The organism is Cellulomonas sp. GbtcB1 (assembly GCF_019091725.1).
Taxonomy (GTDB): domain Bacteria; phylum Actinomycetota; class Actinomycetes; order Actinomycetales; family Cellulomonadaceae; genus Cellulomonas.
Genome location: NZ_JAGXJG010000005.1, coordinates 57672 through 114357, shown reverse-complemented (window position 1 = coordinate 114357; position 56686 = coordinate 57672). Strand labels below are relative to the sequence as shown.

General features: G+C 75.3%; 51 protein-coding genes and 2 riboswitches (2 of these 53 only partly in view). Of the genes, 18 read left to right on the top strand and 33 right to left on the bottom strand.

What is annotated here, in order from left to right; all coding sequences use genetic code 11:
- A protein-coding gene (locus KVT14_RS03580; RefSeq protein ID WP_217614392.1) for an aminoacyl-tRNA deacylase crosses the window boundary here: on the bottom strand, positions 1-54 show its beginning. The gene continues 459 nt to the left of window position 1, outside the view; 54 of the gene's 513 nt are visible here — the first part of the coding sequence; it begins with the start codon at positions 52-54; its stop codon lies beyond the left edge, outside the window.
- A 438-nt stretch (positions 55-492) separates the two neighbouring features.
- Between KVT14_RS03580 and KVT14_RS03575 the strand changes: the two genes are divergently transcribed.
- Positions 493-3225 carry a glycoside hydrolase family 3 C-terminal domain-containing protein gene (locus tag KVT14_RS03575; RefSeq protein ID WP_217614391.1) on the top strand — a complete coding sequence of 911 codons (2733 nt, stop codon included), beginning with the start codon at positions 493-495 and terminating at the stop codon, positions 3223-3225.
- A gap of 155 nt (positions 3226-3380) precedes the next feature.
- Positions 3381-7922 (top strand): ATP-dependent RNA helicase HrpA, encoded by a 4542-nt coding sequence (hrpA, locus tag KVT14_RS03570; RefSeq protein WP_217614390.1) that lies wholly within the window; start codon positions 3381-3383, stop codon positions 7920-7922.
- Positions 7923-8035: 113 nt separating this feature from the next.
- Here hrpA and KVT14_RS03565 read toward each other — a convergent pair whose 3' ends face one another.
- Entirely contained in the window at positions 8036-9424 is a 1389-nt protein-coding gene (locus KVT14_RS03565; RefSeq protein ID WP_217614389.1) for an MFS transporter, read from the bottom strand.
- 238 nt (positions 9425-9662) lie between these two features.
- On the opposite strand from KVT14_RS03565, the gene KVT14_RS03560 reads away from it, so the two are divergent.
- The 3 genes from KVT14_RS03560 (at position 9663) to KVT14_RS03550 (ending at position 10936) form a co-directional block, all read left to right on the top strand.
- Positions 9663-10271 (top strand): DNA-3-methyladenine glycosylase I, encoded by a 609-nt coding sequence (locus tag KVT14_RS03560; protein WP_217614388.1) that lies wholly within the window; start codon positions 9663-9665, stop codon positions 10269-10271.
- Positions 10272-10352: 81 nt separating this feature from the next.
- Positions 10353-10562, top strand: a complete 210-nt coding sequence (locus KVT14_RS03555; protein ID WP_308160868.1) for a ribonuclease PH — start codon at positions 10353-10355, stop codon at positions 10560-10562.
- Positions 10559-10936, top strand: coding sequence for a hypothetical protein (locus tag KVT14_RS03550; protein ID WP_217614387.1), 378 nt, complete (start codon positions 10559-10561; stop codon positions 10934-10936). The genes KVT14_RS03555 and KVT14_RS03550 overlap by 4 nt, the downstream gene beginning before the upstream one ends.
- Positions 10937-10971: 35 nt before the next feature.
- Here the strand turns inward: KVT14_RS03550 and KVT14_RS03545 are convergent, their stop codons facing one another.
- Positions 10972-11901, bottom strand: coding sequence for an SMP-30/gluconolactonase/LRE family protein (locus KVT14_RS03545; protein WP_217614386.1), 930 nt, complete (start codon positions 11899-11901; stop codon positions 10972-10974).
- A gap of 137 nt (positions 11902-12038) precedes the next feature.
- Positions 12039-12147, top strand: a riboswitch (SAM riboswitch).
- Here KVT14_RS03545 and KVT14_RS03540 point away from each other — a divergent pair.
- Together KVT14_RS03540 and metE are read left to right on the top strand one after the other, a co-directional pair.
- Positions 12141-13202: a methylenetetrahydrofolate reductase gene (locus KVT14_RS03540; protein WP_254630317.1), complete on the top strand. Its 1062-nt coding sequence runs from the start codon at positions 12141-12143 to the stop codon at positions 13200-13202. Its footprint overlaps the riboswitch before it by 7 nt.
- 8 nt (positions 13203-13210) lie before the next feature.
- Entirely contained in the window at positions 13211-15559 is a 2349-nt protein-coding gene (gene metE, locus KVT14_RS03535) for a 5-methyltetrahydropteroyltriglutamate--homocysteine S-methyltransferase (protein WP_217614384.1), read from the top strand.
- A gap of 92 nt (positions 15560-15651) precedes the next feature.
- Here the strand turns inward: metE and KVT14_RS03530 are convergent, their stop codons facing one another.
- From KVT14_RS03530 to KVT14_RS03505, 6 genes are all read right to left on the bottom strand, one after another.
- Entirely contained in the window at positions 15652-16110 is a 459-nt protein-coding gene (locus KVT14_RS03530) for an Hsp20/alpha crystallin family protein (RefSeq protein WP_147795146.1), read from the bottom strand.
- A gap of 161 nt (positions 16111-16271) precedes the next feature.
- A complete protein-coding gene (locus KVT14_RS03525) occupies positions 16272-16715 on the bottom strand; it encodes a (deoxy)nucleoside triphosphate pyrophosphohydrolase (protein ID WP_217614383.1) in 444 nt (147 codons plus the stop codon).
- 119 nt (positions 16716-16834) lie between these two features.
- Positions 16835-18178, bottom strand: a complete 1344-nt coding sequence (locus KVT14_RS03520; protein WP_254630316.1) for an ABC transporter substrate-binding protein — start codon at positions 18176-18178, stop codon at positions 16835-16837.
- A 30-nt stretch (positions 18179-18208) separates the two neighbouring features.
- A complete protein-coding gene (locus KVT14_RS03515) occupies positions 18209-19120 on the bottom strand; it encodes a carbohydrate ABC transporter permease (RefSeq protein WP_217614382.1) in 912 nt (303 codons plus the stop codon).
- A complete protein-coding gene (locus KVT14_RS03510; RefSeq protein WP_254630315.1) occupies positions 19117-20061 on the bottom strand; it encodes a carbohydrate ABC transporter permease in 945 nt (314 codons plus the stop codon). Before KVT14_RS03510 ends, KVT14_RS03515 begins: the two co-directional genes overlap by 4 nt.
- Positions 20062-20346: 285 nt before the next feature.
- Entirely contained in the window at positions 20347-21369 is a 1023-nt protein-coding gene (locus KVT14_RS03505) for a YeiH family protein (RefSeq protein WP_217614381.1), read from the bottom strand.
- Positions 21370-21492: 123 nt separating this feature from the next.
- Between KVT14_RS03505 and KVT14_RS03500 the strand changes: the two genes are divergently transcribed.
- On the top strand, positions 21493-22407 hold the full coding sequence (locus tag KVT14_RS03500) for a LysR family transcriptional regulator (RefSeq protein WP_217614380.1): 915 nt from the start codon (positions 21493-21495) through the stop codon (positions 22405-22407).
- Here the strand turns inward: KVT14_RS03500 and KVT14_RS03495 are convergent.
- From KVT14_RS03495 to KVT14_RS03455, 9 genes are all read right to left on the bottom strand, one after another.
- Positions 22404-22772, bottom strand: a complete 369-nt coding sequence (locus tag KVT14_RS03495; protein ID WP_217614379.1) for a hypothetical protein — start codon at positions 22770-22772, stop codon at positions 22404-22406. The two genes, KVT14_RS03500 and KVT14_RS03495, sit on opposite strands and share 4 nt — an antisense overlap.
- Positions 22773-22833: 61 nt before the next feature.
- Positions 22834-23064 carry a helix-turn-helix transcriptional regulator gene (locus tag KVT14_RS03490; RefSeq protein WP_217614378.1) on the bottom strand — a complete coding sequence of 77 codons (231 nt, stop codon included), beginning with the start codon at positions 23062-23064 and terminating at the stop codon, positions 22834-22836.
- Positions 23064-23672 carry a hypothetical protein gene (locus KVT14_RS03485; RefSeq protein WP_217614377.1) on the bottom strand — a complete coding sequence of 203 codons (609 nt, stop codon included), beginning with the start codon at positions 23670-23672 and terminating at the stop codon, positions 23064-23066. Before KVT14_RS03485 ends, KVT14_RS03490 begins: the two co-directional genes overlap by 1 nt.
- A gap of 164 nt (positions 23673-23836) precedes the next feature.
- The gene (locus KVT14_RS03480; RefSeq protein ID WP_147795137.1) at positions 23837-24076 is read right to left on the bottom strand and encodes a helix-turn-helix transcriptional regulator; all 240 of its coding nucleotides are present in this window, start codon (positions 24074-24076) and stop codon (positions 23837-23839) included.
- Between the two features lie 250 nt (positions 24077-24326).
- Positions 24327-24698, bottom strand: coding sequence for a glycine cleavage system protein GcvH (gene gcvH / locus KVT14_RS03475; RefSeq protein ID WP_217614376.1), 372 nt, complete (start codon positions 24696-24698; stop codon positions 24327-24329).
- Positions 24699-24767: 69 nt separating this feature from the next.
- On the bottom strand, positions 24768-25940 hold the full coding sequence (gcvT, locus tag KVT14_RS03470; RefSeq protein ID WP_308160867.1) for a glycine cleavage system aminomethyltransferase GcvT: 1173 nt from the start codon (positions 25938-25940) through the stop codon (positions 24768-24770).
- The gene (gene gcvP, locus KVT14_RS03465) at positions 25937-28951 is read right to left on the bottom strand and encodes an aminomethyl-transferring glycine dehydrogenase (RefSeq protein ID WP_217614375.1); all 3015 of its coding nucleotides are present in this window, start codon (positions 28949-28951) and stop codon (positions 25937-25939) included. Before gcvP ends, gcvT begins: the two co-directional genes overlap by 4 nt.
- 200 nt (positions 28952-29151) lie before the next feature.
- A riboswitch (glycine riboswitch) is annotated at positions 29152-29265 on the bottom strand.
- Between the two features lie 78 nt (positions 29266-29343).
- On the bottom strand, positions 29344-29865 hold the full coding sequence (locus KVT14_RS03460; protein WP_217614374.1) for a hypothetical protein: 522 nt from the start codon (positions 29863-29865) through the stop codon (positions 29344-29346).
- The gene (locus tag KVT14_RS03455) at positions 29862-30947 is read right to left on the bottom strand and encodes a lactate dehydrogenase (RefSeq protein ID WP_147795134.1); all 1086 of its coding nucleotides are present in this window, start codon (positions 30945-30947) and stop codon (positions 29862-29864) included. Before KVT14_RS03455 ends, KVT14_RS03460 begins: the two co-directional genes overlap by 4 nt.
- 223 nt (positions 30948-31170) lie before the next feature.
- On the opposite strand from KVT14_RS03455, the gene KVT14_RS03450 reads away from it, so the two are divergent.
- Positions 31171-33207: a DUF4214 domain-containing protein gene (locus KVT14_RS03450; protein WP_217614373.1), complete on the top strand. Its 2037-nt coding sequence runs from the start codon at positions 31171-31173 to the stop codon at positions 33205-33207.
- Between the two features lie 45 nt (positions 33208-33252).
- On the opposite strand, the gene KVT14_RS03445 is transcribed toward KVT14_RS03450, so the two are convergent.
- From KVT14_RS03445 to KVT14_RS03430, 4 genes are all read right to left on the bottom strand, one after another.
- Complete coding sequence (locus tag KVT14_RS03445; protein WP_217614372.1) at positions 33253-33666, bottom strand: zf-TFIIB domain-containing protein; 414 nt, start codon at positions 33664-33666, stop codon at positions 33253-33255.
- 97 nt (positions 33667-33763) lie between these two features.
- A complete protein-coding gene (locus tag KVT14_RS03440) occupies positions 33764-34948 on the bottom strand; it encodes a pyridoxal phosphate-dependent aminotransferase (RefSeq protein ID WP_217614371.1) in 1185 nt (394 codons plus the stop codon).
- 41 nt (positions 34949-34989) lie between these two features.
- Positions 34990-35502, bottom strand: coding sequence for a low molecular weight protein-tyrosine-phosphatase (locus tag KVT14_RS03435; RefSeq protein WP_217614403.1), 513 nt, complete (start codon positions 35500-35502; stop codon positions 34990-34992).
- A 116-nt stretch (positions 35503-35618) separates the two neighbouring features.
- The gene (locus KVT14_RS03430; protein WP_308160869.1) at positions 35619-37085 is read right to left on the bottom strand and encodes a SulP family inorganic anion transporter; all 1467 of its coding nucleotides are present in this window, start codon (positions 37083-37085) and stop codon (positions 35619-35621) included.
- Positions 37086-37323: 238 nt separating this feature from the next.
- Between KVT14_RS03430 and KVT14_RS03425 the strand changes: the two genes are divergently transcribed.
- On the top strand, positions 37324-38208 hold the full coding sequence (locus tag KVT14_RS03425; RefSeq protein WP_217614370.1) for an SDR family oxidoreductase: 885 nt from the start codon (positions 37324-37326) through the stop codon (positions 38206-38208).
- A gap of 266 nt (positions 38209-38474) precedes the next feature.
- Here KVT14_RS03425 and map read toward each other — a convergent pair whose 3' ends face one another.
- From map to KVT14_RS03410, 3 genes are read right to left on the bottom strand one after another with little or no spacing between them, the layout of a single operon-like run.
- Positions 38475-39245: a type I methionyl aminopeptidase gene (gene map, locus KVT14_RS03420; protein ID WP_217614369.1), complete on the bottom strand. Its 771-nt coding sequence runs from the start codon at positions 39243-39245 to the stop codon at positions 38475-38477.
- 32 nt (positions 39246-39277) lie between these two features.
- The gene (locus KVT14_RS03415; RefSeq protein ID WP_217614368.1) at positions 39278-39883 is read right to left on the bottom strand and encodes a TetR/AcrR family transcriptional regulator; all 606 of its coding nucleotides are present in this window, start codon (positions 39881-39883) and stop codon (positions 39278-39280) included.
- Positions 39876-40751, bottom strand: a complete 876-nt coding sequence (locus KVT14_RS03410) for an alpha/beta fold hydrolase (protein WP_217614367.1) — start codon at positions 40749-40751, stop codon at positions 39876-39878. Before KVT14_RS03410 ends, KVT14_RS03415 begins: the two co-directional genes overlap by 8 nt.
- A 62-nt stretch (positions 40752-40813) precedes the next feature.
- Here KVT14_RS03410 and KVT14_RS03405 point away from each other — a divergent pair, with 62 nt between their 5' ends.
- Both KVT14_RS03405 and KVT14_RS03400 read left to right on the top strand, forming a co-directional pair.
- Complete coding sequence (locus KVT14_RS03405) at positions 40814-41389, top strand: GNAT family N-acetyltransferase (RefSeq protein ID WP_217614366.1); 576 nt, start codon at positions 40814-40816, stop codon at positions 41387-41389.
- A gap of 371 nt (positions 41390-41760) precedes the next feature.
- On the top strand, positions 41761-42396 hold the full coding sequence (locus KVT14_RS03400) for an NADPH-dependent F420 reductase (protein WP_217614365.1): 636 nt from the start codon (positions 41761-41763) through the stop codon (positions 42394-42396).
- A 43-nt stretch (positions 42397-42439) separates the two neighbouring features.
- On the opposite strand, the gene KVT14_RS03395 is transcribed toward KVT14_RS03400, so the two are convergent.
- Positions 42440-42835, bottom strand: coding sequence for a winged helix-turn-helix domain-containing protein (locus KVT14_RS03395; RefSeq protein WP_147795124.1), 396 nt, complete (start codon positions 42833-42835; stop codon positions 42440-42442).
- Positions 42836-43072: 237 nt separating this feature from the next.
- Here KVT14_RS03395 and KVT14_RS03390 point away from each other — a divergent pair, with 237 nt between their 5' ends.
- Both KVT14_RS03390 and KVT14_RS03385 read left to right on the top strand, forming a co-directional pair.
- Positions 43073-45595, top strand: coding sequence for an Ig-like domain-containing protein (locus tag KVT14_RS03390; RefSeq protein ID WP_217614364.1), 2523 nt, complete (start codon positions 43073-43075; stop codon positions 45593-45595).
- Positions 45596-45769: 174 nt separating this feature from the next.
- Positions 45770-48046, top strand: a complete 2277-nt coding sequence (locus tag KVT14_RS03385; protein ID WP_217614363.1) for an Ig-like domain-containing protein — start codon at positions 45770-45772, stop codon at positions 48044-48046.
- 166 nt (positions 48047-48212) lie between these two features.
- Here KVT14_RS03385 and KVT14_RS03380 read toward each other — a convergent pair whose 3' ends face one another.
- Positions 48213-49136: an endo alpha-1,4 polygalactosaminidase gene (locus tag KVT14_RS03380; protein WP_308160866.1), complete on the bottom strand. Its 924-nt coding sequence runs from the start codon at positions 49134-49136 to the stop codon at positions 48213-48215.
- Positions 49133-50080, bottom strand: a complete 948-nt coding sequence (locus tag KVT14_RS03375) for an LLM class flavin-dependent oxidoreductase (RefSeq protein ID WP_217614362.1) — start codon at positions 50078-50080, stop codon at positions 49133-49135. Before KVT14_RS03375 ends, KVT14_RS03380 begins: the two co-directional genes overlap by 4 nt.
- A gap of 93 nt (positions 50081-50173) precedes the next feature.
- On the opposite strand from KVT14_RS03375, the gene KVT14_RS03370 reads away from it, so the two are divergent.
- Positions 50174-50737 carry a dihydrofolate reductase family protein gene (locus tag KVT14_RS03370; RefSeq protein ID WP_147795119.1) on the top strand — a complete coding sequence of 188 codons (564 nt, stop codon included), beginning with the start codon at positions 50174-50176 and terminating at the stop codon, positions 50735-50737.
- An 81-nt stretch (positions 50738-50818) separates the two neighbouring features.
- Here KVT14_RS03370 and KVT14_RS03365 read toward each other — a convergent pair whose 3' ends face one another.
- Together KVT14_RS03365 and KVT14_RS03360 are read right to left on the bottom strand one after the other, a co-directional pair.
- Positions 50819-51415 carry a dihydrofolate reductase family protein gene (locus tag KVT14_RS03365; RefSeq protein ID WP_217614361.1) on the bottom strand — a complete coding sequence of 199 codons (597 nt, stop codon included), beginning with the start codon at positions 51413-51415 and terminating at the stop codon, positions 50819-50821.
- Positions 51416-51455: 40 nt separating this feature from the next.
- Positions 51456-52226, bottom strand: a complete 771-nt coding sequence (locus KVT14_RS03360) for a DUF1206 domain-containing protein (RefSeq protein WP_217614360.1) — start codon at positions 52224-52226, stop codon at positions 51456-51458.
- Positions 52227-52433: 207 nt separating this feature from the next.
- On the opposite strand from KVT14_RS03360, the gene KVT14_RS03355 reads away from it, so the two are divergent.
- On the top strand, positions 52434-52871 hold the full coding sequence (locus KVT14_RS03355) for a hypothetical protein (RefSeq protein ID WP_217614359.1): 438 nt from the start codon (positions 52434-52436) through the stop codon (positions 52869-52871).
- A gap of 4 nt (positions 52872-52875) precedes the next feature.
- Here KVT14_RS03355 and KVT14_RS03350 read toward each other — a convergent pair whose 3' ends face one another.
- From KVT14_RS03350 to KVT14_RS23375, 3 genes are read right to left on the bottom strand one after another with little or no spacing between them, the layout of a single operon-like run.
- Entirely contained in the window at positions 52876-53448 is a 573-nt protein-coding gene (locus KVT14_RS03350; protein WP_217614358.1) for a YdeI family protein, read from the bottom strand.
- 46 nt (positions 53449-53494) lie between these two features.
- Positions 53495-54097: a DNA-binding response regulator gene (locus KVT14_RS03345; protein ID WP_217614357.1), complete on the bottom strand. Its 603-nt coding sequence runs from the start codon at positions 54095-54097 to the stop codon at positions 53495-53497.
- Positions 54094-55335: a histidine kinase gene (locus tag KVT14_RS23375; RefSeq protein WP_217614356.1), complete on the bottom strand. Its 1242-nt coding sequence runs from the start codon at positions 55333-55335 to the stop codon at positions 54094-54096. Before KVT14_RS23375 ends, KVT14_RS03345 begins: the two co-directional genes overlap by 4 nt.
- A 153-nt stretch (positions 55336-55488) precedes the next feature.
- Here KVT14_RS23375 and KVT14_RS03335 point away from each other — a divergent pair, with 153 nt between their 5' ends.
- Together KVT14_RS03335 and KVT14_RS03330 are read left to right on the top strand one after the other, a co-directional pair.
- Positions 55489-55986, top strand: coding sequence for a small multidrug efflux protein (locus KVT14_RS03335; RefSeq protein WP_217614355.1), 498 nt, complete (start codon positions 55489-55491; stop codon positions 55984-55986).
- A 180-nt stretch (positions 55987-56166) separates the two neighbouring features.
- On the top strand, positions 56167-56686 hold the 5' portion of the coding sequence (locus tag KVT14_RS03330) for an ATP-grasp domain-containing protein (RefSeq protein WP_217614354.1). 518 nt of this gene lie beyond the right edge of the window; the window shows 520 of its 1038 coding nt (coding positions 1-520); it begins with the start codon at positions 56167-56169; the stop codon falls past the right edge of the window.

Genomic DNA, 56686 nt, shown 5'->3' with positions numbered 1-56686 from the left:
CGCGGCGCGCCGCTCGCCCTCGGTGGCCGCGCCGTGGTCCTGCTCGCTCGTCATGCCCGCCACCCTACGAGCCGGGTCCGACAGGGGCGCGCGGCACGGCGCGCCCCGCCGCTGCTCACCAGGTCCGTGAGGTGACCGCGCGGTGCGCCCGTCGCCGCCCCCGATCGCGCCGGCGTGGCGACGCAGGTCAGCGCGCGCACAGACCGCGCACCGACTGACCGGCTCGACACGCGCGTCCACCACGTGACCCGCATCCGTCCGGTGACCGGACCGCCCGGACACGCGCCTGCGCGGCCTCGCCGGGAGGTCCGAGGCTCCGGTCTCGGCGACCCCGGTGGTCAGTCGCCCGCGGCCCCCCAGCGAGCCGCTGCCACCCCCGGTTGCCCCCGGCACCCACCCCTTGACCCTCACCCGAACGGGTGACCTACTGACCCGACCAGGCGACGACGCCCGCGGGACGTGCGGGCGACCCGTGATCCAGGGGGTTCGACGATGCACCCACGTACCCGGCGCGCCAGCGTGCCCGCGCTCCTCGCGGCACTGGCGCTGACAGTCCCGGTCGGAGCCGCCGCGGCGGCCTCGCCCGACGACGACCCCGCGGTGGAGACCTCGGTCACCGAGGCCCTGCAGGAGGCGCAGTCGTTCCCGTCGGACTTCTGGTGGGACGAGTCGCCGGACGACACCGCCCGCGCGCGGGCGATCCTGCGGCGGATGACCCTCGACGAGAAGGTCAACATGATGCACGGGGAGCTGAACAACTTCTTCGGCTTCTACAACGCCCCGATCGAGCGCGTCGGCATCCCGGCCCTGACCATGGCCGACGGGACGGCGGGCGTGCGGATCGCCAACCCCGACGTGAACGGGAAGCTGTCGACGCAGCTGCCCTCGCCACTGGCCCTGGCCGCGACGTGGGACGCCTCGGTCGCGCAGGAGTACGGGCGGCTGGCCGGCGACGAGGCGCACCGCACGGGGCACAACGTGCTGCTGGGCCCGGCGCTCGACATCGGGCGCGTCCCGCAGGGCGGCCGCAACTTCGAGGGCTTCGGCGAGGACCCGCTGCTGTCCGGGGACATGGCCGCCGCGGAGGTGCGCGGCATCCAGTCGAACCCGGTGATCGCCGACCTCAAGCACTACAACGTCTACACGCAGGAGCAGAACCGGCTGATCGGCGGCAACGCCGTCCTCGACGAGCGGACGCTGCAGGAGATCTACACGCGGCCGTTCGCGATCGCCCAGGACGAGGGCCGCGCCGGGTCGGCGATGTGCTCGTTCAACGGCATCAACGGCGTCCGCGGCTGCGAGAACGACGAGACCCTCAACCAGATCCTCAAGCAGCAGCTCGGGTTCCAGGGCTGGGTGATGAGCGACTACGGCGCCACGCCGAGCACGGTGCAGGCGGTCCTGGCGGGGATGGACCAGGAGATGCCGGGGAACTCCACCCCCGAGGTGGGGCCCGGCGACTGCTTCTTCTGCGGGCCGCTGCTCGACGCGGTGCGCGCGGGCCAGGTCCCGACGTCGCGGATCGACGACGCGGTGCTGCGGATCCTGCGCCCGATGGTCGCCCTCGGTCTGTTCGACAACCCGCCGACCATCAGCCCGCTGCCCGAGGACGCCAACTCGGCCTTCGCCCGCCAGGTGTCCGAGCGGGCCTCGGTGCTGCTGAAGAACGACGGCGCGCTGCCGCTGGGTCCGGGCGTCGGGTCGATCGCCGTGATCGGCGCCGACGCCGACGTCGTCGTCCAGGGCGGCGGCTCCTCGCTGGTGAACCCGACGCGGACGATCAGCCCGCTGCAGGGCATCCAGGACCGGGCGGCCGCCGGCGTGACCGTCACGCACACGCCGGGGAACGACCCCGTCACCTCCACCTCGCTGCTGGCGGGGCCGGACCCGATCCCGTCCGACTTCCTCACCTCCGCCCTCGGCGACGGGGCCGGCGTCCGCGTCGAGTACTTCGACAGCGACGACCTGTCGGGCGCCCCGGCGGTGGACCGGACCGAGCCGTACGTCGGCATCAACGGCGGGTTCTACCTGTTCGAGGGGCTGAACTCGCAGTCGCCGCACTTCCCGCTGCAGGACAACGACCACAACGCGTCGATCCGCTGGACCGGCACGCTCACCGCCCCGGTCAGCGGCACGTACGAGCTCGCCGCCACGACCAACGGCACCAGCACCGTCTTCCTCGACGACCAGCCGGTGCTCACCACCGGGCCGTCCGGCGACCCCGCCGCGGTCACCACGGCGCCGGTGGACCTCGTCGCCGGCCAGACCTACGCCCTGCGGGCCGAGTACACCAACGACTCCCCGGGCGGCACGGACGCCGGTGCCGCGTTCAAGCTGGGCTGGACCCCGCCGGAGCCGGTCGTGACGCCGAGCGTCCAGGCGGCCGCGCAGGCCGCGCGGTCCGCGCAGGCGGCGGTCGTCGTCGTGCGGGACTACTCCTCCGAGGGCGGCGACCGGCCGAGCCTCGACCTGCCGAACGGGCAGGCGGAGCTGATCCGCCAGGTCGCGGCGGCCAACCCGCGCACGATCGTCGTGCTCGAGGTCGGCAGCGTCGTGCAGACGTCCGACTGGGACGGCGGCGTGGGCGCCGTGCTGCACAACTGGTTCGGCGGGCAGGAGCAGGGGGCGGCGGTCGCCGGCATCCTGTTCGGCGACGTCAACCCGTCCGGCCGGCTGCCGGTGACCATCCCGGTCGACGAGGCCTCCACACCGGTCAGCGACCCGTCGCAGTACCCGGGCGACGGGCTGGACCAGCAGTTCAGCGAGGGGATCTTCGTCGGGTACCGCGGGTACGCGGAGAACGGGATCACGCCGCAGTACGCGTTCGGGCACGGCCTGTCGTACACGACCTACCAGTACGCGAACCTGCGCACCGCGGTCGTGCCCGGCGCCGACGGCGGCTCGCAGCTGCAGGCCACGGTCGACGTGACCAACACCGGCGCGGTCGCCGGCACCGAGACCGTCCAGGTCTACGTCGGGAACCTGCCGACCCGCCGGGTCAGCAGCGCGCCGATCAGCCTGGCCGGGTTCGGCACCGCGACGCTCGCGCCGGGGCAGACGCAGACCGTCACCGTGACGCTCAGCCCGGAGTCGCTGTCCTACTGGGACGTCGACCTCGACGCGTGGCGCACCCCGACCGGCACCATCCCCGTGCTGGTGGGGGCGGCGTCGGACGACATCCGGCTCCGCGGCACCCTGGCGATCTCGGACGCGATCGTGCGCTGAGCCGCCTGCCGGTCGCCGAGATCGGTGCTTCCGCCCGAGATCGGTGCCTCCTGCCACCGATCTCGGCGCGAGGCACCGATCTCGGCGTCCGCGTGATCGCCCTGCGCGAATCGAGATCGCGTCCGCGGCTCGGGTGCGGTGACAATGGACCGCCGATGACAGCCGCCGACCCCACCAGCCCCGCCCCCGCCCCCCGTCCCGCGAGCGGCGACGGCGGCGACGCCGCACCCGGGCGTCCCCGGCGGCGACGCGGCGGCCGCGGGCGGCGGCCCGCCGGCGACGGCCGCGCGCCGGATCAGCGCCACCACGACCAGGCCCCGGGTGACCGGGCGGCCGACGGCCCCGACGCCCTCCGCGGCGGCCGCCGCACCCCGGACGCCCCCCGCGCCCAGGACCCCCGCCGTGGCCGCGAGTCCCGCGCCCGGCGCCTGGCCGCCCTCGCCGACGCCCGCCGCGCCGTCGTCCTCCCGCCGGTCGTCTACCCCGAGCAGCTGCCGGTGTCGGCGCGCCGGGCCGAGATCGCCGCCGCGATCCGCGACCACCAGGTCGTCATCGTCGCCGGCGAGACCGGGTCCGGGAAGACCACCCAGCTGCCCAAGATCGCCCTGGAGCTCGGCCGCGGCCGGGACGGCCAGATCGGTCACACCCAGCCCCGCCGGATCGCCGCCCGCACCGTCGCCGAGCGGATCGCGGAGGAGCTCGGCACCACGATCGGCGAGCTCGTCGGCTACCAGGTGCGGTTCACCGACGAGTCGTCGGACCGCACGCTGGTGAAGGTCATGACCGACGGCATCCTGCTCGCGCAGATCCAGCGCGACCCGGAGCTCCGCGCCTACGACACGCTCATCATCGACGAGGCGCACGAGCGGTCGCTCAACATCGACTTCATCCTGGGCTACCTGGCCCAGCTGCTGCCGCGCCGCTCCGACCTCAAGGTCGTCATCACGTCGGCGACGATCGACTCCGCCCGGTTCGCCGCGCACTTCGCCGGCCAGGCGGACGACGGGCACCCCGAGGGCGTCCCGGCACCGGTCGTCGAGGTCACCGGGCGGACCTACCCGGTCGAGCTGCGGTACCGCCCGCTGTCGCCCGACCGCCCGACGGACGACCCGGACGACCTCGACGCGGACGACGGCGCCCGCCCGCGCGCGGGCTCCCGCGGCGCCCCGGCGAAGGGGGCGAGGACGCCTGCGCCCGCCGAGGACCGCGACCTCATGACGGCGATCTGCGAGGCGGTCGACGAGCTCGCCGCCGAGGGCCCCGGCGACGTCCTGGTGTTCCTGTCCGGCGAGCGGGAGATCCGCGACGCCGAGGAGGCGCTGCGCGGCCACCTGGGCCCCCGGGTCCAGGACCAGCGCCGCCCCGACGCCGTCGAGCTGCTGCCGCTCTACGGCCGGCTGTCCGCCGCCGAGCAGCACCGGGTGTTCCAGCAGCACAGCACCCGCCGCGTCGTGCTGGCCACCAACGTCGCCGAGACCTCCCTGACCGTGCCGGGCATCCGGTACGTCGTCGACCCCGGCACCGCGCGCATCTCCCGGTACTCCAAGGCCACCAAGGTGCAGCGGCTCCCGATCGAGCCGATCTCGCAGGCGTCGGCCAACCAGCGCTCGGGGCGGTGCGGGCGCGTCGCCGACGGCATCGCGATCCGGCTGTACTCCGAGGACGACTTCGCCTCCCGCCCGCGGTTCACCGAGCCCGAGATTCTGCGCACCTCGCTCGCGTCGGTGATCCTGCAGATGGTCGCCGTCGGCGTCGCGACCGGGCCGGACGACGTGGCGTCGTTCCCGTTCGTCGACCCGCCGGACACCCGGGCCGTGCGCGACGGCGTGCAGCTGCTGACCGAGCTCGGCGCGCTCGAGACCGGCCCGTCCGGCACCCGGCTGACCGACACCGGCCGCGCGCTCGCGCAGCTGCCGATGGACCCGCGGCTGGCCCGGATGATCGTCGAGGGCGGTCGGCGCGGCGTGGCGCGCGAGGTGATGATCGTGGCCGCCGCCCTGTCGATCCAGGACCCGCGCGAGCGCCCGGTGGAGATGCGCGCCCAGGCCGACCAGCTGCACGCCCGGTTCGCCGACCCGACGTCCGACTTCCTGGCGTACCTCAACCTCTGGCAGTACGTCCGCGACGCGCAGCGGGACCTGTCGGGCTCGGCGTTCCGCCGGCTGTGCAAGGCCGAGTACCTGAACTACCTGCGGCTGCGCGAGTGGCAGGACGTCGTGACGCAGCTCAAGGAGCTCGCGAAGCCGCTCGGCATCACGATGAACCCGCCGCGGACGACGGACCGCGACCTGTCCGAGGAGCGCGACCCCGCGACCGAGGGCCGCGGCGCGCACCGGCTGGAGTGGGACGCCGACCGGGTGCACGTCGCGCTGCTGTCCGGCCTGCTGTCGCAGATCGGCATGCAGGAGGCGTCGGACCTGTCCGGCGGCGGCGCGCAGGCCCGCGGCAAGGGGCGTGGTGACGGCGGTCGCACCCCGGACCGGCGCGGCCGCAACGAGTACCTGGGCGCGCGCGGCGCGAAGTTCGCGATCTTCCCCGGCTCCGGGCTCGCCAAGAAGCCGCCGGCCTGGGTGATGGCGGGCGAGCTCGTCGAGACCTCGCGGCTGTGGGCCCGGGACGCCGCGCGCATCCAGCCCGAGTGGGCCGAGGACCTGGCCGGGCACCTGGTGAAGCGGTCGTACTCCGAGCCGTCCTGGTCGTCCAAGCAGGGCGCGGCCATGGCCCTGGAGCGGGTCATGCTCTACGGCGTCCCCATCGTCACCGGGCGGCGGGTGCTGTTCGGGAAGGTCGACGCCGAGCACGCGCGCGAGCTGTTCATCCGGCACGCGCTCGTCGAGGGCGACTGGACCACGCACCACGCGTTCTTCGCCGAGAACCGCCGGCTCCTCAAGGAGGCCGAGGACCTCGAGGCCCGGTCACGGCGCCGCGGCCTGGTCGTCGACGACGACGCGCTGTTCGACTTCTACGACGAGCGGATCCCCGACGACGTCGTGTCCGCGCGGCACTTCGACCAGTGGTGGAAGGGCGCCCGCCGGAACGACCCCGACCTCCTGACCTTCACGCGCGAGCTCCTGGTGACGGACGAGGGCGGCGTGGACGAGTCGTCGTTCCCGTCGACCTGGCCGCAGGGCGACCTCGCGCTGCCGCTCACGTACCAGTTCCAGCCCGGCACGGACGCGGACGGCGTCACCGTGCACGTGCCGCTCGTGGCGCTCGCCCGGGTGCGGCCGGAGGGCTTCGACTGGATGGTGCCGGGCCTCCGCGAGGAGCTGGTCACCGCGACGATCCGCGCGCTGCCGAAGCCGGTCCGGGTGCAGCTCGTCCCCGCGCCGGACGTCGCCCGGGACGTGGTGGGCTGGCTCGACGCGCACACCGCCTCGTGGGAGGACACCGTGCGCGCGGCCGACGCCGCGCCGTCGTACGAGACCGCGTTCCGGCAGGCCGTCCGGGCGCTCCGCGACGTCGTCGTGCCCGACGGCGCGATCGACCTCGACCGGCTCCCGGCGCACCTGCGGATGACGTTCCGGGTCTCCGACGACCGCGGGCGCGTGCTCGACGAGGGCAAGGACCTCGCGGTGCTGCAGCGGAAGCTCGCGGCCCGCACCCAGGACGCGGTCTCGACGGCCGTGCGGAGCGCGGTGCGGGACGCGATGGCGGACGCGCGGGCGCGGTCGGGGGGCACGGACGGCGACGGCGGCCCGGTCCCCGCGGCCGCCCGTGGCGGGGCGGCGGCCGTCCCCGGTCCCGGGGCGCGGACCGCGACGCCCGCGCTGCCCGGCTTCGACGGCGCCGACCTCGACACCTGGCCCGCCGACCTGCCCGGCGGCGCCCTGCCGGAGCGCGTGGAGACGCAGGACGCGAGCGGGCTCACGGTGCGGGGCTACCCGGCGCTGGTCGAGCACGGCTCCGGGGCGTCGGCGACCGTCCGGGTCGAGGTGCTGGCCGACGCGGGCGACCAGGCCGTCCGGCACCGCCGTGGCCTGCGCCGGCTCCTGGTCCGCGACGTCGGGCTCGCCCCCGGCCGGATCACCTCGCGGTGGTCGGGGACCCAGGCGCTCACGCTCGCGGCCAGCCCGTACCCGAGCACCGAGGCGCTGGTCGCCGACGTGCAGCTCGCCGCCGTCGACCGGCTGCTGACCGAGCACCTCGCCGGGCGCCCGGCGACGGCCGTCCGGTCCGCCGACGCCTACGCGGCCGCCCGAGGGTTCGTCCGGGACCGGCTCGAGGACGCCGTGCACCGCGTGGTGCAGGACCTGGTCGCGGTGCTCGCCGCGGCGCGGGACCTCGACGGCGCCGTCCGCGGCACGCGGTCGCTCGCGCTGCTCGGCACCGTGCGCGACGTGCAGGAGCAGGCCGAGCGCCTCGTGCACGACGGGTTCGTCTCCGAGACCGGCGCCGACCGGCTGCCGCACCTGGCGCGCTACCTGCGCGCCGCGTCCTACCGGCTCGACAAGGCGGCGGGCAACCCCGCGCGCGACGAGCAGCTCGCCTGGCAGGTCCGGGACCTGGAGCAGCTGCTCGGGCAGACCCGCGCCCGGGTGACGAGCCGGACCCTCGTGCCGGCCGACCTGGCGGCGCTCGACGACGCGCGGTGGCTGCTGGAGGAGCTGCGCGTGAGCCTGTTCGCCCAGCAGCTCGGCACGCCGGTGCCGGTCAGCGAGAAGCGCATCCGCAAGGCCCTGGCCGCGCTGGCCTGAGCCCGGCGCCGCGGAGACGCCGCGAGTTCGGTGCCCCCGGCCGAGTTCGGAGCCTCTGGGCACCGAACTCGGCGGGAGCCACCGAACTCGTGGGTCGTGCGGGTCGAGCGGGGTCAGTCCGCGTGCGAGGACCTCGCGTAGTCCTGGTCCTTCGTCTCCCGGGACAGGATCAGCGCGAGCAGGGTGAGGACGCCCATCGCCGACAGGTACACGCCGACGAGCCAGGTGCTGCCGGCGGCCGCGGCCCACAGGGCGAGCGCCACGATCGGGGCCAGCGCGGCGCCGAGGATGGACGACACGTTGTAGGCGACCGCGGAACCGGTGTACCGGACGTTCGTCGGGAACAGCTCGGGCAGCAGCGCGCCCATCGGGCCGAACGTGGCGCCCATCAGCAGGAACCCGAGCACCAGGAACGCCTGGGTGAGCGCGCCGGTGAACACGAGGTCGTCGCGCACGGTGAGGAACAGCGGGAACGAGAACCCGAACACGATGATCGCCGACGTGACGCCGATGAGCAGGCGCCGGCGGCCCAGCCGGTCGGCCAGCGGGCCGGACAGCATCGTGAAGATGCCGAAGAACAGCACGCCGATGATCTGCATGAGCACGAAGTGCACGTACGGGATCCCCAGGCCGCCGGGCTCGCCGTCCTCCGGCGCGACGGCACGGGTGCCGTAGGTCAGCGTGAAGTTCGTCATCAGGTAGAACAGCACGTAGGTCGCCAGCATGATGAACGTGCCGAGCAGGGTCTCGCGCCAGTGGAACTTCAGCGTCGTGCCGAGCGGCACCTTGGTGATGGTGCCCTTCTTCTCGGCCTGGGTGAACGCCTCGGACTCGACCAGCTTGAGCCGCACCCACAGGCCGATGATCACCATCACGGCGGAGAACAGGAACGGCACGCGCCAGCCCCAGGACATGAACGCGTCCGAGCCCTGGCCGAGGACGCCGTTGATGATGAGGAAGATCCCGTTGGCGATGATGAAGCCGAGCGGGGCGCCCAGCTGCGGGAACGTGCCGTACCAGGCGCGCTTCCCGGCCGGGGCGTTCTCGGTGGCGACCAGCGCGGCACCCGACCACTCGCCGCCGAGCGCGAATCCCTGCGCGAGCCGCAGCACCAGCAGCGCGACCGTGGCGCCGACGCCGATGTGGCCGAACGTCGGCAGCAGCCCGATGAGGAACGTCGCGACGCCCATGGTGAGCAGCGAGTAGACCAGCGTCGTCTTGCGGCCCCGGCGGTCGCCGAGGTGCCCGAAGAAGATCGCGCCGATCGGGCGCGCCACCATCGCGGCGCCGAACACCGCGAACGACGCGAGCAGCGCCGTGGTGTCGTTCCCGGTGGGGAAGAACAGCTTCGGGAACACGAGGACGGCGGCCGTCGCGTACACGTAGAAGTCGTAGAACTCGATGGTGGTGCCCACGAGGCTCGCCGCGATGACGCGGGACGGCGAGTTGAGCGGCCGGGACTCGGCCGGCGGCGTGGTGGTGGGCACTGCGGTGGCTGACATGCGGGGCTCCTCGACGATCCGGGTGGCGCGGACCACCGGCGGTCGTCGGGGTCGGCTCCAGGTCGGCTCGCGGGACGGTCGGTGCTCCAGCGCTCGGGCGACCTTACGCCGTCTCACTTGTCAGACAAGTCGTGACCGCATGATGGACGCCCTGGCGCCGTCGTCCCCAGGGCACGCGCGCGGTGCGGGCTGTGGAGGGCGGCGACCGGGTGTCGCACCGGTGCGGCAGAGTGGCGGCATGACGAGCAGCGACGCCCCCGACACCCTCCCCGCCCCCGCGGGCCGCCGCTGCTTCGGCGACGGCGACCCGCTCTACGAGCGCTACCACGACGAGGAGTGGGGCGTCCCGGTGCACGGCGAGCGGGAGCTGTTCGAGCGCATGACGCTCGAGGCGTTCCAGTCGGGCCTCGCGTGGATCACGATCCTCCGCCGCCGCGAGGGCTTCCGCGCGGCATTCGCGGAGTTCGACCCGGCCGTCGTGGCGGGGTTCGACGAGCACGACGTCGAGCGGCTGATGGCGGACACCGGGATCATCCGGAACCGCGCCAAGATCACGGCGGCCGTCGCCAACGCCCGCGCCCTGCTGGAGCTGCACGGCCGCGGGTTCAGCCTGGACGAGCTGTTCTGGTCGGCGGCGCCCCTGACTGCCGGCACCCGCCCGCGGCCGCGCACGTTCGCGGACGTCCCGGCGACCACCCCGGAGTCGGCGGCCCTGGCGAAGGAGCTCAAGCGGCACGGGTTCCGGTTCGTCGGGCCGACGACGGCCTACGCGGCCATGCAGGCGTGCGGGATCGTCGACGACCACCTGGCGGACTGCCCCGTCGTCCTGGCGCGCGCCGGGGGGTGACGCATCCGTGCGCCGCCACCCGCCGCAGGTGTCTCTAGTGCGACATTGCCTTGAGTGTCTATCCCACACAGGACTACGCTCGTGAGACGGACTGCGGTGCTGCGCCGGGTCCGGCGAGCCGCCCGCGACGCGGGTGTGCCGTACGAGGTCGTCGAGCTCACGAACCACACGGGCGTCGTGGTCGGGGGCGTGCGCTCGACGCTCGGCCGGCACTCCGAGATCGACGACGTCACGGCTCGGAAGTTCTTCGACCAGTTCGCGTCGGTGCTCGGGAAGGGGTGGTGGCGGTGACCCGGTACACGGTCACGGCCGAGCGCGGGCGTCGCTGGTGGGTCCTCCAGTGCGTCGAGCACCCCGGGGCCATCTCCGAGGTGGCTCGCCTGGACCAGGCAGCGACCGCCATGCGCGAGGCGATCGCCTTCGTCGCGCAGGTCGACCCCTCCGACGTCGAGGTCGACCTGCGGCCGGCCGTCCCCGACGAGGTGGGCGCGCACGTCCGCGCCGCCGAACGCCTGCGCGCGGAGGCGCACCGCGCGAACCGCGAGGCCGCCGTCGAGTCGCGCGCGGCAGCCCGGGTGCTGCGCGACGCCGGGCTCTCCGTCCGCGACGTCGGGACCGTCCTGGGCGTGTCGCACCAGCGCGCCCACCAGCTCCTGGCGGGCTGAGGGGCGGCTCGCCCGCCCGCCGAGGCCCGACGGCGTCAGCCCTCCCCGAACGCCCGCACGGGCAGTCCGTCCACCGCCACGTCCACACCGAACACCGCCCCCGCCACCGGGTCCCCGTCCGCGTGCGCGGTCGTCACGTACGCCCGCCCCGAGCCCGGCGCCCCGAACCCCAGGCAGGTCACCTGCGCCGTGGGCACGCGGACCGCGCCGAGCGGGGTCCCGTCCGGCCCGAACCGCAGCACCGCGCCACCGCCGTACAGCGCGACCCAGAGGCAGCCCTCCCCGTCGACCGTCGTGCCGTCGGGCTGCGGCCCGTCCGGGTCGAACGACAGGAACGGCTCGGGGGCCGCGGCGGTGCCCGTCACGGCGTCGTACGGCAGCCGGTACACGGTCGCGGCACTGGTGTCCGTGACGTAGAGCGTCGCGCCGTCGGGGCTCCACTGGAGCCCGTTGCCGACCCCCACCCCGGTGAGCACCGCGTCGACCTCGAGGCCGCCCTCCCCGGCGACCACGCGGTACACGGTGCCGTCGCCCGGCGAGCCGTCCCGCGGCATCGTCGCGACCCACAGCCGGCCGGCGCCGTCGACGCCGCCGTCGTTGAACCGGTAGTCGCGCGGCATGTCCGCCGGCCGGGTCAGCGGACCGAGGGTCGTGCCGTCGTGCACGCCGAGGCCGTCCGCGGTCGCGAGCAGCAGCCCGCCCGCGGCGGACGGCCAGGCGAGCGAGACCGGGGACGGCACGCTGACCACGGCGTCGCGCGCGTGGTCGCCCTCGGCCCAGCGGTGCACGCTGCACGCGTCGATGTCGACCCAGACGACCGAGTCGTCCCGCGCGTCGTGCACGGGCCGCTCCCCCAGGCGCGCGCGGACCTCGCCGAGGACCAGGGCCTCGGGCGCGTCCCGCGGCACCAGGGCCCGGGCGTCGATCCGGCGGTCGGGCAGCGGGATGGTGCGCAGGTCGGTCACCCCATGCAGCCTGGCACGGCGCCGTCGCGCCCGCCCGGCCGCGGGCGCGACGGCGGATCCACGGTGTGAGCCCGGTCACCGAAAGATGACGCGTCAGGGGCAGTGGACGGCGACGGCCGCCGGGCCTAGTGTGGCGGCACCCATCCAGAGCGACCGAGAGACCTGGCTCGTCGACGTCGCAGCAACCCCCCTCCTCACCGAGGGTGCGGGTGCTTCCGCCAGGTTCGATGGAGCTGACGATGAGCAGTCACGACGCACCTGCGCACCTCGCGGGCACCGCCGTGCCGGACGGCCTCGGGGCCGTGGACCGCCCGACCGTGTCGTTCGAGCTGTTCCCGCCGCGGAACCCGGACGCCGCGCCCCGGCTGTGGTCGACGGTGCAGCAGCTCGCCGCGGCCCGCCCCGACTTCGTCTCCGTCACGTACGGCGCCTCGGGCAGCACCCGGACCACGACCCGACAGCTCGTCCGGCGGCTGCTGCGCGAGACCTCGCTGACCCCGATCGCGCACCTCACCTGCGTCGCCAGCTCGCGCGAGGACCTCGCGGCGACGATCGAGGAGTTCCTCGACGAGGGCGTACGGTCGTTCCTGGCCCTGCGCGGCGACCCGCCCGCCGACCGCTCCTGGGAGCCGCACCCCGAGGGCCTCCCGACCGCGAGCGCCCTCGTGGAGCTGCTGCGGGACGTCGAGCGGCGGCGGTGCGCCAGCAGCCCGGCGCAGGCGGTGCGCGCCGCCACCCGGCCGCTGTCCGTCGCCGTGGCGGCGTTCCCGCGCGGCAACGCGGGGGCCGGCAGCACCCGGGAGCAGGACGTCGCGGCCCTGCTCGCCAAGCAGCGGGCCGGCGCGGACTTCGCGATCACCCAGGTGTTCTACGACGCCGGCTCGTACCTCGAGCTCGTGGCCCTGGCGCGCGACGCCGGCGTCACGATCCCGATCCTCCCGGGCGTCATCCCCACCACCGACCCGGCCCGGCTCCGTCGCGTGGCGCAGCTGACGGGCGTGCCCGTCCCGGACACCCTGCTCGCGCGGCTCGACGCCTTCGACGCCGACGACCCGGCAGAGGTCGCGGCGCGGCACCGCCTGGGCACCCGCCTGGGCGTCGACCTGGTGAACGCCGTCCTCGACGGCGGCGCGCCCGGCGTGCACCTCTACACGTTCAACGCCCACGGCCCGGCGCTCGACCTGCTGGACGGCGCGGGACTGGGCGGCGACGCCCCCCGCGCGCACCTGCGCGTCGGCCTCGAGCCGGCCGCCGCCGCGTCCGCCCCCACGACCAACCCGACCCCCGTTCCCACCAGCTGAGGCGAGAGATGACCGACCTGACCCACCCGTTCCCCGCCGGCACCGTCCTGGGCTACCCCCGGATCGGCCCGCGCCGCGAGCTGAAGAAGGCCCTCGAGGCGTTCTGGGCCGGCCGCGCGAGCGCCGAGGAGGTCGAGGCCACCGCCGCCGACCTGCGCCGCCGGACCCGCACCCGCCTGGCCGAGCTCGGATTGGACACCCGGCTGCCCGCGATCCCGAGCGCCTTCTCGTTCTACGACCACGTCCTCGACGCGGCCGCGGTCCTCGGCGCCGTGCCCGAGCGGTTCGCCGACCTGCTCGCCGCCGACGGCGGCCTCGACCTCGCGGGGTACTCGACCGTGGCCCGCGGCCGCGGCGACGACCTGCCGCTCGAGATGACGAAGTGGTTCGACTCGAACTACCACTACCTCGTCCCGGAGATCGGCCCGGCGACGCCGTTCCGGTACGCCAGCGACCGCCCGGTGCGCGAGCTCGCGGAGGGCCTCGCGGACGGCGTGCTCACTCGCCCGGTGCTGGTCGGCCCGGTGACGTTCCTCGCGCTGGCCAAGGCCGCCGAGGGCTCGCCCGAGGACTTCCTGCCGATCGACCGGCTCGCCGACGTGCTGCCGGTGTACGCCGCGCTGCTCCGCGACCTGGCCCGCGCCGGCGCCACCTGGGTGCAGCTGGACGAGCCCGCCCTGGTCTCCGACTCGACCGGCGTCCCGGCCGACCGGCTGCTCGCGGCGGCCGCCGAGGCGTACCGCGCCCTGGCGACCGACCTGCCCGCCTCCGAGCGCCCCGCGATCCTGGTCGCCGCGCCGTACGGCGACCTCCAGGACGCCCTGCCGGTGCTGGCCGGCACCGACGTCGAGGGCCTCGCGCTCGACCTGGTCCGCGGCGCGCTGCCCGCCGGCCCCGTCGAGGGCCTGGCGTCGAAGGTGCTCGTCGGTGGCGTGGTCGACGGCCACAACATCTGGCGTGCGGACCTCGACGCCGCGCTCGGCTCGCTCGAGTCGCTGGAGGGCCTCGGCGCCCGGCAGGTCGCCGTCGCCACGTCGACGTCGCTGTTCCACGTCCCGCACGACGTCGAGGACGAGCCGCAGCTCGACCCGACGCTGCGCTCCTGGCTGGCGTTCGCGGACCAGAAGGTCGCCGAGGTCGTCACGCTCGCGACCGGCCTGACCGAGGGTCGCGAGGCCGTGCTCGCCGAGCTGCTCGCCGCGGCCGACGCGCGCCGGTCCCGCGCCGCGGCGCCGGGCGTCGTGCGGCCGGAGGTCCGGGACCGGCTCACCGGGCTGCCTGCCGACGCGTTCCACCGCGGCGACTTCGAGGGGCGCCGGGTCGCGCAGGCCGAGCGTCTGCAGCTCCCCGCGCTGCCGACCACGACGATCGGCTCGTTCCCGCAGACGCCCGAGATCCGCGTGGCCCGCGCCGCGTTCGGTCGCGGCGAGCTCACCGCCGCGCAGTACGAGGACGAGATGAAGGCGGAGATCCGCCGGGTCGTCGAGCTGCAGGAGGAGATCGGCCTCGACGTGCTCGTGCACGGCGAGCCCGAGCGCAACGACATGGTGCAGTACTTCGCCGAGAACCTGGACGGGTTCGCGGTCACCGCCAACGGCTGGGTCCAGTCGTACGGCTCGCGCTGCACCCGCCCGTCGATCCTGTGGGGCGACGTGTCCCGGCCGGCGCCGATCACGGTGCCGTGGACGACGTACACGCAGTCGCTCACCGCCAAGCCGGTGAAGGGCATGCTGACCGGCCCGGTGACGATCCTGGCGTGGTCCTTCGTCCGCGACGACCAGCCGCTGGCCGACACCGCCAACCAGGTGGCCCTCGCCCTGCGGGACGAGATCGCCGACCTCGAGGCCGCGGGCACCGCGATCGTCCAGGTCGACGAGCCCGCGCTGCGGGAGCTGCTGCCGCTGCGCGCCGCCGACCACGACGCCTACCTCGACTGGTCGGTGCGCTCGTTCCGGCTCGCGACCTCGGGCGTGCGCCCCGACACCCAGATCCACACGCACCTCTGCTACTCGGAGTTCGGCGAGATCTTCGGGGCGATCGACGGCCTGGACGCCGACGTGACGTCGATCGAGGCGGCCCGGTCGAAGATGGAGATCCTCGGCGACATCGCGTCCGAGGGCTACCCGCGGGGCATCGGCCCGGGTGTCTACGACATCCACTCGCCGCGCGTGCCGAGCGAGGCCGAGGTGACCGAGCTCCTCACCGAGGCGGTGCGCGTCGTCGACCCGGCGCAGCTCTGGGTGAACCCGGACTGCGGCCTCAAGACCCGCCGGTACGCCGAGGTCACCCCGTCGCTCCAGCACGTCCTGGCCGCCACCCGGACGGTGCGCGCGTCGCTGGCGGTGCCGACGGCCTGACGCGCCGCCGGCCCGGGCGCGACCCGGACGCGCGACCGCCCCGGTCCCCCACGCAGGGGGCCGGGGCGGTTGTCGTGCAGCCGCGTCGCCGGTCAGGCGCTCGCACGCTCCTGCGGAGCGGCGTCGGCGCCCGCCTCGATGGTCGCCGGCGTCCCACCGGTGCTGACCTCGATGCGGCGCGGCTTGGCCTCCTCGGCCACGGGGATGGTCAGGCTGAGCACGCCGTCCGCGTACGACGCGGTGATGGCGTCCAGGTCGAGCCCGCGGCCGACGGTGAGCTGCCGCGCGTAGGTCCCGACCGGGCGCTCCTTGGCGAGCCACTGCACCCCGTCCTCCGTCCGCGCGGTGCGCTGCGCGCGGATCGTCAGGGTGCGGTCGTCGACGTTCACGTCGATCGAGCCGGGGTCGGCGCCCGGCAGGTCGACGCTCAGGACGTAGTGGTCGCCCGAGCGGAACAGGTCCATCGGCATGGTCGCCGACGCTCGCTGCTGGCCGAGGACCTGGTTCATCAGCCGGTCCATCTCCTGAAACGGGTCGAATCGCGTAGCCACAGCCCGTCACCTCCTCGAAGCGTCACGGCGGTCCGGACGGTCCGGGACCGCTGCTGCCCCGGCGCTGCCGCGCCAGGAGGGCTACGAGAGATGTTCTAGCACTCGAGAGGTGCGAGTGCCAGATCGAGCGGGACGTGTTCGCTGACGGATGAACCCGCAGGTCAGGCGGTGCGCCGAGCGGTGCCCGCCGGGTCCGTCGCCGCCGACAGCGCCTCCACGATCCGCACGTCCGCGTCCAGCCAGGGCACCGTGAGCCACTGCCCGCGCGGCAGCCAGCGCAGGTCGTCGTGCTCGACCAGCGGCCGCGGCTCGCCGGCGGTCACGCGGGCCAGCCAGAGCCGCATCACGTACCGCTCGCTGAGCCACCAGGCGCCGTCGTCGGGTCCGACGAGCTCCGTGCCGAGCTCGACGGCGACGCCCAGCTCCTCGCGGATCTCCCGGTGCACGGCGTCCTCGGGGGACTCGCCCGGCTCCACCTTGCCGCCGGGGAACTCCCACCGGCCCGCGAGGCTCACGGGCGCGCGGCGGCGGGCCGCCAGCAGGGCGCCCGGGGCGGCGAGGTCGTCGACCAGCGCGGCGGCGACGACGAGGACGGGGCGGGTCATGCCGCCCAGTGTCCCAGGCGCGCGTGTCGCGCGCGTGACACGGCCGTGGCCCGCGCGATGGATCCACTCGCACCGGCACGCCCGCGCGCGTCGGTGCGAGTGGATCCGTCGGGCGGAGCTCAGCCCTGCCGCAGCTCGTTCTTGAGCTCGCGCTGCGCGTGCTCCAGCGCCTCGCGCGCCGGCACGCCGGACTCGTAGATCTCGGTGAGCGTCACGGTGCCGAACCGGCTGTTCACCGCCGGCAGGTCGGGGCTGGCGAACGACTCGAAGTGCCCGATGCCGTCCTTGACCTCGTTCAGCACGTCGAACAGGTTGGTCGTGAAGTACTGGTTGAACTGGTTCTCCGGGTTCCGGGTGACCTCCTCGTCCTCCCACACCGCCATGTTCACGGGGTCGAACCCGAGCACCTCCCACACGGCGACGTTGGCCTCCGGGGAGAGCTTGGCGAACCCGAGCCACTCGGCCGCCAGGTCACGGACGGGCGAGTCCGCCGCGACCGCCGTGCCGGTGCCCCCGCCGCCGATCGTCAGCGTGTCCGACCCGGGCACGACCGGCGCGGGCGCGATGGCGATCTTCCCCGCGAGGTCGGGCATGTAGTCGACGAACCGCGAGGTGTACCAGGCGGGGTAGACGATCGCGGCGTAGTCGCCGCGCGCGATGGCCCCGTACGCCTCCTCGTCGTCGGGGCTCGATCCCGGGATCGGCGAGATCGCGCCTGCGTCGACCATGGCCTGCATCATCTCGAAGGACTCGACCACGACCGGGTCGTCGACCTGGACCGTGCCGTCCTCGGCGAACAGCTCGCCGCCGTTCTGGGCGATCACCAGCGGCTCCACGAAGAACACGTCGGTGTTCGCCGTGCCGAACGCCCGCCCCGTGGCGGCGCTGTACTCCGCCCCCGCTGCGGCGAAGTCGTCCCAGGTGGTGATGGTCGAGTAGTCGACGCCCGCCTCGTCGAGCAGCTCGGTGTTGTAGAACGTGACGAACGCGCCGACGTGGGTCGGCAGCCCGTAGACCGCGTCGCCGCGGCTGTACAGGTCGAGCCGCGCCTCGACCACGTCCTCGCGGTAGGGCTCGGCGACGGCGGACAGGTCCATGAGCGGCGGGGTGTCGCCGCGGACGAAGTTGGCGAACTTCGTCACCTCGATGTCGACCAGGTCCGGCATGCCGGTGCCGGAGTTGGCCGCGAGCTGCAGCTTGTTGTGCATGTCCTGGTAGGGGTACACGGTGAGGCGGAGATCGATCGCACGGTCCGGGTTCAGCTCGTTCCACCGGTCCGCCATCTGCTCGTACAGCACCCCGTGCAGCTCGCCGAAGATCCACATCTCCACCGGCGTCGAGCCGTCCGCGTCGCTCGGGGCGTCCCGCGGGCCGTCCGCCCCGCCCCCGGTCCCGCACGCGAGGCACGCGGCGAGCACCATCGCACCGGTCACCGCGGACGCCGTCGTCCTTGTTCGTGACATTCTGCTTCTCCTTTGTCTGCGTCGCACGGGTCAGCCCTTGACGGCGCCCGCGGTCATTCCCTCCACGAAGAACCGCTGGAAGGCGAGGAAGAGGACCAGGATCGGGACGAGCGAGAAGAACGACCCGACGATGAGGAGGCCGTAGTTGTTCGCGTACGGCGTGATGAGGGTGTTCAACCCGATCGGCAGCGTGAACTTCTCGGAGGAGCGCAGCACGAGGAGCGGCCACAGCAGGTTGTTCCAGCACATCATCCCGTTGAGGATCGCCATGGCGGCGATCGCGGGGCGCGCGATCGGGAGGACGAGCCGGAAGAAGATGCCGAACTCCGTGACGCCGTCGACGCGGCCGGCCTCGAGGATCTCCCGGGGCACCCCGAGGAAGTACTGCCGGAAGAAGAAGATCGTCACCGCCGCGGCCAGGAACGGGATCACGATGACCGCGTAGGTGTCGGCGAGCCCCATCTCGTTCACCTGGACGTAGAGCGGCAGCATCACCATCTCGAACGGGACGGCCATGATGGCGAGCACCGCGATGAAGAGCGGGGTGCGGCCGCGGAAGTCGTACATCGCGAAGCCGTAGGCCACGAACGAGCTCACGAGCAGCGTCCCGACGACCTGGACCACCGTCACGACGAGCGAGTTGGCGAACCACCGGAAGTACGGCCCGGAGTCGGTGAACAGCATCGTCCAGTTGTCCAGGCTGAGCGTCGCCGGGTCGACGGCGAGCGTGATCCCGCCGCGCATGATGTCGGCGCCCGACTGGAACGTGGCGACGAGGATCGCGGCGAGCGGGACGAGCGCGACGAGGGCGATCGCGATGAGCGCGGCCGACTGCAGGGCCGACAGCGCCCGGGCGCCGCGCGGGGCGGGCCGGCGGCGACCCGCGCCGGGCGCGGGCGGGGCGGGGGACGCGGGGCGGGGGCGCGCGGGGGCCGCGGTCATCGCACGTGCTCCTTCTTGAAGGTGCCGGAGAGCGTCAGCTGCGTGATGTTGATCGCCATGACCACGACGAGCAGCACGATCCCGACGGCGGACGCGAACCCGAGGTCGTTCTGCTCGATGCCCCGGCGGTAGAGGTAGCCGACGACGGTCAGGCCCTGGTTGTTGGGGGACGCGTTCCCGCCGTAGAGCATGAAGCTCTCGAGGAACATCGCGAGGCCGCCGTACACGCTGATGGTGGTGACGTAGACCATCGTCGGCCGGAGGTTCGGCACCGTGATCCGCAGGAACTGCTGGCGCTTGTTCGCGCCGTCGATCGACGCCGCCTCGTAGTACTCGCCGGGGATCGACTGCATCCCGGCGATGAAGTACATGGTGTTGACGCCGGTCCATCGCCAGACGGCGAGCGCCAGGAGCGCCGCCAGCCCGGTGAGGTCCTCGCGCAGCCACCGGACGGGCCCGAGCCCGACCAGCTGCAGCACCTGGTTCATCACCGCGTTCTCCGACTCGGAGAACATGAGCCGGAACACCAGGCCGGCGACCACCACCGAGGTGAGCGCGGGGACGAAGAGCGACGCCTTGAAGAACGCCTTGACCCGCGGGCTGCCGATCCGGGAGTTCACCACGGCCGCGAGGAGCATCGGGATCGGGATGAGGAGCGCCAGCGTCAGGACCATGTACCGCGCGCTGTTGAACATCGCGGTCCAGAAGACGCTGTCGTTCCACAGGCGGGCGTAGTTGTCGAGGCCGACCGAGGTGGTCTGGCCGTAGAGGACCTCCTGCGTCGACATCACGACCGACCGGGCGACCGGGATGATCCAGAACAGCGCCAGCGTGGCCACGAACGGCAGGATGAACAGGTACGGCGCGAGCCGCTGGGAGTACAGGAGCCGCCGCACGGGGGCGGCACCCCCTCGGCCGGACCTCCGGGCGGTGACGGGCATGACGGCAGGACCTCCTGGGCACGGGGCGTCAGGGGCGCGCTGGACGCGACCCTCGGGCGCACCGCCCGGGCACGGCTGAGACCGTGAAACGGATGCCAGGACGGACATGCGGCGCACGCCTGCGTGCGCCGGACTGTCGAGAAAACCTTTCGCTCGCTTCCGAGTTGTCGGCAACGTATCGGCGCGCCGAGAGGCCTGTCAACGCGCATTATGGTGCGGCTGACCGACCGATACGCAAGCGTGAACTGTGCGGAAACTCTTTCCTCGTCAGGGGCGGTCGGGCGGTCAGCCGATCGCGAGCAGCCCCGCCAGGCTGACTGCCATCGCCACGACCGTCGCCGCCGCGCCGAGCGCCAGCGGGCGCCCACCGGTGCGCACCAGCCGACCGAGGTGGATCTGCGTCCCGAGGGCCGTCATCGCCGCCCCGAGGAGCAGCGTGGTCACCGGCTTCACCGCCGGCAGGACGACCTCCGGGACGAGGCCGGCCGACCGCACCGCCACCGCGACGACGAACCCGACCACGAACAGCGGCACGAGCGGCGCCGCGCCGCGCCGGCGCCCGGGAGCGCCCCCCGCAGCACCGCCGTCGTCCCCGCCGCGGGCGCCAGCCCGCCGCCGCACCAGCCCGACCCCCGCCACGAGCGGTGCGAGCAGCACGACCCGGGCGAGCTTCGCGACGACCGCGACGGACAGCGCCGCGGCCGACACGGTCCCCGCCGCGGCCACCACCTGGGCGACCTCGTGCACCGACATCCCCGCCCAGAGCCCGGCGGTCCGGTCGGCGAGCCCGAGCGCGCCCGCCGCGAGCGGGACCACCAGGATCGCGAGGCTGCCGTAGACCGTCACCAGCGCGACGGCGGTGGCGACCTCGTCCTCCTCGGCCTCCGCGACGGGGCTCATCGCCGCGACCGCGGCGGCCCCGCAGATCGAGAACCCGGTCGCGACGAGCAGCGTGAGGCGCCGCCCGACGCCGAGGACGCGGCCCAACCACAGCGTCGCGGCGAACGTCGCGGACACCGTGGCCAGCAGCACGACCGCCTCGCCCGCCCCGAGACCCAGCAGGTCCCGAACGGACAGCTGCAGCCCGAGCAGGACGACACCGACGCGGAGCACGCGCCGGGCCGTCCACGCGAGCCCCGGCTCGAGCACCGCCGGGACCAGCCCCGCGGACCGGGCGACGGCGCCGAGCACGATGGCGACCAGCAGGCCCGGCAGCACGGGGACGAGGGCTGTCAGGCCGAGGCAGGCGGCGCCGACGAGCAGCGCGGCTGCCAGCCCGGGCACGACGGCCCGGTCGAGGCCGAGCACGCGGCGAGGGGCGACGGGCGGAGCGGTCGAGGCGGGGGGCGGAGCGGGCAGCACCCACCCAGCATCCGGCGCCGCGCGCCGCTGCGGAACGCCGACCTGCCTGCCACGCTCTAGCCTGAGGCTATGGACCCCGTCCTCCCGCGACGCATCCCGCTCGGCGCCCTCGAGCTGCTGGACGCGGTCGACGCGCACGGCTCCCTGTCCGGCGCCGCTCGGGCGCTGGGCCTCGCGCAGCCGTCGGTCAGCACCGGCCTGCGCCGGCTCGAGCGGCAGACCGGCCTGACGCTGGTCACGCGCGCGGCGTCCGGCACGCGGCTGACCCCGTCGGGCACGGCCCTGCTCGGGCGGGCCCGGGACGTCCTGGCGGCCTCCGACGCGCTCGAGCGCGAGGTGCAGGCGCTGCGCAGCGCCCAGCAGGGCCGGGTCCGGGTGGCCGCCAGCCTGAGCGTCGCCGAGTACCTCGTCCCGGGGTGGCTGGCGACGCTGCCCGCCGGGGCGGCGGTCGTCGACCTGGTGGTCGCCAACTCCCGCGACGTGATGGACGCGGTCCTGCACGGCCGCGCCGACCTGGGGTTCGTCGAGGGCCCGGGCGTCGCCGCCGGCCTGGACGCCCGGCCGGTCGGCGACGACGAGCTGGTCGTCGTCGTCGCGCCGGGCCACCCGTGGGCGCGCCGGCGGCGGCCGGTCACCGCGGCGGAGCTGGCGCGCGCGCCCCTGGCCGTCCGCGAGGCCGGGTCCGGCACCCGCGCGGTGCTGGAGGAGGCGCTGGCCGCCGCGGGTCACCCGCTCGCCGGCTCGCCCGCGCAGCTCGGGTCGACGTCCGCGGTGAAGAACGTGGTGCGGGGAGGGGGTGCCGCGGCCGTGCTGTCCCGGCTGACCGTCGCCGACGAGATCGCCCGCGGCGACCTGGTCCGCGTCGCGGTCGAGGGTGTCGACCTCACCCGCACGCTCCGGATGGTCTGGGCCAGGTCCCGGCGACCGACCCCGTCCGCGCGCGACCTCGCCGCGCACGTCCTGCGCGCGACGACCTCCGGCTAGCCCACGCCGGCCTGGTCGCGCAGCTCCGCGTACCGGTCCGCCTGGTCGGGACACAGGTGCTCGACGGCGGCGTCCCAGACCACGAGCGCGTACTCCTCGTCCTCGGCGAGCCAGCGCGCGAACGCGCTCTCGCCGCCGTCGCCCTCGACGCCGTCGATGCCCGCCATGGCCTGGCACGGCTGGCTGCCCATCGCGAGGGTGTCCCGGGCCAGCCACTCCTCGCTGAGGTCGACGCCCTCGTGCTCGGCGATCGCGTCGACGAACGCCTGCTCCCGCTCGGCCTCCGACGGGCCGCCGCAGGCGGCGAGCAGCAGGGCACCCAGCAGCGCACCCACGAGCACCGTCCCGGTCCGCACGGTCGTCATCGGTCCCCCTCGTCCTGCTGGACCGGCTCCGAGCGCCGGTCCGCGGGGTCGAGGCTACTGGTCAGGCGCGCGGCACGACGACGAGCAGGTCGCCGACCTGGCACCCGAGCACGTCGCACACGGCGGTCAGGGTCGAGAACCGGATCGCGCGCGCCCGGTCGTTCTTCAGCACCGACAGGTTCACCACGGTCACGCCCACCAGCTCGGCGAGCCGGGCGAGCGTCATCCCGCGCTCCGCCAGCAGCTCGTCCAGCCGGCAGTGGATCCGCCCGGCGTCGTCCTCGGGCGGCATCAGACCAGGCCCTCGGTCTCGCGCTCCAGCCGCTCCCCCGCGTGGAAGGCGGCGGCGAGCGCGCCGACGGCCATGGACGCGAGGATGGGCGTCCACGACACCTGGAACGTGATCTGCTCCATGACCGCCCGGTCGGCGATCTGCGCCAGCACCCCGTTCGACGCCAGCACCGAGCAGCCGAACCAGGCGACCCACCCGCCGGCGATCAGCAGCGACACCGCCGTGATCAGCCGGGTGGTCGTGCGGGAGAAGAACTGCCCCGCCAGCATCCGCCGGGACAGCAGCAGCACGCACACGGTGACGCCGATCGTGGCGAGCGGCGGCACCGCGGCGGCACCGAGCGCCGCCACGTAGGTGGCGGCCGGCAGGTCCGACACCGTGAGGGTCGCGGTGTCCACCGTCGCCGCGACCGCGGCACCGTCGGGCCCCAGCGGGAGGTCGACGGTCGCGCCCATGATCATCACGTCCACAGGGGCGTCCCGGTTCGGGAGGATGCGTACCACCGAGGCGACGAGGCCGATCGCCTGCCAGACGATCACGGCGGCGCCCACCACGAGCAGGGACAGCAGGTCGGACCGGCTGGTGAACCAGGGTGTCCGGGTCGTCATGGCGCCTCCCAGGCGTATCGAAGATCGATGTTATCGATTGACGATATGCCATCGGGCGTCCCCCGTCGACCCCGTGCGGGGACGACGCAGGGCCGCGACCCCCGGCGAGGGGGGTCGCGGCCCTGGTGGTGCCCGTCACCCCCGGCGAGGGGGGTCGCGGTGCGTCAGCGCATGCCGGCGGCCTGGGCCCAGGCGACGGCCTCGGCCCGCGTGGAGACGCCGATCTTGCGGTACACCGACCGCACCTGCGACTTCACGGTGTTGCGCGTGACGAAGAGCTTGCGGGCGATGTCCTCGAGGGTGACGTCCTCCGCCAGCTCGGCGAGGACGACCCGCTCACGCGTCGTGAGCGGCTCACCCAGGATGCTGGTGGACGCGGTGGGGGCGATCTCCAGGGTGGCCATGCTGTCCTCCGGTCTGCGTGTGGCGAGTCCCGGCTGCTGGGGGTCTCCGGCTGCCGTCTACCGGTGTTGATCGGCAAGTGTGGCGGCCTCGATCGCAGTTGGTTTCTCACCCGTTCCCGGGGACGTGCGGACGATGCGGGACGGACCGCCCATGTGCTAGGACCGAAGGCCCAGGTCACCGTCCGGCAAGCGGTCTCCTGAGAGGCTCCTCAGAAACACCCGAACGGGCTAACCGCCGTCCGGGGGAGTCTCAGTCCGTGAGCGTCGCCGCGTACTCCTCGGCGGACAGCAGCGGGCCGGCGCTCGTGACGTCCACCCGGAACAGCCAGCCGGCCCCGTAGGGGTCCCCGTTCACGACCGACGGCTCGTCGACCGCGGCCTGGTTCACCTCGACCACGGTGCCCGCCACCGGGGAGTACAGCTCGGACACGGACTTGGTCGACTCGACCTCGCCCACGACCGCTCCCGCCGCGATCTCGCTGCCGACGGTCGGCAGCTCGAGGTAGACGATGTCGCCGAGCGCGTCGGCGGCGTTCTTGGTGATGCCGACGGTGGCCGGCTCGGCGCCGTCGATCCACTCGTGCTCGGCGGTGTACTGCAGGTGCGTGGGGACGTCGCTCATGGTGCTCTCCGGGGTTCTGCTCGCGAGCGGGCGCTCGCCGGCGGGTGGGGGTGGTCGGGAGTCCGTCGGTCAGGACCGACGGTAGAACGGCAGCGGCACCACGCGGACCGGCTCGCGCCGGCCGCGCACGTCGACCGCGAGCTCCGTGCCCTCGGCGCTGACCTCGGGGGTCACGTAGGCCATGGCGATCGGGGTGCCCAGCGTCGGCGAGGGCGCACCCGACGTGACGCGGCCGACCGTGACGGCGTCCTCGGCGGTCGAGGTCAGGACCTCGTAGCCGTGCCGGGCGGCGCGCCGGCCGGAGCCGACGAGGCCGACGAGCACGCGGGACGGGGTCGCGTGCGCCCGGGAGGCGAGCGCCGCACGGCCGACGAACGGCAGCGGCTCGCCGTCGGCGGTCGTCTTGTCCAGGCGGACCACCCGCCCGAGGCCCGCGTCGTGCGGGGCGGTGGTGGTGTCGAGCTCGTTGCCGTACAGCGGCATGCCCGCCTCCAGCCGCAGGCTGTCGCGGGCCGAGAGCCCGGCGGGTACCAGGCCGAGCGGGGCGCCCGCGGCGAGCAGGTCCCGCCACAGACCGGGTGCGGCGGCGGCCGGCACGAACAGCTCGAAGCCGTCCTCGCCGGTGTAGCCCGTGCGGGCCACCAGCGCCTCGACACCGCCGACGGTGGCGGGCACGCCCGCGTAGTACTTCACGTCGCGGACCGCGTCGGCGTGCGCGGGGTCGGTGAGACCGACGACGATCTCGGCGGACCGGGGCCCCTGCACCGCGATCAGCGCCGTCTCCAGCGACCGGTCGGTGAGCGAGGCCTCGAACGGCGCCAGCCGCTCGGCCAGCGCGGTGGCGACCACGGCGACGTTCGAGGCGTTCGCCACGACCAGGTAGGCCTCGTCGGCGAGCCGGTAGACGATCAGGTCGTCCAGGATGCCGCCGTCCTCCTGGACGATCATCGTGTAGCGCGCGCGGCCGACCGCGAGGCCGGAGATGTTCCCGACCAGCGCGTGGTCGAGGCCGGTGCCGGCCCCGGGGCCGTCCACGTGCAGCTCGCCCATGTGCGACAGGTCGAACAGCCCGGCCGCGGTCCGGACGGCCTGGTGCTCCGCGAGGTCGCCGGCGTACCGCAGCGGCATCATCCAGCCGGCGAACGGCGTCATCGTGGCGCCGAGCGCGACGTGCTCCGCGTGCAGCGGGGACAGCACGGCCCCCGTCGCGTCGTCGGTGGTCGGGGTGGTCGTCTCGGTCACAGCGCGGCTCCCTCGGCGTAGGCCTCGATGGGCGGGCAGGCGCAGACGAGGTTCCGGTCCCCGTGCGCGCCGTCGATCCGCCGGACCGGCGGCCAGTACTTCCCGGCGCGGAGGCCCGCGACCGGGTAGGCCGCGAGCTCGCGGCCGTAGGGCTTGTCCCAGGCGTCCGCGACGAGCGACGCCGCGGTGTGCGGGGCGTTCCGCAGCGGCGACTCGGCGACCGCCCAGCGTCCGGCCGCGACCGCGTCGATCTCGGCGCGGATCGCGACCATCGCCTCGACGAACCGGTCGAGCTCCGCGACGTCCTCGGACTCCGTGGGCTCGACCATCAGCGTGCCCGCCACCGGGAAGGACAGCGTCGGCGCGTGGAAGCCGTAGTCCATCAGCCGCTTGGCGACGTCCTCGGCCGTCACGCCGGTCTGCTTGGTGATCGCGCGCAGGTCGAGGATGCACTCGTGCGCCACCAGGCCCGCGGGGCCGGTGTAGAGCACCGGGAAGTGCGGGGCGAGCCGCGAGGCCAGGTAGTTGGCGGACAGCACGGCGGTCTCGGTGGCGCGGCGCAGGCCGTCGCCGCCCATCAGCGCGACGTACGCCCAGGAGATCGGCAGGATGCCGGCGGACCCGAACGGCGCGGCCGACACGGCGGGAGCGGCCCCGCCGGCGAGCGGGCCCTCGTCCCCCGTCCACACCGCGTCGGTCGCCGGCAGGTACGGCACCAGGTGCGCAGCCACGCCGATCGGGCCGACGCCGGGGCCGCCGCCGCCGTGCGGGATGCAGAACGTCTTGTGCAGGTTGAGGTGCGAGACGTCGCCGCCGAACTCGCCCGGCCGGGCGAGGCCGACCAGCGCGTTCAGGTTGGCGCCGTCGATGTAGACCTGGCCGCCCGCGGCGTGCACCAGGTCGCAGACCTCGCGCACGTCCTCCTCGTAGACGCCGTGCGTCGACGGGTAGGTGATCATGATCGCGGCCACCCGGGGGCCGTGCTGCTCGAGCTTCGCCCGCAGGTCGTCCAGCTGCACCGAGCCGTCCTCGGCGGTCGCGACGACGACGACCCGCATCCCGGCCAGGACGGCCGACGCGGCGTTGGTGCCGTGGGCCGACGCCGGGATCAGGCAGAGGTCGCGCACCGGGACGTCCTCGGGCGCGGCGCCGGCGGCGATCGCCTCGGCCCGCCGGCCCTCGTGGTACCCGCGGATCGCGAGCAGCCCGGCGAACTCGCCCTGCGAGCCCGCGTTCGGCTGCACCGACACGGCGGCGTACCCGGTGATCTCCGCCAGCCAGCCGGTCAGGTCGCCGATCAGCTCGGCGTAGCCCGCGGCCTGCTCGGCCGGTACGAACGGGTGCAGGCCGGCGAACCCGGGCCAGGAGATGGCCTCCATCTCGACCGTCGCGTTGAGCTTCATCGTGCAGGAGCCCAGCGGGATCATCGTCCGGTCGAGCGCGAGGTCCTTGTCGGACAGCGCGCGCAGGTACCGGAGCATCGCGGTCTCGGAGCGGTGCCGGTGGAACACCGGGTGCGTCAGGTAGTCGCTCGTCCGGCGCAGGTGGACCGGGATCGCCGGGGCGTCGAGGCCGTCGGCGTGCCCGGTGGCGAGCGCGCCCGCGTCGGCGTCGCCGAAGGCCGCGAGCACCTCGGCCACGTGCGCCTCGGTGGTCACCTCGTCGCAGGTCACCTGGACGTGGTCGTCGTCCGCGGCCCAGACGTTGATCCCGCGGGCGGCCGCGGCGGCGACCACGGCGCGCGCCCGGCCCGGCACCACGGCGCGGACGGTGTCGAAGAACTGCGCGTGCTCGACGGCCACGCCGCCGGTGCGCAGCCCGTCCGCGAGCGCCACGGCCCGCGCGTGCACCCGCTCGGCGATCTCCCGCAGGCCGTCGGGCCCGTGGTAGACCGCGTACATCGAGGCGACGATCGCCAGCAGGGCCTGCGCGGTGCAGATGTTGCTGGTCGCCTTCTCGCGGCGGATGTGCTGCTCGCGGGTCTGCAGGGCGAGCCGGTACGCGGTGGCGCCGTCGGCGTCGATCGACACCCCGACCAGGCGGCCGGGCAGCGAGCGCTCCAGGCCGGTGCGGACGGCCATGTAGGCGGCGTGCGGGCCGCCGTAGAACAGCGGGACGCCGAACCGCTGGGCCGAGCCGACCGCGATGTCGGCGCCCTGCTCGCCCGGCGGCGTGAGCAGCGTGAGCGACAGCAGGTCCGCGGCGACCGTGACCAGCGCGCCCGCGTCCTTGGCGGCGGCGATCAGCGGCGCGAGGTCCCGGACGGCGCCGGACGCGCCGGGCGCCTGGAGCACGAGGCCGACCAGCGCCTCGTCGCCGAGGTCCGGCAGCCCGTCGGTCAGGTCCGCGACCCGGACGCCCAGGCCCGCGGCCTCGGCGCGGCCCACCGTCACCGCGAGGGTCTGCGGCAGGCAGTCGGCGTCCAGCACGACGACGCCCGTGCGGCCCTTCGCCGCGCGGTGCATGAGCGCGACCGCCTCGGCGACCGCGGTGGCCTCGTCGAGCAGCGACGCGTTGGCGACCGGCAGCGCGGTGAGGTCCGCGACCACGGTCTGGAAGTTGAGCAGCGCCTCGAGCCGCCCCTGGGAGATCTCCGGCTGGTAGGGCGTGTACGCGGTGTACCAGGCCGGGGACTCGAGCACGTTCCGGCGGATCACCGGCGGCGTCACGGTGTCGTGGTAGCCCAGGCCGATCATCTGGGTCAGCACGGTGTTCTTGTCCGCGATCGTCCGCAGCGCGGCCAGCACCTCGGACTCGCCGCGCGCCTCGGGCAGCGCGAGCGGGCGGTCCGTGCGGATGCTCGCCGGGACCGCCGCGTCGATCAGCGCGTCCAGGCTCGGCCAGCCGTCGCCGACGTGCGCGAGCAGGCCCGCGACGTCGCCCGGGCGGGGACCGACGTGCCGGTCGGCGAAGCCGCGCGCGGCGTCGGTGCGGTCCGCGGGCGCGGCGGCGCGCGGGGTCCCGGCGGCCGTCGTGCGGGCGTCGGTGGGGAGGTCCTCGAGGTGGGTCACGCGGCTGCTCCGGGCGGGTCGGACGTGCAAGGCGGACGGGCGGGTGGTGCGCGTCTCCCCGCTCTGTCATCCGCCGGCCGCGGGCGTGCCGCGGACGTACGACCTGAGAGTTTTGCCGGTCCGCCGTGCCCGTGAGGGCCGGGGCGCGCCGACTTGCACCGTCGGTGGGCCGGCGTGAGCCGGCCGCTTTCCAGAGTTGCCTCGCCACGGCGGTACGGGGGCCTGAGAGATTCCCGGGGAGGGTTGCTCCTTCGGCGCCTCGCGGTCACGACCGCCGGGGCGGTCGCGCGGGAGGGCTCTCCCGCCGCGGTTCGAGCAGCGTGTTGAGTTGTCTGGGTCACAGCCTAACCGCGGACGTGGGCCGTTCGTCCCGCGGGTCCGGTCGGCGGGCGTTACGGCTCCGTGAACTCTGCCGCGGGCAGCGGCAGCACGACCGTGGCGGCCGAGTCGGCGCCGCGGGCGCGGGCGTGCGCCACCACGCGCTCGACCTCGGGGAGCGGCCCCTCGACCAGCACCGGCTGGCCCGCGCCGGGGTCGCCGGACCAGCGCACGGCCGCGCCCTCGGGCGGCACGAACGCCCCGGACTCGCGCGGCAGGTGCACCACGGCGGCGGCGCGGACCGCCGGGTCGTCGACCGCTCGCACTTCGGCCGACCGGACGGCCGCGAGCCGCCGCAGCGTGCGCAGGAGCAGGCGCTGCCGGCGCTCGGAGGCCGTGAACGTGACCACGATGAGGCCGACGCCGTCAGCGACGTCGCCCGTGGTCAGCGAGTCGAACGAGACGCCCCGGGTGGAGAACACGCCGGTCAGCGCGGTGAGGGTGCCGGTCGCGTCGGCGCCGGCCACGAAGGCGACCCAGCGGCGGTCGGCCCCCGGGGCGGCCGCGGCGGCACCCGCGGGCCCGACGGCGGTCACCGGCCCGCCCCCGCGCCCAGGCCCCACGGCGCGAGCATCGCGTCGATCCGCGCGGCGGAGGCCAGCAGGCGGCGCGCCTCGTCCGGCTCGGGCTCGTCCAGCAGCACGCGCGTCCAGCCCTCGGGTCCCAGCACCACCGGCACCCCGAGCACCCCGCGCAGCGGCGTCCCCGCCACGGCCACCTCCCCGTCCAGCGCGACCTGGCCGGCGACGACGATGTCCCGCCCGTCGAGCACGGTGTCCACCAGGTCGACCGTCGCGTTCGCGGTGGCCGCCGCCGTCTTGGCCCCGCTCTGGTGGGTGAGCCACGGCCGCGCGACCCCGCGCAGGTCCGGCGGCCAGGTCTCGACCAGGTCGAACGCGGCAGCCACGTCGTCGGCCATCAGGCCGCCGAGGTCCCGCTTCGCGTCCTCGATCTCGGCCGCGAACCCGTCGAGCGTCCGCCCGCCGCGCAGCGCCGCCACCGCGCGCCGCCGCTCCTCGACGTCGAGCCCGCTGATCCGGACCGTCGACCACAGCGGCACCAGGTCGTCCCCGTGCTGCCCGGCCACGAAGCCCCCGACCCGGTGCCGGCGCACGCCGAGGGACACCGCGACCTCGCGGCGGAACCGCAGCGTGTCCAGCCAGGCGCCCATGCCGATCACCCGGTGCCGGCCCAGCTCGCGGGCCACGACGGCCACGCCCAGCTCCACGGGGTTCGACACCACGACGACGACCTCGTGCCCCGAGCCGTGCCGGGCGATGGCGCGGGCGTAGGAGGCGAACACCTCGTGGTTCTCCGCCGCGAGCGCCGCCCGGTCCGTCACCGCCCCGGCCCGCGCGGGCGCGGTCCGACCCGCGGTCAGCACGACGACGTCGGCGACCACGTCCTCCGGGTCAAGCGCCACGTCGATGAGCGGCGCGTGCTCGTCGTAGGCGTCGACCAGGTCGGCGCGCAGCCCGTAGGACGCCCGCCCGGACGCGCCGCCCGGCCGCCCGACCAGCTGCAGCCGCGACGTCGTCGGCAGCACCCGCCGCTCGATGAGCTGCGCGCACACCTGCCGCCCGACGTCCCCCGTCGCTCCCAGCACCGCCACGTCCACGCAGGCGACCCTAGGTCACCTGGTCGGACCCCATCGATCCTGGGCCGCTCACGCGGGCGGTCCGGCGTCCGATGGAGACGCTGCGCCATCCGGGTCGCGCGCGCCGGAACCCCAGCGCGCGGGCTCGGGAAGAGGGCACCATCGAGCACACAGGGGGCGATGCGCGGCCTGCGCCCGCCCCGCAGCACCGTCCCGCCCGCACCAGGGCCCCAGGAGGACCCGCATGAGTCCCACCGTCTCCAGCCACCCGGCCCTGCGCCGCCGGGCCGGCCTCGCCACGGCGGGCGCCGCCGTCCTGGGCCTCCTGGCCCCGGTCGCCGCGCTCGCCGACGAGCCGACCCAGGAGTTCCAGGTCGACGGGCGGGTCGTGTACCGCACGTCCGACCGCGTCGGCGCCGAGGGCCGGCACTTCGAGGAGGGGTCGGTCACGACCGCGTACGCCGAGGTCGGCGACGCGGTGATCGACCTGTCCGCCGTGCAGGCCCCCGTCGTCGGCGCCGAGCTGAGTCCGTCCGAGGGCCTGCCCGCGGGCGGGGCGGTCACCGTGACGATCCAGGCCCGGGCCGGGCTCGACGAGGACGGTGCCCTCGCCGCGCTGGCGACGGAGGAGGACGCCGTGGCGCCCGCCACCCAGGTCGTGGACGTCGAGGTGACGGACGGCGGGACCGACCCGACGTCGCTCCCGGAGGCGGCGCTCGTCTCGGGCGTGCACCAGCTCGTCGTCGTGCCTGCCCGGTGGAGCAGCTCCGCCACGGTGCCCACCACCGAGCTGCAGGCCGCCGCCGCCGGGACGGAGACCTACTGGGAGCGGCAGAGCAACGGCCGCGTGGACCTGCAGACGTCCGTCCGCGCGGCGGTCACCGTGACCCGGCCGGCGCTGTGCGACGAGGACGCGATCATGGGCCAGGTCCTCGAGCAGACCGGGCTGACGCCGACGTCGACCCGGCACATCGCGGTCTGGTTCCCGGAGCACGCCGGCTGCGACTTCGCCGGTCTCGCCACCATCAACGGCGGCGCCATCTGGCTCAACGGGGCCACGGACATCTACGTGCTCGCGCACGAGCTCGGGCACAACCTCGGCCTCGGGCACGCGAACACCCTCGTGTGCACGACCGCGGGCGGCGGCCGCGTGCCGCTCACCTCCGACGGCCGGACCTGCACCGTCACCGAGTACGGCGACGACACCGACGTCATGGGGCAGGGCCGCGACTGGACCCGGCCGGGCAGCCTGAGCTCGGGCTTCGCCGACGCCCTCGGCTGGGCGACCGTGACGAGGATCGACAGCCCGGTGCTCGCCACCACCACGGTCGACCTCACGCCGCTGTCCCAGACCACCGGGGTCCGAGGCGTCCGCCTGACCTCGGACCTCGGCCCGGTGTTCGCCGACTTCCGCCCGGCCGTCGACTCCGACGCCCTGCACCGCCCCGAATGGGCCGGTGTCCAGGCCCGCCTGGTGCTGACAGACACGACCTACCGGTACCCGACGAGCTTCCTGCTCGACCTCCGGCCCACCGCCCCGTCGTTCGCGAACCCCTCCCTCCCGATCGGGCAGACCTGGGACGTCCCCGGGGCGGACGCCGCGATCACCACCACGTCCGTCGCCGGGACCGCGCGGGTCACGGTGGGCCCGTCGGCCGAGGCGTCCCAGATCCAGCGGTACGTGACGAAGGTGTACCAGGACCTGTTCCTGCGCGCACCCGACCCGACCGGCCTGACCAGCTGGACCCGCAACCTCCTGGCCGGGCAGCCGCGCGTCGCCGTAGCCAACGCCATCACCGGGTCGGACGAGTACCGGTCGCGCCTCATCGCGGGCGCCTACCAGACCTACCTGGGCCGGTCTCCCGACCCGGCGGGTGCGGCGTCGTGGCTCCGCGCCATGCAGACGGGAAGCACCGTCCAGAGCATCGAGGGCGGGTTCATCGCCTCCGCGGAGTACTACCAGCGGGCCGGTGGCAGCAACTCGGCCTGGGTCGCCCGGCTCTACCAGCACGTCCTGAACAGGAACCCATCGGCTGCCGAGATCACGGGGTGGACCCGTCAGCTGGCGCAGGGCAAGTCGCGGACGAGCGTGGCCATGGGCTTCCTGCTCTCGTCCGAGCACCTCACGACCGTCGTGGACGGCTACTACGTCGACCTCCTGGACCGGCACATCGACGCCGTCGGCCAGGCGTCCTGGGTCTCGCAGATCCAGCGCGGCGGCCGTGTCGAGGCGATCATCGGCGGGATCATCGCCAGCCAGGAGTACTTCAGCAAGCCCTGACGTCGCGGCCGCGAGCACCGACGTCCGGTGCTCGCGGCCCGCGGCTCAGTCGAAGTCGAGCAGGTCGCCCAGCCAGGACTCGCGCTTCTTCTTCTTGCCGTACGGGTACCGGGGGTCGCGCCGGTCGTCGTACCGCCGGTCGTCGGGGCGGCGGTCGTACCCGCGGTCGTCGCGGTGGCCCCGGTCGTCGCGGTAGCCCCCGTCCCCGCGGTGGCCCCGGTCGCCGTAGCCGTCGTAGCCCGGGGCCGGCGGGTAGCCGGGCGCGGGCGCCGCGGGGTAGCCGGGGCCCCTGGGCCCGGGGTCCGGCGCCCCCGGCGTGGGCGTCCCTGCGGCGCGGTCGAGGATCTTGTCGAGCTCGCCGCGGTCCAGCCAGATCCCGCGGCACGACGGGCAGTAGTCGATCTCGACGCCCTGCCGCTCCGCCATCACCAGCTCGGCCCCGTCCGTGGGACACCTCATGTCGCCCTCCTCGCCCGTGCGCGCCGTCGGGGCGCACGTCCTGACCGGCCCAACGGACGGCAGCGGGGCGCGGTTCCGGGCGCCGCGGGCGTGGGCGCTACAGCGTCCGCTGCCAGGCGACGACCCGGTCGACCGCCTCGGCGACCACGGCCGGCGCGGACGCGAACGACAGCCGCACCCAGTCGTGCCCGTCCACCGAGTCGAAGTCGGTGCCGGGGGTGAGCGCGACACCGGCCTCGTCGAGCAGCCGCGCGCACCAGGTCCGCGAGTCCAGCCCGGTCGCCGACACGTCCGCGTACACGTAGAACGCCCCGTCGGCGGGCGCGACCCGGGACCAGCCGAGCTCCGGCAGCCGGTCCAGCACCGACCGGCGGGACGCCGCGTACTGGGCGACGTTCGCCTCCGCGGCGGCGTACCCCTCGGGCGTGAACGCCGCGACGCCCGCGTGCTGGGCGAGCGCCGGCGGGCACAGCGCGACGTTGCCGGCGAGCGCGTCGACGGGCGCGGCCAGGTCCTCGGGCAGCAGCAGCCAGCCGAGCCGCCAGCCGGTCATCGCCCAGAACTTGGAGAACGAGTTGACCACCACGGTGCCGCTGCCGAGCGAGGTCGCGGCGGTCGGGGCGCCGGCCGGTCCGGGCTCGGCGGCGACCGCGTCGGGGTAGGTGATGCCGTGGTAGATCTCGTCCGACACCAGCCGGACCCCGTGCCCCGCGCACCACGCGGCGAGCCCGTCGAGCGACGCCCGGTCGATCAGCGTGCCGGTCGGGTTCGCGGGGCCGGCGACGACGAGGCCGTCGACGGGGCGGTCCAGCGCCTCGAGCTGCTCGACCGTCGGCTGGTACCGGGTCTCCGGACCGCACGGCAGCTCGACGACCTCGCAGCCCAGCGACGCCAGGATGTTCTTGTACGCGGGGTACCCGGGCCGGGCCAGCGCCACCCGGTCGCCGACGTCGAACGCCGCCAGGAACGCGAGCATGAACCCGCCCGACGACCCGGTGGTGACGGCCACCCGCGCCGGGTCGACGTCGACGCCGTACCAGGACCGGTAGTGCGCGGCGATGGCCGCGCGCAGCGCCGGGCTGCCGAGCGCCTCGGTGTACCCGAGGTCCCCGCCCGCGAGCAGCTGCACCGCGCGCTCGCGCACCACGTCGGAGGCGCCGGTCGACGGCTCGCCGACGCACAGGTTGAGCACCGACTGGCCGGCGGCGCGGCGGGCGTTGGCCGCCGCGACGATGTCCATCACGGCGAACGGGGGCACCTGGGAGCGCGCGGAGACCTTCACCCGCCCCATCCTGCCCCGGCCCCCGCCCGGCGCGCCCGCGGTCAGGCCCGCGCGGCGTCCCGGTCGGACAGCGCCGCGCGGACCGCGTCGACCACGCCGTCCGCGGCCGCCTCGATCTCGTCCAGGCAGCGCTCGAAGTTCTCCGGCCCGCCGTACCAGGGGTCGTCGACGTCGAGGAGGTGCTCGTCGGCACGGTCGGCCACCCGCGGTGCCGCCGGGTCGAACGTCCGGAACATCACCACCCGCGCGGCCTCCTCGTCGTCACCGGCGATCCGCCGGAGCGCCCGGGCGTGCGACGCCGTCATCGCCAGCACCAGGTCGCGGTCGGCCAGGTCGGCGGCCCGCACCTGGCGGGCCTCGCGCCGGGGCACGTCGTAGCCGCGCGCCGCGAGCGCCGCGCGGGCCCGGCGGTCGATCGGGTTGCCGTGCTCCTCGTCGCTGACCCCGGTCGAGTCGATCACCACCCGGTCGCCGAGCCCGGCGTCCTCCAGGCGGGCGCGCAGCACCACCTCGGCCATCGGGGACCGGCAGATGTTGCCGGTGCACACCGTCATCACGCGGTAGCGGTCGTCCGTCACGCCGGGTCCTCCAGGGGGTCGTCGGGTCCGTCGTCCATCCTGGCACCCGCGCCCCGCACCGGGCTCGCGCGCGAGCCCGGCCCCCGGCCCGCTCAGTGCCCGCCGCCCCCGAGCGCCTCCGCCAGCCGCCCGAGCCGCCGCGCGCTGTCCGCGTTCAGCCCGACCACCTCCGCCGTCTTCCCCTTGGCGGCGTACTTGGTGACGATCGCGTCCAGCGTGGCCGCCGTCGACGCGTCCCACACGTGCGCGTCCGCCAGGTCGATGACCACCCGGGCCGGGTCCCCGTCGTAGTCGAACTGGTAGACGAGGTCGTTCGACGACGCGAAGAACAGCGCCCCGGACACCGCGTACCGCCGCACGCCGGGGTCCTCCCCCGCGTCGAGCCGGGTGACGGTCGTCAGGTGCGCCACGCGACGGGCGAACAGCACCGTCGCCACCAGGACGCCCGACACGACGCCGTACGCGAGGTTGTGCGTGGCGACGGTGACCGCGACCGTCACGAGCATCACCGCGGTCTCGCTCAGCGGCATCCGGCGCAGCGTCGACGGGCGCACCGAGTGCCAGTCGAACGTCGCGACGCAGACCATCACCATGACGGCCACCAGCGCGGCCATCGGGATCGCCCCGACGACGTCGCCGAGCACCACGACCAGCACCAGCAGGAACGCGCCGGCGAGGAACGTCGAGATCCGGGTGCGGGCGCCCGAGACCTTCACGTTGATCATCGTCTGGCCGATCATCGCGCAGCCGCCCATGCCGCCGAACAGGCCGGAGAGCACGTTCGCGGCGCCCTGGCCCCAGGCCTCGCGGGTCTTGTCCGAGTGGGTGTCGGTGACGTCGTCGACGAGCTTCGCGGTCATCAGCGACTCGAGCAGCCCGACCAGCGCGAGCCCGACGGCGTACGGCGCGATGATCCGCAGCGTCTCCAGGCTCAGCGGGACGTCGGGCAGCACGAACGCGGGCAGGCTGTCCGGCAGCTCGCCCTGGTCGCGCACCCGCGGGACCGCCAGCCCCGCCACGACGGTCACGACGGTCAGCAGCACGATCGCCACCAGCGGCGCCGGCACCACCGTCGTGAGCCGCGGCAGCAGCGCGATGATCGCGATCCCCGCCGCCACCAGCGGGTAGACCACCCACGGCACGTCGACCAGGTGCGGCAGCTGCGCGACGAGCACCAGGATCGCGAGCGCGTTGACGAACCCGACCATCACCGACCGCGGGATGAACCGCATGAGCCGCGCCACCCCGAGCAGCCCCATCGCCACCTGGATCACCCCGCCGAGCACGACCGTCGCCAGCAGGTACTGCACCCCGTGGTCCCGCACGACCGGGGCCACCACCAGCGCCACGGCGCCGGTCGCGGCGGAGATCATCGCCGGCCGCCCGCCCAGGAACGCCAGCGACACCGCCATGACGAACGACGAGAACAGCCCGACCCGCGGGTCCACGCCGGCGACGATCGAGAACGAGATCGCCTCCGGGATCAGCGCGAGCGCCACCACCAGGCCGCCGAGCACCTCGGTGCGCAGCCGGGCCGGCGAGCGCAGCGCCGTGCGCACCGACCACGAGGCGTCCGCCTCGGGGACGGCGGGGTGCGCACCGTCGGGCGGCGCGGGGGCGGGCTGGGGGGTCGCGGGCACGGGGATCCGTTCGAGGTCGGGTGGGGGCCGACGGGATCGTACTCTCACGCGGCGTCAGGGTTGCCGTCCGCCCCCGTCGCCGACGGGCCCCCGCACCGCTACCGTCGCTGCCAGCCGGGGCACGCGCCCCGCGGGCCGACCGGTGCGGAGGAGACGTATGGACGACGACCTGATCGTGGTGACGGGCGCCTCGGGCCGGGTGGGCCGCCGGCTCGCCGTCCGGCTGGCCGCGGAGGGCGCGCACCAGCGCCTGGTGGTCCGCTCCCCCGACCGCGCCCCGTCGATCCCGGGCACCGAGACCGAGGTCGCCCTCAGCCCCGGCTACCGCGACGTGGCGTCGATGCGGGCGGCGTTCGCGGGCGCCCGGACCGTCTTCGTGGTATCCGGGCGCGAGTCCGCGGACCGGGTCGCCGAGCACCGGGCCGCCGTGGACGCGGCCGTCGACGCCGGGGTCGAGCGGCTGGTCTACCTGTCGTTCATGGGCGCGGCACCCGACGCGACGTTCACGTTCGCCCGCGACCACTGGGTCACCGAGGAGCACATCCGCGCGTCCGGCCTGCGGTTCACGTTCCTGCGGGACTGCCTGTACCACGATGCGGTCGTGCACTTCGTGGGCGAGGACGGCGTGATCCGCGGGCCGGCGGGCGACGGCCTGGTCGCCGCGGTCGCGCACGACGACGTCGCGGACGTGGCGACCGCGGTGCTGCTCGACGAGCGGGCGCACGCGCACGACGGGGCCACCTACGACGTCACCGGCCCGAGCGGGTACACCCTCGCCGAGGCGGCGCAGACCCTGTCCTCCGCGACCGGTCGGGAGATCACGTACCACCCGGAGACGGTCGAGGAGGCCTACGCGTCCCGTGCCGGGTACGGCGCCGAGCCGTGGGAGGTCGACGGCTGGGTGTCCTCGTACACGGCGATCGCCACGGGCGAGCTCGCGACCCCGTCGCCGATCGTCCGTCGCCTGTCGGGCCGCCCGGCGCAGTCCCTCGCGGAGTGGCTGACGGTCAACCCGCAGGAGTGGGCGCACCTGCGCGCCTGACCCGCCGGCCTCGCGGGCACCGCGGCCACGACGCGACGGGGGCGGCGCCCGACCTCCCCCGAGCGTGCGCCGCCCCCGCCCGTCCAGGCGTCCGCGCGACCGCGACGGGCGTCCACGTCACGTTCGCGGACCGCGCTGGCCGGGGGGCGTCGGCGGGGTGAACGCGGGGCGTCGGTCGCGCGTCGGCTCGGCGGCGCGACCGGCTCGGCGGCGCGGGCGCGGGCCGGCGGCGCGGGCGCGGGCCGGCGGGAGCCACCCGCCGCGGGTCAGCCCTTGCGGGCCGTGAGCACCAGCGGGCCGTCGGCCGTGATCGCGACGGTGTGCTCGGCGTGCGCGGCGCGCGAGCCGTCGGCGGTCCGGATCGTCCAGCCGTCGGGGTCGATGACGTAGCCGTCGCCGCCGGCCATGAACCACGGCTCGATCGCGATGACGAGCCCGGCCTTGAGCTTCAGACCGGTCCCGCGGCGGCCGAGGTTCGGCACGTGCGGCTCCTCGTGCATCGTGCGCCCGACGCCGTGGCCGCCGAAGTCGGCGTTGATCCCGAGTCCCGCCGCGCGGCCGACCTCGCCGATCGCCGCGGAGATGTCGCCCATCCGGTTGCCCGGGCGCGCCTGCGCGATGCCCGCCGCGAGCGCCTCCTCGGTGACCCGGATCAGCCGCTGGGACTCCGGGTCGGGCGTGCCGAGCTGGAAGGTGAGCGCCGAGTCGGCGACCCAGCCGTTCACCTGCGCCGCGAAGTCGATGCTCAGCACGTCGCCGTCCGCGAGCACCTGCTCCGACGGCAGACCGTGCAGCGCGGCGTCGTTCACGCTGGTGCAGAGCACGCCCGGGTACGGCATCGCGCCGAACGACGGGTGGTAGCCCAGGTAGACGGAGTGGGCGCCGGCGTCGTCGATCAGGCGGTGCGCGTGCGCGTCGAGCTCCTTCAGCGTCATGCCCACCCGGGCGACGTCCTGCAGGCTGCTCAGCACGCGGGCCACGAAGGCACCCGCCGCCCGCATCGCCTCGATCTCGCGGGGTGTCTTCAGCTCGGCCACGCGCCCACCCTAGACGCGCCGGGGCGCCCGGCTCAGCCCGTGGCGGCGCCGTCGTCGGCCGCGAGCGCCGCGACGCCCGCCACCAGCATCCCGACCAGCACGTCGAAGCTGCGGTCCCGGTCCTGCGGCATCCGGAACCCGCCGCCGAGCTCGAGGGCCACGAACCCGTGCACGCCCGCCCGGACCGCCCGCACGGCGTCGACCGACCGCTCCTCGGGCAGGTCGAACCCGCGCAGCGCAGCCGCGATCACCTCGACCGTGCGCGCCGCCGCGGCGGCCAGCGCGGCCGAGTCGGGGTCGGCGGGGTCCGGCGCGACCTGGACGGCGGCGTACCGGCCCGGGTGGGCGTGGGCGTAGCCGCGCATCGCTCCCGCCAGCGCCCGGAGCGCGTCGGGGCCGGAGCGTCCGACGGTCGCGTCGACGAGCCGAGCGCCGAGGTCCTGCACCGTGAGGACGGCGACCTCCCGGCGCAGCGCGGCCAGCGAGCCCACGTGCTTGTAGAGGCTGGGGGTCGCGACGCCGGCCTCGGCGGCGACCTTGGCGAGCGTGAGGTCGGCGAACCCGGTGGGTCCGCCGTCGTCCACCAGGTCGAGCGCGATCCGGACGACCGCCTCGCGGGACAGGCCGGCCCTAGGCACCGGCGCCCCCGTCGGCGGGTGCGGCGGGGGCCACCGGCGCGACGTCCGCGAGCAGCCCGAGCACCGCCTCGGCCACGACGTCCGGGGTCTGGTGCTGCGGGTAGTGCCCGGCGTCCTCGACCAGGACCGCCCGGGCGCCGATCGCGTCCCGGATCCACGCGAGCTCGGCGGCGGGGTCCTTCCAGTCGGGGTCGAGCGCCCCGACGACCGCGAGCGCGGGCGCCTGGATGCGCGGCACGCGGGCCTCGACGGGCGCGTGCGTGAGCGCCAGCGCCAGGTCGCGGAACTGGCCCAGGTAGCCGGGGCGGCGGAGGCTCGCCCGGATCGCCGCCGTGTGCGCGTCCAGCCGCGGCGACCGGGTGCCCTTGTTCAGCGACCGGTAGTAGCCGGCCCAGGCCGCGGCGCCCCACGGGGTCGCGAGCATCGCCCGGTAGACCAGCGGCATCACCGCGCGCACCGCGCCGGGGAGCTGCGGGTCGCGCAGGAACGGCGCCAGCAGGACCAGCCCGCGGACCAGGTCCGGCCGGTCGGCCGCGACCACGGCCGCCGCCGAGGAGCCCATCGAGTTGCCGACGAGCACCGCGGGCCCCGCGGCCAGGTGCTCGACCAGCGCGACGACGTCGCCCGCCGTCGCCTCGTCGCCGTGCGTCGCGAACCCGGCGTCGGAGTCGCCGTGGCCGCGCAGGTCGGTGGTGACGACCCGGTAGCCCGCGCCGAGCAGGGCGGCACGGAGCTCGTCGTAGGTGGACCGCAGATCTCCCATCCCGGGGACCATGACGACGAGCGGGCCGGTGCCGGCGTCGTCGTAGGCGACCCTCCCCTCGGGCCGCGGCAGGTGCAGCGTGCGTCGTGCGTCGTTGTTGTCCATAGCCCACAGGCTAATGCCATTAGCTTTCGACCGCAAGGGGTCGGGTGCGGCATGCTCTCCGGGTGCTGCACGACGTCATCCTCGAGGGCCACGGCGCCCGGCTCGTCCCGCTCGACCTCCCCCACGCGGAGGCGCTCGCCGCGTTCGTCGACGCGCGGGTGTGGGCCGGGATGTCCTCCGCGCTGCCCGTCGGCGTCGACGCCTGGCGCGCCGAGATCGAGGGGGCCCGCGCGGCGCCCGGCCGGCTGGCGTTCGCGGCGCTCGACGCCGCGACCGGCGAGGTCCGGGGCAGCACGTCGTTCTACGACCGGGACCTCCGGGTGCCCCGCGTCGAGATCGGGCACACCTTCTTCGCCCCGCGCTGGTGGGGCACGTCGAACAACCCGGCCTGCAAGCTGCTGATGCTGGAGCACGCCTTCGACGTCTGGGGCTGCGCGCGGGTCGCGCTGCGGGCCGACACCCGGAACACCCGCTCCGTCGCGGCGATCACCCGGCTCGGCGCGGTCCCCGAGGGCGTGCTGCGGAACCACCGGCTCGCGCCGGACGGCTCGCGGGGCGACACCGCGTACTTCTCGATCCTGCCCGACGAGTGGCCGGCGGTGCGCGCGGGGCTGCGGGCGCGGCTCGGCGCTGCCTGAGCCCGTCCTGCCCAGGCGTCCGCGCCCGGGCAGGGAACAGCCCGTGGGCCGGGCCTCCTACTGGAGGGCCCTGCCGCGAAGGACGAGCTCGCGGCTCCCACGGGCTGCGGCGACTGCGGGGATTCGCCCGTCGCGGTCGCCGGTCGGACCGGCGGCGCGGCGAACGGATCGCAATCCGTCCGAACACTGCTGTCCGCGACTAGCGGGCAGTCACCTCACGCGTCCAAGAAGACTTCATGTCTCGGACCACCTCCTTCCCGTGTGCCTCGACCGTACGTCCGCCCCGCCGCGGGCACCAACGGATTTTCCCCACGGCGGAACCGGGTCGGCTGACCAGGAACAACGGGCGCCCTCGTCCGCGTTGGCCCGGCATGACCACGATCGGATTCATCGGCGCCGGCCACATCGGCGGCGCGCTCGCCCGCCTGGCCGTCCAGCACGGGCAGACGCCCGTCCTCAGCAACTCGCGCGGTCCGCACACCCTCGTCGACCTGGTGTCCGAGCTCGGCGACGGCGCGCGCGCCGGCACCGCCGAGGAGGCCGCGACCGACGGCGACGTCGTCGTCGTCACCGTGCCGTTCCACGCCTACGCGCAGGTCCCCGCCGAGCCGCTGGCGGGCAAGGTCGTCATCGACACGAACAACTACTACTGGGAGCGCGACGGACACGTGGCCGCGCTCGACGACGGCTCGACCACCAGCGCCGAGCTGCTGGCCGACCACCTGGGCGGCGCCCGCGTGGTGAAGGCGTTCAACCACATCACCGCCGCCGACCTCGGGTCGAAGGGCACGCCCGCCGGGACGCCCGGCCGCCGTGCGCTCGCCATCGCGGGGGACGACGCGGACGCCAAGGCCGAGGTCACCGCGCTCATCGACCGGTGGGGCTTCGACGTCGTCGACGCGGGTCCGCTGTCCGAGGGCTGGCGGTTCCAGCGGGACACCCCCGCGTACGGCGCCGAGCTCGACGCCGAGGGGCTGCGCGCCGCGCTCGCCGCAGCGACCCGCTGACCCGACCTCCGCGGCGCCCGGTCCGGCGCGGCGGCGGCGCGGCTCAGCCCGCGGTGCCGTCGCGCTGCTCCGGGACCCGCACCTCGGGCGTCAGCCGGTAGCCCAGGCCGCGCACGGTGCTGATCGCCGTCCGGTCGCCCGACCCCTCCGCGAGCTTCCGGCGCAGGTTCGCCATGTGCACCTCGATGCTGCGGCGGTCCGCGTCCGTCGGCGTCGGCACGGCGTGCGGCCCGTGCACCGCGACCGCCACGGCGAGCTCGTCCTTCGACACCGGCTGACCGGCGCGCTCCGCGAGCGCCACGAGGATCTCGAACTCGCTGCGGGTCAGCGGGACCGGGCGGTCCGCGACGCGCACGCACCGCGCGGGCACCTCGACCACGAGGTCCCCGCGCACCAGCACCCGGCCGTCGTCGAGGCCGGAGTCGTCTCCGATCGCCATCGGTTCACGGTACGTCGGGTGGGTCGCGCCGTCGCGCGGTGCCGCGTCCCCGCCGGTCAACGCCCGCCCCGCGCCGGGGCCGGGGTGGTACCACCCACGCGCGCCGCACCGAACCTCAGAATCCCTGACGCGTCGCGCGCTCGCGCCGATGAGGCCCCCGTTCAACGAGCACGGGGATCGCTCCCCGTCCGACAGGGGGAGAACCCAGTGCACACTTCGCGCACGCGATCGGGACGCATGCGGCGTCCCGTCGCCCTCGCGACCGCCGCGGTCGTCGCGGCGATGCTGATCCCGGCAGGCGCCGCGGCCGCCGACGAGGGCGAGACCGACCCGAACGCCGTCGTCGAGACCCAGCCCGTCGCGGACCCGCAGCAGCCCGCCGACCCGCAGCCGCAGCCGGACCCGCAGCCCGACGCCCCGGAGCAGGGTTCGACCACGCCGGTCGAGTCGACCCCGGTGGAGTCGACCCCGGTCACGACCGGGTCGGGCTCCGAGGAGGACACCTCGCCGACGCCGGGCACCCCGACGCAGGGCGACACCTCGGACACCGACGTCCCGGCCGACACCACTCCGGTCGCGGACCAGCCGTCGACCGGCACGACCACGCCCGCGCAGAACGCCCCGGACAGCGACCAGGGCTCCGCCGAACCCGGCCCGTCGTTCTCCGCCGGCGGCTTCCGCGTCTCTGGCTACTCGGTCGACCAGCAGGGCGACCGCGTCGCCGTCGTCGGCCAGACGCTCACGCTCGAGCAGACCGAGCCGGCGCCGACCGGCACCGAGTACTCCTGGGACTGGCGGACGAACAACGGGTGGCGCAGCGCCTCCGCCCAGTTCACCCCGACGTCCGCGGACCTCGGCAAGCAGCTCAAGCTGACGGTGATCGCCTACGACGGGGAGCACTTCGTCACGGTCCTCGAGGAGAACCTCGGGATCGTCCTCGCCGAGGCGCCCGCCGCCGGTCCCGTCACGCCGCAGCCGAGCACGCCGGTCGAGAGCACCCCGGTCGACGACGGCCAGCAGGCGGACGACCGCGTGGAGGCGCCGGACGAGTGGACTGACTTCGTGTTCTCCGGCACGACGGCCGACGAGTGGGGCGACCCCGTCGCCACCATCGGCACGCCGATCACCGTGCGCCCGACCACCAACTGGATGGCCGGCACGACCTTCACCTACGAGTGGCGCCTGGACGACTTCGACGGCCCGGTCGTCGGCGGGGGCACGACCTACACGCCCACCGACCTCAACCGGATGATCTACCTGGTCGCCGACCCGACGTCGCCCGACGGCAGCACCCGCGGCGCCGGCACGATCGTCGCCTGGAACACGATCGACCCGACGCTCCCGGGTGACTCCGACGACTCGGACGACTCCGACTCCGACGACGACGCGGGCCTGAAGCCGATGCCCGAGGGCTGGTTCCAGATCGACGCCGCGAACGGCTACGAGCTCGCCTACGGCAAGGAGTACACGGCCACGCCGACCGGCTTCGCGCCGGGCGCCGAGTACACCGTCCGCTGGACCGTCGACGGCGTGCAGGTCGGCTCGGGCCGCACCTTCACCCCGGCCGCCGGACAGATCGGCCAGTTCGTGGACCTCGAGTTCGAGGTGCGCGCCGAGGGCTACGAGACGTACAAGTCCGTGCGCTCGGCCGGCTGGGTCCAGGCGCAGCCCACGGTCACCGTGTCCGCCCCGACGATCACGGCCGGCGCGGCCGCGATCGTCACCATCTCGGTCAAGGGCCCGGCGAAGGGTCCCCAGGTCACCGGCCCGGTCGACCTGTACGTGCACGGCAACGGGTACAGCCAGCCGCTCACCGGTCAGTCGCTCGAGAACGGTGTGGCCACCTACCGGATCCCGAACCTCCCGGCCGGCTCCTACCAGCTCACGGCGTCCTACACGGGTGACCAGATGTGGGCGCGCTCCTTCTCGATCCTGAGCGCGTCGTTCGGCGGCTACACGTTCGCGCAGGGCGAGGGCACCCTGAAGGTCCTGCCCGCCGCCGCCACGGTCACCGCCCCGGCCACGCTCACGGTCCCGGTAGCGATGCGCTCGACCTTCGACGCGAAGGTCTCCGTGCCGGGCTCCGTGCTCCCCGCCTCGTGGACCCTCCGCGAGGGCACGACGGTCCTGAGCCACGGCGCGACCCACGACGGCCGGTTCGCCGTCACGGTCCCGGTGCTCACCGCGGGCACCCACACCCTGGTGCTCGAGGTCCCCGCCACGGAGCTGTCGGCCGCGGGCTCCGCGACCATCACGGTCACCGTCGTCGGCGAGCCCGTCCGGACCGGCACCACGCCGTCCGCGGCGCTCGACACGCCCAAGGCCGCCACGGCCCCGGGCCAGCAGATGGAGCTCGTCGCCGAGGGCTTCCAGCCCGGTGAGACCGTCGCGTTCTACCTGCACTCCGACCCGGTGTTCCTCGGCACCGCGGTCGCGGACGCGAACGGCATCGCCCGCCTGATGGCGACCGTGCCCGGCGACGTGCCCACGGGCGCGCACACCGTGTACGCCACCGGCGGCACCACCGGCCGCTGGGCCACGCTCGCGGTGCAGCTGGCCGTCCCCGTGCCGACCGAGGTCACCCCGGTGGCCGCCCCGGTCGCGGCGGCCCCGGCGGCCGTCACGCCGGCGGCGACCGGCGCCGGCGAGCTCGCGGTGACCGGCTCCGAGGGCGGCGCCCTCGGCCTGGCCGCGGCGTTCCTCGTCGCGGTCGGCGGTGCCCTGGTGCTCGTCACCCGCCGGGTGCGCGCGCTGTGCTGACGCCCCGCCGCACGACGGCCCCTCGACCCGTGGACGGGGTCGGGGGGCCGTCGTCGTGCGGTCTGGGTGCTAGCACCCACCGGGACCAAGGTCCCGCGCGGATTTGCGCTCCGGGCGGCGGCGCCTGCCGATGGGGCCGTCGATCGCGACCCTCCCACCGACCCCGGGGACCCCATGCCACGCCTCCTCCACCGGCGCCTCCGGCGCCCCGCCGCGCTGACCGCGGTCGCCGCGGTCGCCGCGGTGCTGCTCTCGGCGCCCGCCGCCCTCGCCCACTCCTCCTCGCTCTCCGTCGTCTCGGGCACCGAGGCGGCCGGCGAGCAGGTGACCTACCAGTTCTCCTGCCAGCTCGACGAGGGCGACACCGCCCGCGGCGCCGACTGGTCGCTCTGGACGTGGACGGGCGAGGAGACCGGCGTGTCCGGCGGGGTCACCCTGACGACCAACACGCCCACGCAGCGCGCCGGGACGTTCACCGTCGACTACGCCGACGTCGACCCCGGCCTGTACAACCTGCACCTGCGCTGCCCGTTCCGCGAGGACGGGTACTTCCCGGCCAACCGGACGGTCGAGCTCGACGGCCCGGTCGAGCAGGACGTCGCCACCACCACGACGCTCACCGCGTCCCGCACGACCGGCGTCGTCACCGGCGACCAGGTCACCTTCACCGCGACCGTGCCCGGCGCCCCGGCTGGTGACGTCGTCTTCACCATCGGCGGCACCGAGAACGTGCCGGTGCCGCTCTCCGGCGGCACCGCCACGCTGACGCGCACGATCACCGGCCCCACCAGCGTGGTCGCGGCCTACACCGGCACGACCGGGTACGCGGCGTCCGCCTCCGGCTACGTCGGCGTCGACCCGATCACGGCCATCACCCCGGGCGTCGTCGGCCTCACCAGCACGCCGACCGTCGGCGCGCCGGTGACGGTCGGCACCCACGGCTGGGCGCCGTCCGAGGCGGACGGGCTCACGCTCACCTACGCGTGGAAGGACGCCGACGGCACCGTGCTCGGCACCGGCCCGACGTACACGCCCACGGCCGCCGATCTGGGCAAGGCGATCCACGCCGAGGTCACCGGCACGCGCGCCCCGCTGGCGCCCCGCACGGTGAGCACCAACGCCCCCGTCGTGCTGCCGGGCACCATGTCCGGCGCGGTCGCCATCACCGGCACCACGAACGGTGTCGCCACCGCCGGCACCACGCTCACCTCGGTCCCGTCGGGCTGGCCGGCGGGCGCGTCGTTCGCGCACCAGTGGTACGTCGACGGCGAGCTGCGCTCCGAGCAGGCCACCTTCACCCCCGGCACCCGCGACCTGGGCCAGGAGATCTGGCTCGAGGTCCGCGTGACCGCAGCGGGCTACGGCCAGGAGTACGGCACCGCCTGGGCCTCCGTGGCCAAGGCCACCCCGACCGTCACCGTCGGGTCCTCGACGATCGTCGCCGGCCGGGACGCCACCGTGCCCGTGACGGTCGCCGGCCCGAAGGGCGGTCCCGTCCCCGCCGGCGACGTGCAGGTCACCCTGACCCCGCAGGGCGGCGGCGCGCCGGTCGTCCTCGACGAGGTCGCGCTCGGCACCCAGGGCACCGCGTCCGTCGTCGTCCCGGGCCTCTCCCTCGGTCGCTGGACCGCCACCGCGACGTACGCCCCGGAGGACAACCGGCACACGTTCGCCCGCGCGTCCTCCGGGTCGGCCGGCCCGTACCGGTCCGCCACCGGCACCGGCACCGTGACGGTCATCAAGGTCCCGGCCACCGTGACCGCGCCGGAGCGGCTGGACGTCCCGGTCGCGACGCCGGGCGCGTTCGACGTGACCGTCGGCGGCACCCCGCTGCCGAGCACGTGGCTCGTCCGCTCGGGCGACACCGTGCTCGTCCGGGGCGACGTCCCCGCCGACGGCCGCGTCCGGGTCACGCTCCCCGTCCTGGCCCCGGGCACGCACACCCTGGTCCTGGAGCTGCCGGAGACCTCGGCCGCCGCGGCCGCGACCCGCGTCATCACGGTGACGGTCGCGGGCGAGCCCGGCCGCGTGGGCGCCCTGCCCGGCGCCACGCTGGACACCCCGAAGGCCGCCACGGCCCCGGGGCAGCAGATGCAGCTCGTCGCCGAGGGCTTCGAGCCCGGGGAGACCGTGGCGTTCTACCTGCACTCCGACCCGGTGTTCCTGGGCACGGCGGTCGCGGGCGCCGACGGCGTCGCGCGGCTGCTCGCCGACATCCCGGCCGACGTGCCGTCCGGCGCGCACACCGTGATCGCCACCGGCGGGACCTCCGGCCGGTGGGCGACCCTCCCGGTCGAGCTCGCGGTGCCGGCGGCGACGCCCGCCGCCGCGGACCCGGAGCTGGCCGTCACCGGCGCGCAGCCCGGCCTCGTGATGGCCGGGGCGTGGCTGATGCTCCTGACCGGCGGCGCGCTCGTGCTCGTCGCCCGCCGGGTGCGCGCGCAGCGCTGACGCCCTGCCGCACGACGGCCCCTCGACCCGCGGATCGGGTCGGGGGGCCGTCGTCGTGCGGGGCGCGCCTGGTCCCCAGCCCTTTCTCGCACGGTCGCCCGATCGATCAGGGCGCGGCGGGGGAATCGGGTGGGGATCAGCCGGCCGCCGTCCGGGCGCCGCCCCGTCAGCAGGCGGCGAAGACGTACGCCGGATCGTCCGGCGTGCTCAGGTCCCGGTCGCGGCGGATCGTCGACGGCGGCCGGTCCGGGTCGGAGCAGGCAGCGGCGAAGCCGGCGTCGGTGTACTCGATGTCCAGCACCGCGTCGCCGTAGACCTCCGTGTACGCCGCGCACTCGTCGTACTGCGCGCACTCCTCCGCCACCGCGAAGTCGAACCCCGCCTCGTCCCGCCCGCGGGTCCCGAGCTGCGGGGTGTTCTTCTGCCCCGCAGCGAGCCCCACGTCGTGCGCGACCGCCACCAGCCGGGCCGCCAGGTCGACCGCGCCGTCCTGGTCGAGCCGGCCGCCGGACCGGGTCCACGAGTCGAGGTTGTCGAGCTCCACCGCGGCGAACCCGCGCTCGGCGCACGCACGGACCTGCGCCCCGACGAGCTCCGCGAGCGCCGCCCGGTCGGCCGCGGTCCTCGTGTCGAGGAGCAGCTCGTCCGGCCAGCCCTCGTCGACGACGGGGTCCCCCGCGTCGTCGCGCAGCACCAGGTCGGGGTGGTCGGTCAGCCAGGTGTCGCGGTCGCCGGGCTGGGTCTGGAAGCCGTTGACGTAGCAGGCCGACCACAGGCCGGGCTCGGGCTCGTCGGTGACGTCGCGGACCACACCGCCGACGCCGTCCGGGGCCGGGTAGCCGCCCCCGAGCTGGTAGTCGACGACGACGCCCGGCGGCGGACCGCCGGGGTGGGGCTCGTCGGAGGCGGCCCGGGTCGGCTCGCCCGCATCCGCATCCGCGTCCGCATCCGCCGAGCGGGAACCGCCGGCAGCCACGTCCGCACCGCGTCCGCCGTCGTCCGCGCCGTCGCCCGCCGCACAGCCCGCGACCAGCGCGAGCGCCAGCGCCCCGGCCGGCGCCGCACGGACCAGCCGGGCGAGCACGCTCACAGCACCGCCGCGAGCCCCTCGAGGCCCGCGAGCGGGTCCGGACCGGCGGGCGCCAGCACCACCGCGTCGGCGCCGGCCAGCGCGAGCCCGTCCAGCCGCGCCCGGGCCTGCTCCGGCGTCCCGACAACGGCGAGCCGGTCGACCCAGGCGTCCGGCAGCGCGGCCGCGAACTCCGCCCGGTCCGGGGTCCGGTCGCGGAGGGCGCGGAACTCCCCCGCGAAGTCCATCGGGTCGATGTGCGGCGCCCAGCCCGGGTCGCCGATCCAGGCCAGCGCGGGCCGCACCCGGTCGCGCGCGGCGGCCGCGTCGACGTCCACGGCCGCGACGTCGTAGGCCACCACGCGGTGGTCGGGGGCGTGGCCGATCTGCGCGATCGCCGCGGCGAGGTACTCGGGCCCCACGGGCTCGGCGAGCACCGTCCCGTCGGCGCACCGGCCGGCCGCGGCGAGCGACTTCGGCCCGCGGACCCCCGCCAGCACCGGCGGCACCTCGGACGGCGGGGCCTCCAGCCGCACGCCGTCCAGCCGGACGTACCGGCCGTCGACGGTCACCTCCTCGCCGCGCAGCAGCGCGCGCAGCGCGGTCACGTACTCCTCGAACGCGGTCAGCGGGCTCGACGGCCACGCACCGGCCTGCCGCATCCAGTCCGGCATCCCGTGGCCGATGCCGAGGTGCAGCCGACCCGGGAACAGCTCCGCGACGGTCGCCGCCTCCATCGCCGCGAACGCCACGTTGCGCGCGCCGACCGGCAGGATGCCGACGCCGACGCGGATCCGCTCCGTTACCGCGAGCGCCGCCGCGGCCTGCGCCATCCCGCCGCGGAACCCGAGGTCCTCGACCACCCACAGCTCGGCGAACCCGAGCTCGTCGGCGCGCCGCGCGTACGGCAGCACCTGGTGGGCGGGCAGGTCACGGGGCAGCAGGACGCCGACGTCGAGGCTCATGCCCCGACCCTACGGGCGTGGCGCATCCCGGTGTGCTGTCCTGGTGCCCTGACCCGCGGCGTCGCGGGACCCGCCCACGTCGGGAGGTCGGCCATGGCCAGGCTCGTCTACTCCGCGATCACGTCGCTCGACGGGTTCGTCGCCGATCGCGACGGCCGGTTCGACTGGAGCATGCCGGACGAGGCGGTGCACCAGCGGGTCAACGAGCTGCACCGGGGCGTCGGGACGTACCTGTACGGGCGCCGGCTCTACGACGTGATGGTCGCGTGGGAGACGATGGAGACTGCCGACGAGCCGCCCGCCGTCCAGGAGTACGCCCAGCTCTGGCGCGCGGCGCACAAGGTCGTCTACTCGACCACCCTCACCACCCCGCGCAGCGCGCGCACCCAGGTCGAGGCCACGTTCGACCCGGAGGCGGTGCGCCGGCTGCTGCACAGCTCGCCGCACGACGTGCTGATCGGCGGCGCGCACCTCGCCGGCCTGGCGCTGCGCGCGGGGCTCGTCGACGAGGTGCACCTGTTCGTGTCGCCGGTCCTGGTCGGTGGCGGGACCCGGGCGCTGCCGCGGGACGTGCGCGTCGACCTGGAGCTGCTGGACCTGGAGCGGTTCGCGAACGGGGTGGCGCACCTGCACCACCGGGTGCACGAGGTCCACTGACCCCGCGGCGCCGCGGCGAGGTCGTCCCATCGGCGCGAGGTCGTCAGACGTTCGTGACGACCTCACCGTCGTCCGCCGACCTCAGCGCCGGACGGGGAAGCTCAGATGCGTGACCCCGCGCGACGGCACCACCACCGTCGGGTCGCCGAGCGGCACGGGCCCGCCGGCCTGCGCCGTGAAGTACGGCCGCCCCGACCCGAGGAACACCGGCACGAGGTCGACGTTCACCGCGTCGAGCAGCCCGGCCGCGTGCACCTGGGACGCGATCGTCCCGGCTGCGACGCCCACGACCTTGTCCCCCGCGAGCTCCTGCGCCGCGGCGACGGCCTCCAGGACGCCCTCGTGCATGACCACCAGGTCGGGGGACCCGAGCGCCGCCGACTCCCGGACCGGCCGGTGCGTGAGCAGCACGAACGGCACACCCAGCGGGTGCTTCCCGCCCCAGCCGTCGGTGAGGTCGAACAGCTCGCGCCCCACGACCAGCGCCCCCAGCTGCTCGCGCCACGCCAGCCAGTAGGCGGCGCTCTCCTCCGTCAGCCGGAACGGCGGCAGGTCGCCGTGGTTCTCCACGACGACGTCGCCGGCGTCGTACCAGCCGAACAGCTCGTCGATCCCGTGGTCCTGCCGCGCGATGAAGCCGTCGAGCGACGTGGTCGCCGAGGCGATGACCTGTCCCATGCGCGCGACGCTAGTCCCGCGCATCGCCCCGGAGAAGGGGTCAGACCTTCGCGTGCCGCGCCCGCCCGAACGCGTACACCCCGTACGCGGCGAACCCGAGCGCGACGAGCGTCAGCAGCACCGCCCCGAACGGCAGGCCCGCCAGCGTGTGCAGCGCCGCGTCGAGCCCCTCGGCCTTCTCCGGGTCGGCCTGCACGGCGGCGACGACGAGCAGCACCCCGACGACCGCGAGCGCCGCGCCCTTGCCGATGTACCCGACCTTCCCGGCCTTTCGCACCCAGGGCGCGGGGCTGGACTCGAGGTCCTCCAGGAACTTCTCCTTCCACCCCTTCACGACGTGGTAGCCCGCCACGGCGACGACGCCCAGCCCGACGAGCCCGACCAGCACCCGCCCGAACCCGGAGGACAGCAACCCGGACGTCGCGCCGCCCGACCCACCCGACGACTGGTCCGTCAGCACCGACACCGTGGTGAACGCGAGCACCGCGTACGTCACGGCCTTCGCCGCGGCCTTCAGCCGGTCGGCGGTCTCGCCCCAGGCGATCGCCTCGGTCGCCTGCCACAGCGCCAGCAGCACGAACCCGACCAGCAGCACCCACAGCAGCACCTGGCCGAAGCCGTTCCCGGCGACCTGCTGGAGCGCGCCCTGCTGGTCGGCCTGCTCGCCGCCCGACGTCCAGGCGAGCTGGACGGTCACCCAGGCGAGGAGGAGGTGCAGGACCCCGCTGGCGGCGTAGCCGAGGCGGGCGCCCTTCTCCAGGAGCGGGTGGTCACCGGCGCGGGCGGCTGCGTGCTGGACGTCTCCGGTCATGGGGTGAGCGTGGCATCGGGTCCGCGCCGGCGCGCGGCGAGCAGGCCCCGGCTCCGTCGGCCGAGGCGCGCGTCACACGCCACCTGGGCCGATGGTCGCACCCCGCGGCCGTCGGCGGGGCTATGCCCACCCACCGCGAGGCCGTCCCCGGGACGCCGACCGCTCCCAGGTTGGCCCCCGCCCCCGCCCGAGGAGCAGGGTGAGCCCGTGCAGTCGGACGAGTGGGTGCAGCAGGACGTCCCGGGTCAGGACGGCGTGATCGAGCAGGCGCGGCACCGCGCCGAGGTCGTGCGCGACCACGTCGAGCACGCCATCGACCTCGCCGAGCGCGACGGCGGCCCGTTCGACTTCCTGTCCATCGCCATCGCCGCGCACTGCTCGGTGACCTACCTGCGGCAGCACCGGGACTTCGCCGCGCGGATCCGGGCGCTCCAGGCCACGGTCCCGCCCGAGCCCGCCGACCGGCAGGACGCCGCGCTGCGTCGCCGGCTCGCGGACGCGCAGCACCGCGCGGCCGCCCTGGGGGACCGCGTCGCGCAGCTGGAGGCGGAGAACGCGCGGCTGCGCGACCGCCTCGCGCAGACCCGGCGGGCGGTCCCGGTCCGGCTGGGTCCCGGGGCGCGTCGACCCGGGACCGCCCGGTAGCGCCCTACTCCCCCGCCAGCCGCGCCACCGCCCGCGCGACCCGCTGCGCCCGCGCCTCCGGCGTCGGCGCGACCATGAGCGGGTGCAGCACCGAGTACCGCGCCTGCCGGTCCAGCGCGTCGAACGCCGCACGTGCGGCGGGGACGGCGTCGAGGGCCGCGAGCAGGTCGGCCGGGACCTCCGCGGTCGCCGAGCCGGCGTAGGCGCGGTCCCACCGGCCGTCGGCGCGCGCGAGGTCCACCTCGGCGTGCCCGCGCGCCCGCATCCGGCCGTCCGCGACGAGCCGGGCGACGTGCTCGACGTTCCGCTGCGACCAGATCGACCGCGCCCGCCGCGGCGTGAACCGCTGCAGGAAGGTCGCGTCGTCGCGGCTGCGCTTCTGCCCGTCGATCCAGCCGCTGCACAGCGCCTCGTCCAGGGCCTGCGCGTAGGTCAGCGACGTCGGCTCGACCGTGCCCTTCTTCGCCAGCACCAGCCACACACCCGTGGTCTCGTGCTCGTGGGCGTCCAGCCACGCGCGCCACGCGGCCGCGTCGGCGACGACGAGCGGCGCCTCGGCAGCATCCGGTTCGGTCATGCGAGCAGCCTCGACGGGCGGACCGCCGGGCACAAGCCCGACGCGCTCAGATCCAGCCCCTCTCCTCCGCGACCAGCACGGCCTGCTGCCGAGTCGCGACCCCGAGCTTGCCGAGGACCGACGACACGTGGTTCCGCACCGTCCCGGGCGACAGGTGCACGGCGGCCGCGATCTGGGCGATCGTCTCCCCGCGCCGCCCGGCCCGCAGCACGTCGAGCTCGCGGTCGGTCAGCGGGCTGCGCTCGTCGGCGAGCGCGTCCGCCGCGACCTCGGGGTCGACGTACCTCCGCCCGGCTGCGACCAGCCGGATCACCTCGGCGACGTCCTGCGCCGGGCGGGACTTCGGCAGGAACCCGTCGACGCCCGCCTGCAGCGCGCGACGCAGGACGCCGGGGCGCGCGTGCCGGGTCACCACGAGGCACCGGGTCGGCACCGTCCGGGCGAGCCGCGCGGCAGTGTCGATGCCGTCGATCCCGGGCATCTCGAGGTCCAGCAGGCACACGTCGGGCCGGGCGCGCTCCGCCGCCGCGAGCGCCTCCGCGCCCGACGCGCACTCCGCCACCACGTCGAGGTCCGGCTCCAGCCGCAGCAGCGCCGCGAGCGCCGTGCGGATCATGTCCTCGTCGTCGGCGATGAGCACCCGGATCACGCGCCGGCCCCCTCTCCCGCGCCGACGGGCACCGCGACCGTCAGCTCGAACTCCTCGTCGCGGCGGACGTGCACCTCGCCGCCCAATGCGCCGATCCGGTCCCGGATGGCGGCGATGCCCGTCCCGCCCGGCGCGGTGGCGTCACGGGCCGATCCGGGGTCGCGGTCGTTGGCGATGGCGTAGCGCCACCGGTCGCCGTCGCGCCGCAGGCTGATCCGCGCCCGGGTCCCGCCGCCGTGCTTGAGCACGTTCGTCACGCTCTCGCGGACCAGCGGGCCGAGGACGTCCGCCGGGGCGTGCTCGGCGCCCGGGCCGACCTGCACGTGCACCTCGTGGCCGGCCGCCCGGAGCAGGTCGGCGGCGTTCGCCAGCTCGTCGGGCAGCGGGACGCCGCGGAACCGGGTCGCGAGGTCCCGCGTGCCGGCCCGCGCCTCGTCGACCGACGCCCGCGCGGTCCGGATCTGCTCGGCCGCCGCGGCCGGGTCGCGCTCGATCAGCCGCTCCGCGAGCTCGAGCTGCAGCGCGACGACCTGCAGGTGGTGGCCCTGGAGGTCGTGCACCTCGCCGGCCAGTCGCAGCCGCTCGCGCATCGCCGACACTGCGCCCGCCGCCTCCCGCGCCCGGTCGAGCTCCCGGACCAGGTCCCACCACCACAGCGAGAACGCGGACAGCGCCGGCAGCAGGAGGATCAGCGTCGGCGGCAGGGTCGACAGGTCGGCGTCGTCGGTGTCGATGCCGAGCCGCGGCGCGTCGACCACCCAGAGCCCCGCGAGCACCAGGGTGAGGACCGCGATCAGCCGCCAGCGGACGCCCTTCGGCCACGGCAGCAGGCTCAGGAGGAAGGCGAGCACGCCGGACCCGAGCATCCAGGACCCCGTCGTGACGCCGAGCAGGACGGCTCCGGCCGCTCCGACGACCAGCGCGACCGCGCGCCGGCCACGGCGGCTGCGGTTCGGACCCCCGTCCCCGTCCTCGGTGGTCCCGGGCGCGCCCACCGGGTAGTCGCACACCAGCACCGTGGCGGCCGCGAGCTGGAGCACCGCACCCAGCGCCGCGAGCGCGGCACCGCCCGGCAGCACGACGTGCTCGGGCAGCTCGCCCAGCCAGAGCCACCAGTTCGTCAGCACGACCAGGTCGAGGAACACCAGGCCGGCGACGGTGTACCACCAGGTCGCGCGCACGCCGCCGGCGTAGGGGCCGGCCGCCCCCGCCCACGTCGCCCGCCCCCGCTCCGCCATGGACCCGACCGTACGGCCATGACATCCGTCACGGGGCGACCCCCGGGACCTCACGGACGCCGATGACACCGCGCCACTGCCGCTCGCCCGGGGCCAGGACGTGGGATGGAGGCACCGAGAAGCACCCGTCCGCACCGCACCCCGGAGGTCACCATGGCTGGTCTGCCCGACGTCGTCCCCCAGTTCCAGGAGTTCGTCGCCCAGCTCCCCGACTGGCTCCAGCCCGCGGGCGTCGCGCTCGCCGGCGCCGTCCCGTTCGTCGAGGGCGAGGGCGCCGCCGCGATCGGCGTGGTCGGCGGGATCAACCCCGTGGCGGCCGCCGCGGCGGCCATCGCGGGCAACTTCCTCGCCGTGCTGCTGGTCGTCGCGGTGGGCGCCCGCACCCGGCAGGCCGTGGTCACGCGCGGCGGCCGCGCCCCGTCGGCGCCGAGCGCGAGCCGGCAGAAGTTCGACCGCGCGTTCGCCCGGTACGGGGTCGCCGGGGTCAGCCTGCTCGGGCCGCTGCTCATCCCGACCCACTTCACCGCGGCGGCGCTGGCCGCCTCCGGCATCTCCCGCGGGCGCATCCTCACCTGGCAGGCGATCGCGATCACGCTGTGGACGATCGCGATCAGCCTGGTCATCACGGGCGTCATCGCGTTCGCGGGCTGACCGCGGGCGCTTCTGGATCTCGAACCGCCGAGCCCCACCTACCACGCAAATGGGGCATTTTTCGCACATTCCCCTGCGTCATACCACAGCACATTCCGAGCGAGGTGTGGAAATACTCACTCCCTCTGGAGAAACCGGTACCTGAATGGTCGGGTCACAGCGGTCCGCTAGCCATAGCGTGTGGTCGAGATCGCGGCGCATCGCGATCCGAGGCTCACGACGCAGGGGATCGATGTGACTGCCCAGACGACCGTGCACGACGACATGCGCACCCCAGCCGGCTCGCGACCGACCACCTGGCTCATCACCGGCGGGCCGGGCCCCGAGCGGCACGGCTCGCTGATCTCGGGCAGGGACGTCGCGGCAGCGTTCGCGGAGATGGGGGTCGAGCACCGCACGATCGACCTGGTGTCGATCGCCGACGCCGCCCTGCGACCGGGTGACGTCGCCTTCCTCACCACCCACGGCCAGTGGGGCGAGGACGGCAAGCTCCAGGGATTCCTCGAGACCCTTCGAGTCTCGTACACCGGACCGGGCGTGCTCGGAGCGGCGATGTCGATGCACAAGGCGGTCACGAACCGCGTGGCCGAGTCGGTGGGCGTGAGCGTCCCCGTCTGGCTTCGCGTGACCGCGGCGACGCCGTCCGTCCAGATCGCCGACTTCGTCGACCGTTACGGTCCGCGCGTCGTCCTGCGGCCCG

Bases quoted from the DNA above. Each gene is read 5' to 3' on its own strand.
- KVT14_RS03575 (WP_217614391.1), top strand. From the start codon at position 493: ATGCACCCACGTACCCGGCGCGCCAGCGTGCCCGCGCTCCTCGCGGCA.
- hrpA (WP_217614390.1), top strand. From the start codon at position 3,381: ATGACAGCCGCCGACCCCACCAGCCCCGCCCCCGCCCCCCGTCCCGCG.
- KVT14_RS03565 (WP_217614389.1), bottom strand. From the start codon at position 9,424: ATGTCAGCCACCGCAGTGCCCACCACCACGCCGCCGGCCGAGTCCCGG.
- KVT14_RS03560 (WP_217614388.1), top strand. From the start codon at position 9,663: ATGACGAGCAGCGACGCCCCCGACACCCTCCCCGCCCCCGCGGGCCGC.
- KVT14_RS03540 (WP_254630317.1), top strand. From the start codon at position 12,141: ATGAGCAGTCACGACGCACCTGCGCACCTCGCGGGCACCGCCGTGCCG.
- metE (WP_217614384.1), top strand. From the start codon at position 13,211: ATGACCGACCTGACCCACCCGTTCCCCGCCGGCACCGTCCTGGGCTAC.
- KVT14_RS03525 (WP_217614383.1), bottom strand. From the start codon at position 16,715: ATGACCCGCCCCGTCCTCGTCGTCGCCGCCGCGCTGGTCGACGACCTC.
- KVT14_RS03520 (WP_254630316.1), bottom strand. From the start codon at position 18,178: ATGTCACGAACAAGGACGACGGCGTCCGCGGTGACCGGTGCGATGGTG.
- KVT14_RS03515 (WP_217614382.1), bottom strand. From the start codon at position 19,120: ATGACCGCGGCCCCCGCGCGCCCCCGCCCCGCGTCCCCCGCCCCGCCC.
- KVT14_RS03510 (WP_254630315.1), bottom strand. From the start codon at position 20,061: ATGCCCGTCACCGCCCGGAGGTCCGGCCGAGGGGGTGCCGCCCCCGTG.
- KVT14_RS03500 (WP_217614380.1), top strand. From the start codon at position 21,493: ATGGACCCCGTCCTCCCGCGACGCATCCCGCTCGGCGCCCTCGAGCTG.
- KVT14_RS03495 (WP_217614379.1), bottom strand. From the start codon at position 22,772: ATGACGACCGTGCGGACCGGGACGGTGCTCGTGGGTGCGCTGCTGGGT.
- KVT14_RS03490 (WP_217614378.1), bottom strand. From the start codon at position 23,064: ATGCCGCCCGAGGACGACGCCGGGCGGATCCACTGCCGGCTGGACGAG.
- KVT14_RS03485 (WP_217614377.1), bottom strand. From the start codon at position 23,672: ATGACGACCCGGACACCCTGGTTCACCAGCCGGTCCGACCTGCTGTCC.
- KVT14_RS03480 (WP_147795137.1), bottom strand. From the start codon at position 24,076: ATGGCCACCCTGGAGATCGCCCCCACCGCGTCCACCAGCATCCTGGGT.
- gcvH (WP_217614376.1), bottom strand. From the start codon at position 24,698: ATGAGCGACGTCCCCACGCACCTGCAGTACACCGCCGAGCACGAGTGG.
- KVT14_RS03450 (WP_217614373.1), top strand. From the start codon at position 31,171: ATGAGTCCCACCGTCTCCAGCCACCCGGCCCTGCGCCGCCGGGCCGGC.
- KVT14_RS03445 (WP_217614372.1), bottom strand. From the start codon at position 33,666: ATGAGGTGTCCCACGGACGGGGCCGAGCTGGTGATGGCGGAGCGGCAG.
- KVT14_RS03435 (WP_217614403.1), bottom strand. From the start codon at position 35,502: ATGACGGTGTGCACCGGCAACATCTGCCGGTCCCCGATGGCCGAGGTG.
- KVT14_RS03425 (WP_217614370.1), top strand. From the start codon at position 37,324: ATGGACGACGACCTGATCGTGGTGACGGGCGCCTCGGGCCGGGTGGGC.
- KVT14_RS03410 (WP_217614367.1), bottom strand. From the start codon at position 40,751: ATGGACAACAACGACGCACGACGCACGCTGCACCTGCCGCGGCCCGAG.
- KVT14_RS03400 (WP_217614365.1), top strand. From the start codon at position 41,761: ATGACCACGATCGGATTCATCGGCGCCGGCCACATCGGCGGCGCGCTC.
- KVT14_RS03395 (WP_147795124.1), bottom strand. From the start codon at position 42,835: ATGGCGATCGGAGACGACTCCGGCCTCGACGACGGCCGGGTGCTGGTG.
- KVT14_RS03390 (WP_217614364.1), top strand. From the start codon at position 43,073: ATGCGGCGTCCCGTCGCCCTCGCGACCGCCGCGGTCGTCGCGGCGATG.
- KVT14_RS03385 (WP_217614363.1), top strand. From the start codon at position 45,770: ATGCCACGCCTCCTCCACCGGCGCCTCCGGCGCCCCGCCGCGCTGACC.
- KVT14_RS03375 (WP_217614362.1), bottom strand. From the start codon at position 50,080: ATGAGCCTCGACGTCGGCGTCCTGCTGCCCCGTGACCTGCCCGCCCAC.
- KVT14_RS03370 (WP_147795119.1), top strand. From the start codon at position 50,174: ATGGCCAGGCTCGTCTACTCCGCGATCACGTCGCTCGACGGGTTCGTC.
- KVT14_RS03365 (WP_217614361.1), bottom strand. From the start codon at position 51,415: ATGGGACAGGTCATCGCCTCGGCGACCACGTCGCTCGACGGCTTCATC.
- KVT14_RS03360 (WP_217614360.1), bottom strand. From the start codon at position 52,226: ATGACCGGAGACGTCCAGCACGCAGCCGCCCGCGCCGGTGACCACCCG.
- KVT14_RS03350 (WP_217614358.1), bottom strand. From the start codon at position 53,448: ATGACCGAACCGGATGCTGCCGAGGCGCCGCTCGTCGTCGCCGACGCG.
- KVT14_RS23375 (WP_217614356.1), bottom strand. From the start codon at position 55,335: ATGGCGGAGCGGGGGCGGGCGACGTGGGCGGGGGCGGCCGGCCCCTAC.
- KVT14_RS03335 (WP_217614355.1), top strand. From the start codon at position 55,489: ATGGCTGGTCTGCCCGACGTCGTCCCCCAGTTCCAGGAGTTCGTCGCC.